This window comes from Streptomyces litmocidini (assembly GCF_014649755.1).
Classification (GTDB): Bacteria; Actinomycetota; Actinomycetes; order Streptomycetales; family Streptomycetaceae; genus Streptomyces; species Streptomyces litmocidini.
On sequence record NZ_BMTQ01000002.1, the window covers coordinates 415,253 to 470,592 of the forward strand.

The 55,340-nt window shown below is 72.7% G+C and carries 55 protein-coding genes, 1 tRNA gene and 1 riboswitch (1 of these 57 cut by a window edge); of the genes, 33 read left to right on the forward strand and 23 right to left on the reverse strand.

What is annotated here, in order from left to right; genetic code table 11:
* Positions 1-1,228 carry the 5' portion of a ferredoxin-like domain-containing protein gene (locus tag IE180_RS05250; RefSeq protein WP_190155806.1) on the reverse strand. 89 nt of this gene lie to the left of the window's left edge, so the window shows 1,228 of its 1,317 coding nt (coding positions 1-1,228); the start codon lies at positions 1,226-1,228; its stop codon lies beyond the left edge, outside the window.
* A 78-nt stretch (positions 1,229-1,306) separates the two neighbouring features.
* A riboswitch (cobalamin riboswitch) is annotated at positions 1,307-1,441 on the forward strand.
* Between the two features lie 41 nt (positions 1,442-1,482).
* On the opposite strand from IE180_RS05250, the gene cobN reads away from it, so the two are divergent.
* Positions 1,483-5,088, forward strand: coding sequence for a cobaltochelatase subunit CobN (cobN, locus tag IE180_RS05255; RefSeq protein ID WP_190155552.1), 3,606 nt, complete (start codon positions 1,483-1,485; stop codon positions 5,086-5,088).
* 397 nt (positions 5,089-5,485) lie between these two features.
* Here cobN and abc-f read toward each other — a convergent pair whose 3' ends face one another.
* Positions 5,486-7,117: a ribosomal protection-like ABC-F family protein gene (gene abc-f, locus IE180_RS05260; RefSeq protein WP_190155553.1), complete on the reverse strand. Its 1,632-nt coding sequence runs from the start codon at positions 7,115-7,117 to the stop codon at positions 5,486-5,488.
* Between the two features lie 400 nt (positions 7,118-7,517).
* On the opposite strand from abc-f, the gene IE180_RS05265 reads away from it, so the two are divergent.
* From IE180_RS05265 to IE180_RS05275, 3 genes are all read left to right on the forward strand, one after another.
* Positions 7,518-8,393 carry an alpha/beta fold hydrolase gene (locus IE180_RS05265; RefSeq protein ID WP_229860299.1) on the forward strand — a complete coding sequence of 292 codons (876 nt, stop codon included), beginning with the start codon at positions 7,518-7,520 and terminating at the stop codon, positions 8,391-8,393.
* A gap of 182 nt (positions 8,394-8,575) precedes the next feature.
* Positions 8,576-9,535: a DUF1648 domain-containing protein gene (locus IE180_RS05270; RefSeq protein ID WP_190155555.1), complete on the forward strand. Its 960-nt coding sequence runs from the start codon at positions 8,576-8,578 to the stop codon at positions 9,533-9,535.
* Between the two features lie 2 nt (positions 9,536-9,537).
* Positions 9,538-9,894 (forward strand): GntR family transcriptional regulator, encoded by a 357-nt coding sequence (locus IE180_RS05275; protein WP_190155556.1) that lies wholly within the window; start codon positions 9,538-9,540, stop codon positions 9,892-9,894.
* Between the two features lie 19 nt (positions 9,895-9,913).
* On the opposite strand, the gene IE180_RS37465 is transcribed toward IE180_RS05275, so the two are convergent.
* Both IE180_RS37465 and IE180_RS05285 read right to left on the reverse strand, forming a co-directional pair.
* On the reverse strand, positions 9,914-10,144 hold the full coding sequence (locus IE180_RS37465) for a hypothetical protein (protein ID WP_373302673.1): 231 nt from the start codon (positions 10,142-10,144) through the stop codon (positions 9,914-9,916).
* Positions 10,145-10,351: 207 nt separating this feature from the next.
* Positions 10,352-11,260, reverse strand: coding sequence for a GlxA family transcriptional regulator (locus IE180_RS05285; protein ID WP_190155807.1), 909 nt, complete (start codon positions 11,258-11,260; stop codon positions 10,352-10,354).
* A gap of 148 nt (positions 11,261-11,408) precedes the next feature.
* On the opposite strand from IE180_RS05285, the gene IE180_RS05290 reads away from it, so the two are divergent.
* Together IE180_RS05290 and IE180_RS05295 are read left to right on the forward strand one after the other, a co-directional pair.
* Complete coding sequence (locus IE180_RS05290) at positions 11,409-12,023, forward strand: MBL fold metallo-hydrolase (protein WP_190155557.1); 615 nt, start codon at positions 11,409-11,411, stop codon at positions 12,021-12,023.
* Positions 12,024-12,221: 198 nt separating this feature from the next.
* Positions 12,222-12,593, forward strand: a complete 372-nt coding sequence (locus IE180_RS05295; protein ID WP_190155558.1) for a hypothetical protein — start codon at positions 12,222-12,224, stop codon at positions 12,591-12,593.
* A gap of 9 nt (positions 12,594-12,602) precedes the next feature.
* Here the strand turns inward: IE180_RS05295 and IE180_RS05300 are convergent, their stop codons facing one another.
* Positions 12,603-13,454 (reverse strand): class I SAM-dependent methyltransferase, encoded by an 852-nt coding sequence (locus IE180_RS05300; RefSeq protein WP_190155559.1) that lies wholly within the window; start codon positions 13,452-13,454, stop codon positions 12,603-12,605.
* 443 nt (positions 13,455-13,897) lie between these two features.
* Between IE180_RS05300 and IE180_RS05305 the strand changes: the two genes are divergently transcribed.
* From IE180_RS05305 to IE180_RS37330, 4 genes are all read left to right on the forward strand, one after another.
* Complete coding sequence (locus tag IE180_RS05305; RefSeq protein WP_190155560.1) at positions 13,898-14,308, forward strand: VOC family protein; 411 nt, start codon at positions 13,898-13,900, stop codon at positions 14,306-14,308.
* 26 nt (positions 14,309-14,334) lie between these two features.
* Complete coding sequence (locus IE180_RS05310) at positions 14,335-14,622, forward strand: helix-turn-helix transcriptional regulator (RefSeq protein ID WP_308434368.1); 288 nt, start codon at positions 14,335-14,337, stop codon at positions 14,620-14,622.
* 44 nt (positions 14,623-14,666) lie between these two features.
* Entirely contained in the window at positions 14,667-15,113 is a 447-nt protein-coding gene (locus IE180_RS05315) for an iron chaperone (protein WP_190155561.1), read from the forward strand.
* A gap of 259 nt (positions 15,114-15,372) precedes the next feature.
* Positions 15,373-15,642: a hypothetical protein gene (locus IE180_RS37330; RefSeq protein ID WP_190155562.1), complete on the forward strand. Its 270-nt coding sequence runs from the start codon at positions 15,373-15,375 to the stop codon at positions 15,640-15,642.
* A 311-nt stretch (positions 15,643-15,953) separates the two neighbouring features.
* Here the strand turns inward: IE180_RS37330 and IE180_RS05325 are convergent, their stop codons facing one another.
* The gene (locus tag IE180_RS05325; protein WP_190155563.1) at positions 15,954-16,463 is read right to left on the reverse strand and encodes a hypothetical protein; all 510 of its coding nucleotides are present in this window, start codon (positions 16,461-16,463) and stop codon (positions 15,954-15,956) included.
* Positions 16,460-17,407 carry an arginase family protein gene (locus tag IE180_RS05330; protein WP_190155564.1) on the reverse strand — a complete coding sequence of 316 codons (948 nt, stop codon included), beginning with the start codon at positions 17,405-17,407 and terminating at the stop codon, positions 16,460-16,462. The genes IE180_RS05325 and IE180_RS05330 overlap by 4 nt, the downstream gene beginning before the upstream one ends.
* 112 nt (positions 17,408-17,519) lie before the next feature.
* Between IE180_RS05330 and IE180_RS05335 the strand changes: the two genes are divergently transcribed.
* Both IE180_RS05335 and IE180_RS05340 read left to right on the forward strand, forming a co-directional pair.
* Positions 17,520-18,164 (forward strand): CGNR zinc finger domain-containing protein, encoded by a 645-nt coding sequence (locus IE180_RS05335; protein ID WP_190155565.1) that lies wholly within the window; start codon positions 17,520-17,522, stop codon positions 18,162-18,164.
* Positions 18,165-18,220: 56 nt separating this feature from the next.
* A complete protein-coding gene (locus IE180_RS05340) occupies positions 18,221-18,994 on the forward strand; it encodes a GNAT family N-acetyltransferase (RefSeq protein ID WP_190155566.1) in 774 nt (257 codons plus the stop codon).
* A gap of 215 nt (positions 18,995-19,209) precedes the next feature.
* Here the strand turns inward: IE180_RS05340 and IE180_RS05345 are convergent, their stop codons facing one another.
* The 7 genes from IE180_RS05345 to IE180_RS05375 form a co-directional block, all read right to left on the reverse strand.
* Positions 19,210-19,551: a MerR family transcriptional regulator gene (locus IE180_RS05345; protein ID WP_190155567.1), complete on the reverse strand. Its 342-nt coding sequence runs from the start codon at positions 19,549-19,551 to the stop codon at positions 19,210-19,212.
* A 675-nt stretch (positions 19,552-20,226) separates the two neighbouring features.
* A complete protein-coding gene (locus tag IE180_RS05350) occupies positions 20,227-20,565 on the reverse strand; it encodes an SCO5918 family protein (RefSeq protein WP_190155568.1) in 339 nt (112 codons plus the stop codon).
* Positions 20,566-20,616: 51 nt separating this feature from the next.
* Positions 20,617-21,021: a CBS domain-containing protein gene (locus IE180_RS05355; protein WP_229860300.1), complete on the reverse strand. Its 405-nt coding sequence runs from the start codon at positions 21,019-21,021 to the stop codon at positions 20,617-20,619.
* Positions 21,022-21,067: 46 nt separating this feature from the next.
* Positions 21,068-22,576, reverse strand: a complete 1,509-nt coding sequence (locus tag IE180_RS05360; RefSeq protein ID WP_190155569.1) for a DEAD/DEAH box helicase — start codon at positions 22,574-22,576, stop codon at positions 21,068-21,070.
* Between the two features lie 252 nt (positions 22,577-22,828).
* Entirely contained in the window at positions 22,829-23,032 is a 204-nt protein-coding gene (locus tag IE180_RS05365) for a cold-shock protein (protein WP_030694010.1), read from the reverse strand.
* A gap of 471 nt (positions 23,033-23,503) precedes the next feature.
* The gene (locus IE180_RS05370) at positions 23,504-24,076 is read right to left on the reverse strand and encodes a DUF5994 family protein (protein ID WP_190155570.1); all 573 of its coding nucleotides are present in this window, start codon (positions 24,074-24,076) and stop codon (positions 23,504-23,506) included.
* Between the two features lie 233 nt (positions 24,077-24,309).
* Positions 24,310-24,576 carry a hypothetical protein gene (locus IE180_RS05375; RefSeq protein ID WP_190155571.1) on the reverse strand — a complete coding sequence of 89 codons (267 nt, stop codon included), beginning with the start codon at positions 24,574-24,576 and terminating at the stop codon, positions 24,310-24,312.
* A gap of 242 nt (positions 24,577-24,818) precedes the next feature.
* Here IE180_RS05375 and IE180_RS05380 point away from each other — a divergent pair, with 242 nt between their 5' ends.
* On the forward strand, positions 24,819-25,310 hold the full coding sequence (locus tag IE180_RS05380; RefSeq protein ID WP_190155572.1) for a DUF5994 family protein: 492 nt from the start codon (positions 24,819-24,821) through the stop codon (positions 25,308-25,310).
* 498 nt (positions 25,311-25,808) lie between these two features.
* Here the strand turns inward: IE180_RS05380 and IE180_RS05385 are convergent, their stop codons facing one another.
* Positions 25,809-26,357 carry a GNAT family N-acetyltransferase gene (locus tag IE180_RS05385; RefSeq protein WP_190155573.1) on the reverse strand — a complete coding sequence of 183 codons (549 nt, stop codon included), beginning with the start codon at positions 26,355-26,357 and terminating at the stop codon, positions 25,809-25,811.
* Positions 26,358-26,936: 579 nt separating this feature from the next.
* On the opposite strand from IE180_RS05385, the gene IE180_RS05390 reads away from it, so the two are divergent.
* The gene (locus IE180_RS05390) at positions 26,937-29,135 is read left to right on the forward strand and encodes an FG-GAP repeat domain-containing protein (RefSeq protein WP_229860301.1); all 2,199 of its coding nucleotides are present in this window, start codon (positions 26,937-26,939) and stop codon (positions 29,133-29,135) included.
* Positions 29,136-29,286: 151 nt separating this feature from the next.
* Here the strand turns inward: IE180_RS05390 and IE180_RS05395 are convergent.
* A tRNA-Gly gene (locus tag IE180_RS05395) sits at positions 29,287-29,357 on the reverse strand.
* Positions 29,358-29,774: 417 nt separating this feature from the next.
* Between IE180_RS05395 and dcd the strand changes: the two genes are divergently transcribed.
* Both dcd and IE180_RS05405 read left to right on the forward strand, forming a co-directional pair.
* Complete coding sequence (gene dcd, locus IE180_RS05400) at positions 29,775-30,350, forward strand: dCTP deaminase (RefSeq protein WP_030690788.1); 576 nt, start codon at positions 29,775-29,777, stop codon at positions 30,348-30,350.
* A 13-nt stretch (positions 30,351-30,363) separates the two neighbouring features.
* The gene (locus tag IE180_RS05405) at positions 30,364-30,861 is read left to right on the forward strand and encodes a phosphoribosyltransferase (protein ID WP_190155575.1); all 498 of its coding nucleotides are present in this window, start codon (positions 30,364-30,366) and stop codon (positions 30,859-30,861) included.
* Positions 30,862-30,961: 100 nt separating this feature from the next.
* On the opposite strand, the gene IE180_RS37090 is transcribed toward IE180_RS05405, so the two are convergent.
* The 4 genes from IE180_RS37090 to IE180_RS05420 all read right to left on the reverse strand — a co-directional run bounded on the left by IE180_RS37090 (position 30,962) and on the right by IE180_RS05420 (position 35,476).
* The gene (locus IE180_RS37090; RefSeq protein WP_268255429.1) at positions 30,962-31,093 is read right to left on the reverse strand and encodes a hypothetical protein; all 132 of its coding nucleotides are present in this window, start codon (positions 31,091-31,093) and stop codon (positions 30,962-30,964) included.
* Between the two features lie 345 nt (positions 31,094-31,438).
* Positions 31,439-32,290: a Yip1 family protein gene (locus IE180_RS05410; protein WP_229860302.1), complete on the reverse strand. Its 852-nt coding sequence runs from the start codon at positions 32,288-32,290 to the stop codon at positions 31,439-31,441.
* 163 nt (positions 32,291-32,453) lie between these two features.
* A complete protein-coding gene (locus IE180_RS05415) occupies positions 32,454-34,712 on the reverse strand; it encodes a (Fe-S)-binding protein (RefSeq protein WP_190155577.1) in 2,259 nt (752 codons plus the stop codon).
* A 107-nt stretch (positions 34,713-34,819) separates the two neighbouring features.
* The gene (locus tag IE180_RS05420; RefSeq protein ID WP_190155578.1) at positions 34,820-35,476 is read right to left on the reverse strand and encodes a sugar transferase; all 657 of its coding nucleotides are present in this window, start codon (positions 35,474-35,476) and stop codon (positions 34,820-34,822) included.
* Between the two features lie 203 nt (positions 35,477-35,679).
* Here IE180_RS05420 and dnaK point away from each other — a divergent pair, with 203 nt between their 5' ends.
* The 4 genes from dnaK to IE180_RS05440 are packed head-to-tail and all read left to right on the forward strand — an operon-like array spanning position 35,680 to position 39,819.
* Positions 35,680-37,521, forward strand: a complete 1,842-nt coding sequence (gene dnaK, locus IE180_RS05425) for a molecular chaperone DnaK (RefSeq protein WP_190155579.1) — start codon at positions 35,680-35,682, stop codon at positions 37,519-37,521.
* Positions 37,521-38,147 carry a nucleotide exchange factor GrpE gene (grpE, locus tag IE180_RS05430; protein ID WP_190155580.1) on the forward strand — a complete coding sequence of 209 codons (627 nt, stop codon included), beginning with the start codon at positions 37,521-37,523 and terminating at the stop codon, positions 38,145-38,147. Before dnaK ends, grpE begins: the two co-directional genes overlap by 1 nt.
* Positions 38,148-38,180: 33 nt before the next feature.
* The gene (gene dnaJ / locus IE180_RS05435) at positions 38,181-39,350 is read left to right on the forward strand and encodes a molecular chaperone DnaJ (RefSeq protein WP_190155581.1); all 1,170 of its coding nucleotides are present in this window, start codon (positions 38,181-38,183) and stop codon (positions 39,348-39,350) included.
* Between the two features lie 4 nt (positions 39,351-39,354).
* On the forward strand, positions 39,355-39,819 hold the full coding sequence (locus IE180_RS05440; RefSeq protein ID WP_190155582.1) for a heat shock protein transcriptional repressor HspR: 465 nt from the start codon (positions 39,355-39,357) through the stop codon (positions 39,817-39,819).
* A gap of 173 nt (positions 39,820-39,992) precedes the next feature.
* On the opposite strand, the gene IE180_RS05445 is transcribed toward IE180_RS05440, so the two are convergent.
* Complete coding sequence (locus tag IE180_RS05445; RefSeq protein WP_190155583.1) at positions 39,993-40,973, reverse strand: helix-turn-helix domain-containing protein; 981 nt, start codon at positions 40,971-40,973, stop codon at positions 39,993-39,995.
* Positions 40,974-41,109: 136 nt separating this feature from the next.
* Here IE180_RS05445 and IE180_RS05450 point away from each other — a divergent pair, with 136 nt between their 5' ends.
* A complete protein-coding gene (locus IE180_RS05450) occupies positions 41,110-41,319 on the forward strand; it encodes a hypothetical protein (RefSeq protein WP_190155584.1) in 210 nt (69 codons plus the stop codon).
* Positions 41,320-41,326: 7 nt separating this feature from the next.
* A complete protein-coding gene (locus IE180_RS05455; protein ID WP_041129982.1) occupies positions 41,327-41,644 on the forward strand; it encodes a Rieske (2Fe-2S) protein in 318 nt (105 codons plus the stop codon).
* Positions 41,645-41,770: 126 nt separating this feature from the next.
* Here IE180_RS05455 and IE180_RS05460 read toward each other — a convergent pair whose 3' ends face one another.
* Positions 41,771-42,175, reverse strand: a complete 405-nt coding sequence (locus IE180_RS05460) for a pyridoxamine 5'-phosphate oxidase family protein (protein WP_190155585.1) — start codon at positions 42,173-42,175, stop codon at positions 41,771-41,773.
* A gap of 122 nt (positions 42,176-42,297) precedes the next feature.
* Here IE180_RS05460 and clpB point away from each other — a divergent pair, with 122 nt between their 5' ends.
* Positions 42,298-44,889, forward strand: a complete 2,592-nt coding sequence (clpB, locus tag IE180_RS05465) for an ATP-dependent chaperone ClpB (RefSeq protein ID WP_190155586.1) — start codon at positions 42,298-42,300, stop codon at positions 44,887-44,889.
* 561 nt (positions 44,890-45,450) lie between these two features.
* On the forward strand, positions 45,451-45,999 hold the full coding sequence (locus tag IE180_RS05470) for a type III secretion system chaperone family protein (protein ID WP_190155587.1): 549 nt from the start codon (positions 45,451-45,453) through the stop codon (positions 45,997-45,999).
* Positions 46,000-46,105: 106 nt separating this feature from the next.
* On the opposite strand, the gene IE180_RS05475 is transcribed toward IE180_RS05470, so the two are convergent.
* Positions 46,106-47,284, reverse strand: a complete 1,179-nt coding sequence (locus tag IE180_RS05475; protein ID WP_190155588.1) for a pyridoxal phosphate-dependent aminotransferase — start codon at positions 47,282-47,284, stop codon at positions 46,106-46,108.
* Between the two features lie 187 nt (positions 47,285-47,471).
* On the opposite strand from IE180_RS05475, the gene IE180_RS05480 reads away from it, so the two are divergent.
* The 9 genes from IE180_RS05480 to IE180_RS05520 all read left to right on the forward strand — a co-directional run bounded on the left by IE180_RS05480 (position 47,472) and on the right by IE180_RS05520 (position 55,293).
* Positions 47,472-47,657: a hypothetical protein gene (locus tag IE180_RS05480; RefSeq protein WP_190155589.1), complete on the forward strand. Its 186-nt coding sequence runs from the start codon at positions 47,472-47,474 to the stop codon at positions 47,655-47,657.
* Positions 47,658-47,709: 52 nt separating this feature from the next.
* Positions 47,710-47,943 carry a hypothetical protein gene (locus tag IE180_RS05485; protein WP_190155590.1) on the forward strand — a complete coding sequence of 78 codons (234 nt, stop codon included), beginning with the start codon at positions 47,710-47,712 and terminating at the stop codon, positions 47,941-47,943.
* A gap of 217 nt (positions 47,944-48,160) precedes the next feature.
* Positions 48,161-48,679: a DUF2617 family protein gene (locus tag IE180_RS05490; protein WP_190155591.1), complete on the forward strand. Its 519-nt coding sequence runs from the start codon at positions 48,161-48,163 to the stop codon at positions 48,677-48,679.
* Positions 48,680-48,753: 74 nt separating this feature from the next.
* Positions 48,754-50,436, forward strand: coding sequence for a polyamine aminopropyltransferase (locus tag IE180_RS05495; protein WP_229860304.1), 1,683 nt, complete (start codon positions 48,754-48,756; stop codon positions 50,434-50,436).
* Between the two features lie 66 nt (positions 50,437-50,502).
* The gene (locus IE180_RS05500; protein ID WP_190155592.1) at positions 50,503-51,411 is read left to right on the forward strand and encodes an SRPBCC family protein; all 909 of its coding nucleotides are present in this window, start codon (positions 50,503-50,505) and stop codon (positions 51,409-51,411) included.
* A gap of 61 nt (positions 51,412-51,472) precedes the next feature.
* Positions 51,473-52,258 carry an aldose epimerase family protein gene (locus tag IE180_RS05505; RefSeq protein ID WP_190155810.1) on the forward strand — a complete coding sequence of 262 codons (786 nt, stop codon included), beginning with the start codon at positions 51,473-51,475 and terminating at the stop codon, positions 52,256-52,258.
* A 10-nt stretch (positions 52,259-52,268) separates the two neighbouring features.
* Entirely contained in the window at positions 52,269-52,817 is a 549-nt protein-coding gene (gene pyrE / locus IE180_RS05510) for an orotate phosphoribosyltransferase (protein ID WP_190155593.1), read from the forward strand.
* A gap of 221 nt (positions 52,818-53,038) precedes the next feature.
* Positions 53,039-54,061 (forward strand): class II fructose-bisphosphate aldolase, encoded by a 1,023-nt coding sequence (fbaA, locus tag IE180_RS05515; protein ID WP_190155594.1) that lies wholly within the window; start codon positions 53,039-53,041, stop codon positions 54,059-54,061.
* A gap of 71 nt (positions 54,062-54,132) precedes the next feature.
* Positions 54,133-55,293: a MalY/PatB family protein gene (locus IE180_RS05520; protein WP_190155595.1), complete on the forward strand. Its 1,161-nt coding sequence runs from the start codon at positions 54,133-54,135 to the stop codon at positions 55,291-55,293.
* Positions 55,294-55,340 lie beyond the last annotated feature (47 nt).

Genomic DNA, 55,340 nt, shown 5'->3' on the forward strand with positions numbered 1-55,340 from the left:
TGGCGAGGACGTCGACCCAGGTGCCGTGCGGGTGCCCGCAGCGGCGCTCGCACCCGGAGTAGTGGACGGGCAGGCCCCCGCGGTGGACGAGGGCGGCGTCCGTCCGCACGTCGGCGAGGGACTTGGCGCAGCCGGGCCGGCCGGTGCAGGCGCTGACCCCGACCGAGGGCAGGTCGGACCGGGTGACCAGGCCGTACGCCTCCAGGCCGGGCAGCCGGCCGGCCCGGGCCCCGACGGCGACTACGCCGCGCCAGGGCGTGAGCCGCAGCTCTTCGGCCCCGTCGGCCAGGGCCCGCAGCTGCGCGGCGGTCAGCCGGCCGAGGGGGGCGAGGACGTGCAGGGCGCGGTCGCCGAGCGGCCCGGGCGCGGGAGGGAGGGAGGCGGGAAGCGGCGGTTCGGGTACGGGCTCCGCCGTGATCCCGGCCCGCGCGAGGGCCCCGGCCCAGTCGGGGACGTGCTCGTCGGGCAGTTCGCGCGGCCGCCAGGCCCCGTTCCCGGCGGCCTCGGCGGCGTCGAGGAAGGCGAGGGCGGCGGCGAGGGCGGCCCGTACGGCGACGGCGGTGGTGGTGTCGTCGCCGTCCGTGGTGCCGCAGCCGTCGGCGGTGTCGCAGCCGTCGGCGGCGAGGCGGAAGTCCCCCGAGGCCGCCGGTCGGGGAGGTGCCCCCGGGGAGCCGATCCGCAGCAGGACGGAGCCGTCCCGCCCTGCGATCAAGCTCACATCGCCCCCGAGTCCGGCGACGTCCCCGCGTCCGTCGTCGAGGACGAACAGGAAACGTCCCGAAAGGGACGCGGCCCGGGGCTCGGCGCACAGGGCGGCGTCCAGCGCGCGCGCCCACAACTGCACGTCCGCGTGGCCGAGTCCGTCGAGTCCCGCCCCGGGCGAGGCCACGATGTTGCGGACGCGCTCGTGGGTGGGGGAGGGCAACAGGCCGGCCCCGGCCAGGAGGTCCGCCAGCTCCGCCCCGCAGCCTTCGCCGAGGCCGCGCAGCTCCGCGTTGCCGCGCGAGGTGACGCTGATCCGTCCGTCGCCGAGGGCCTCGGCGGCGTGGGCCAGCACCTCGGCCTGACGTGCCGTCAACCGTCCTGCGGGCAGGCGCAGTCGGGCGAGGCGGCCGTCGTCGGCGGGGTGCAGGCGCAGCGCCCCGGGGCAGGCGTCGCCACGGTCCCGTATGCGAGGTTCGCCCGGTTCGGGCGTCGGGGGTGGGGTGGGCGGCATGGCGGCGAGCATACCCACGGGGAACCGGCTGACCACCGGGTGTGATCCGGCCGACTCCCCGGTTCCCCCCCGGCCCGGAGACGGCACGATCTAGGATGCAGATCGGCATGGGGTCCCAGGACCCCGGGGAGGAAGCCCGGTGAGAATCCGGCGCGGTCCCGCCACTGTGAGCCCGTACCGGCGACGGCACGGGTGAGTCAGGAACTCCCGCCGTCCACACGACCACCCGGGGCGCGGACAACCCCGAGGAAGGGCCTGAGCTCGCCATGCTCCTGCTGCTGTCGCACTCCGACACCGACCTGCTCAGCGCCCGCGCGGCCGGAGGGCCGGTGGAGTACCGCTTCGCCAACCCCTCCCGCCTCCCGCTCGCCGACCTCCCCGACCTCCTCGACGGCGCCGGCCTGGTCGTCGTCCGCCTCCTGGGCGGCGTCCGCTCCTGGCAGGAGGGCCTGGACACGGTCCTCGCCGCCGGGAAGCCGGTCGTCGTCCTCAGCGGCGAGCAGGCCCCCGACGCCCAGCTGATGGAGGCCTCCACCGTCCCGATCGGCGTCGCCACCGAGGCCCACGCCTATCTGGCGCACGGCGGCCCCGGGAACCTGGAACAGCTGGCCCGCTTCCTCTCCGACACCGTCCTGCTCACCGGCCACGGCTTCGACGCCCCGGCCGCCGCCCCCACCTGGGGCCCCCTGGAGCGGACCCCGAAGACCGACGCGACCGGCCCGACCGTCGCCGTGCTCTACTACCGCGCCCACCACATGAGCGGGAACACCGCCTTCGTCGACGCCCTCTGCGGGGCGATCGAGGACGCCGGCGCCCGGGCCCTCCCGCTGTACGTGGCGTCCCTGCGCGCCCCGGAGCCGGAGCTGCTCGACCGTCTCCGCACGGCCGACGCGATCGTCACCACCGTCCTCGCCGCCGGCGGCACCAGGCCCGCCGAGGCGCAGGCGGGCGGCGACGAGGAGGCCTGGGACGCGGGAGCGCTCGCCGCGCTCGACGTGCCGATCCTCCAGGCCCTGTGCCTGACCGGCTCGCGGTCCGCGTGGGAGGAGAACGACGAGGGCCTCTCCCCGCTGGACGCCGCCAGCCAGGTCGCCGTGCCCGAGTTCGACGGCCGGCTCATCACCGTCCCCTTCTCCTTCAAGGAGATCGACGAGGACGGTCTGCCCGCGTACGTCGCCGACGCCGAGCGCGCCGCCCGCGTCGCCGGCATCGCCGTCCGGCACGCCCGGCTCCGCCACATCCCGAACGCCGAGAAGAAGCTGGCGCTCGTCCTCTCCGCGTACCCGACGAAGCACTCCCGCATCGGCAACGCCGTCGGCCTCGACACCCCGGCGTCGGCGGTCGCGCTCCTGCGCCGTCTCCGTGAGGAGGGCTACGACTTCGGCCCGGTGGAGGACCTCCCCGGCCTCGTCTCCGGCGACGGCGACGAGCTGATCTACGCCCTCATCGAGGCCGGCGGCCACGACCAGGACTGGCTGACCGAGGAGCAGCTCGCGAAGAACCCGGTCCGCATCCCGGCCGCCGACTACAAGCGCTGGTACGCCACCCTGCCCGCCGAGCTCCGCGAGCGGGTGGAGGAGCACTGGGGTCCCGCGCCCGGCGAGATGTTCCTCGACCGCTCCCGCAACCCGGAGGGCGACATCGTCCTCGCCGCCCTGCGGCGCGGGAACCTCCTGATCCTCATCCAGCCGCCGCGCGGCTTCGGCGAGAACCCGATCGCGATCTACCACGACCCCGACCTCCCGCCGTCCCACCACTACCTGGCCGCCTACCGCTGGATCGCCGCCCGCGCCGAGGACGGCGGCTTCGGCGCCGACGCCATGGTCCACCTCGGCAAGCACGGCAACCTGGAGTGGCTGCCCGGCAAGAACGCCGGCCTGTCCGCCGCCTGCGGCCCCGACGCGGCCCTCGGCGACATCCCGCTGATCTACCCGTTCCTCGTCAACGACCCGGGCGAGGGCACCCAGGCCAAGCGGCGCGTCCACGCCACCCTCGTCGACCACCTGGTGCCGCCGATGGCCCGCGCCGACTCGTACGGCGACATCGCGCGCCTGGAGCAGCTGCTCGACGAGTACGCGCAGATCAGCTCGATGGACCCGGCGAAGCTCCCGGCCATCCGCGCCCAGATCTGGACCCTGATCCAGGCCGCCAGGCTCGACCACGACCTCGGTCTGGAGGAGCGCCCGGAGGACGACGGCTTCGACGACTTCCTGCTGCACGTCGACGGCTGGCTGTGCGAGGTCAAGGACGCCCAGATCCGCGACGGCCTGCACGTCCTCGGCGGCGCGCCGACCGGCGAGGCCCGGGTCAACCTGGTCCTCTCCATCCTCCGCGCCCGCCAGATCTGGGGCGGCACGCAGGCACTGCCCGGCCTGCGCGAGGCCCTCGGCCTCGACGAGTCGGCCGCGACCCGCACCTCCGCCGACGAGGCGGAGGCGAAGGCCCGCGAGCTGGTCGAGGCGATGGAGGCCGCCGACTGGTCGGTGGACGCGATCGACACGGTCGCCGCCGCGTACGGCCCCGAGGTCCGCGAGGTGCTGTCCTTCGCCGCCCTCCAGGTCGTGCCGCGCCTCGCCGCCACCACCGACGAGCTGGACCACGCCGTCCACGCCCTGAACGGCGGCTTCGTCCCGGCCGGACCGTCCGGCTCCCCGCTCCGGGGCCTGGTCAACGTCCTGCCGACCGGCCGCAACTTCTACTCGGTCGACCCGAAGGCCGTGCCGTCCCGGCTCGCCTGGGAGACCGGCCAGGCGCTCTCGGACTCGCTGCTGACGCGCTACCGCGAGGACAACGGCTCGTGGCCGACCTCCGTCGGCCTCTCCCTCTGGGGAACGAGCGCGATGCGCACCGCCGGCGACGACGTCGCCGAGGCGCTCGCCCTCCTCGGCGTCCGTCCGCTGTGGGACGAGGCCTCCCGCCGGGTCAACGGCCTGGAGCCCATCCCGCTCGCCGAGCTCGGCCGCCCGCGCGTCGACGTGACGCTGCGCATCTCGGGCTTCTTCCGGGACGCGTTCCCCCACGTCATCGGCCTCCTCGACGACGCCGTACGGCTGGTGGCGGGCCTGGAGGACGAGTCCGCCTCGGACAACCACGTCCGCGCCCACGCGCAGGCCGACCTCGCCGAGCACGGCGACGAACGGCGCGCCACCACCCGCATCTTCGGCTCCCGCCCCGGCACGTACGGCGCGGGCATCCTCCAGCTGATCGACTCGCGCGACTGGCGCACGGACGCGGACCTCGCCGAGGTGTACACGGTGTGGGGCGGGTACGCCTACGGCCGTGGCCTCGAAGGCCGCCCGGCCCGGGAGGAGATGGAGACCGCCTACAAGCGGATCGCGGTCGCCGCGAAGAACACGGACACGCGCGAGCACGACATCGCCGACTCCGACGACTACTTCCAGTACCACGGCGGCATGGTCGCGACCGTCCGCGCGCTGACGGGCACCGCCCCCGAGGCGTACATCGGCGACTCGACGCGGCCCGAGACCGTCCGCACCCGGACCCTGGTCGAGGAGACCTCCCGGGTCTTCCGCGCCCGCGTGGTCAACCCCCGCTGGATCGAGGCGATGCGCCGCCACGGTTACAAGGGCGCGTTCGAACTGGCGGCGACCGTCGACTACCTCTTCGGGTACGACGCCACGACGGGCGTCGTCGCCGACTGGATGTACGACAAGCTCACCCAGGAGTACGTCCTCGACCCGGAGAACCAGGCCTTCCTCAAGGAGGCCAACCCGTGGGCCCTCCACGGCATCGCGGAACGCCTCCTGGAGGCGGAGTCGCGCGGCATGTGGGAGAAGCCGGACCCGGAGACGCTGGCGGAGCTGCGGCGGGTCTTCCTGGAGGCGGAGGGCGACTTGGAGTCCGACGAGTAGCCCACCCGGCGGCGCGGCACTCCCGCGCGGGGCCCGCGCCCGACGGGGCGGCTCCGCCGTGTGGGCGCGCGCCCGACGGGCGGAGCCGCCCCCGCCCCCCGCCGTGTGGGCAATCGTCCCGCTGGGCGGGACGGGTGGGCACACGGGACGGCGCCCTGAGCGGCGCCTCCGCGTTCCGCGCCCGGACCCGCACCACGCGCGGGCCGTGCACGGGGCGCGGGTCCAAGCGAGGGAGCCTCGGGCGCCGGCAAGAGGCGCCGTTCCGTTGTGCCCACCCTCCCCCGAGCTCTCGGCTTCGCTCGAGCAGGGGGACCCCCTCGCCCCAGCGGAACGACTGCCCACACGGCGGGGCGCGGGGGGCGGGGGCGCCGCCCGGCGGGCGCCGCCCACAACGGGGCTAGCACCGCCCGGCGGGCGCCGCCCACAAGGCGGGTGCGGGCAGTTCGAGGCGTCGGCCCCGGAAGGCGGAGCGCAGGCGGCGGTCGTGGCTGACGACCACCAGCGTCCCCCGGTACGAGGCCAGCGCCGCCTCCAGTTCCTCCACCAGGCCCGGCGCCAGGTGGTTGGTCGGCTCGTCCAGGAGCAGCAGGTCGGCCGGCGCGGTCACGAGCCGCGCCAGTTCGAGCCTGCGGCGCTGGCCGGCCGACAGGCGGTCCACCGGGACCATCAGGTCCCGGGCGGCGAAGAGCCCGAGGGAGAGCAACTCCTCCGTGCGCTCCTCGCCGAAGGCCTCGCTCACCGTACGGGGGTCGGTGGGCGGGGCCACGTCCTGCCGGAGCAGCCCCACCCGGGCGGGCGCCCGTACCGTGCCGGCGTCCGGGGAGAGTTCGCCGGCGAGCACCTTCAGGAGGGTGCTCTTCCCGGCGCCGTTGGGGCCGGTCACGAGGAGCCGTTCGCCCGGTTCGAGGTGCAGGGCGTCCAACCGGAGCCGTCCGTCGACCCGTACGCCGGTCAGGTCGACCGCCGCGCCCTCGCCCGCCAGGTCCGCGCGGAAGCGGAGCGGCTCGGGCGGCGGCGGCACGGGGTGTTCGGTGAGCCGGGCGAGCCGTTCGCGGGCGGCCCGGATCCTGCTCATCGCGCCGTGCGCCCGTGACCGGGCGCGGAAGGCTCCCGCCCCGCTGAACGCCGCCGGGGCTTTGCGGGGGATCGCCGAGAACCGGTCGATGTGCGTGTCGGCCAGGGCCCGGTACCGGGCGAGCTCCTCCTTCCACTCCTCGTGCTCCCGTTGCCGGCGGGCCCGTTCGGCGGCGCGCCCGGCGAGGTGGCCGCGGTAGCCGTCGCCGTACCGCCGCACGGTGTGGCGGTCCTCGTCGACCTCCAGGACGGCGGTGGTGACGCGGTCGAGGAAGGCGCGGTCGTGCGAGACGGCGACGACCGTGCCCCGGTGGGTGCGCAGCCGCTCCTCCAGCCAGGCCACGGCCTCGTCGTCGAGGTCGTTCGTCGGCTCGTCGAGCAGCAGCAGTTCGGGGTCGGCGGCGAGGACGCCGGCGAGGGCGAGCCGGGACCGCTGCCCGCCGGAGAGCGTGTCGAGCGGCCGGTCCCGGTCGAGCGGGCCGGGTTCGCCGAGCCGTCGCAGGACGGTCTCGACGCGCCGGTCGGCCCCGGCGCCGCCCCGCGCCTCGTGGGCGGCGAGCAGTTCCGCGTACGAGGCGAGGGCGGTGTCCGGACGGGTACCGGTGTCCGCGGCGGAGAGTTCCGCCTCCGCCGTGCGGATCGCCCGCTCCAGCTCCCGTATCTCCGCGAGCGCGTGGTCGACGGCGTCGCCGACGGTCGCGTCCGCGGGGAGGTCGAGGGTCTGGGCGAGGTGGCCGAGCCCGCCGGGGGCCTCGACGGTCACCGTGCCGTTGTCCGGGGGCTCCAGGCCGGCGAGGAGCCGGAGGAGGGTGGACTTGCCCGAGCCGTTGTCACCGACGACGCCGAGGCGTTCTCCGGGGCGGACGGTGAACGAGACGCGGTCGAGGACGGTCCGGTGGTGGACGTGCCGGTCGTCGTACCGCCGGGTGACGTCGATGAGTCGGACACGGAACAAGGGCGACCTCCTGCCGTCGGGAACACGGACGCGAGACGTTACGTCTCGTCCGGATGACCGTACGGCACGTCGGGAGGTATGGCAAGACGATACGTCTCGTCTGGTGGCGTGGGGCCGGGCGGAGGTCGTGCGCGGGACCGGGGTCGCCGCCGGGTGCGGCGTGGGGCCCGCCGCCGGCACCGGCCCGAAGTCCTTCACGCGCAGGTGGGGACGACCGCGCCGACGGAGTGGGGCACCGGGCCCTCCTCGCGGCCCGCCGGACCGCGTCGTCGTGGACCCGGTCGTCCGCCAAGGGGGCGAGCGGTCGCCGGGGACGTCGGAAGAGGAGCCGTCCCCGGCGATGAATTCCGGGGGTGCGGGCGGTCTGCCCCATGACCGTTCCACCCCGGAGGAGAGAACCGTGACCGAGACCGGCACCCACACCCTGGAGACCGTCGGCGCGACCCTGCGCTACGACGTGCGCCCCGGCACCGGGCCCGACGGGCGCCCCCTGCTGCTGATCGGCTCCCCCATGGACGCGAGCGGCTTCACCACGCTCGCGTCCCACTTCGCCGACCGGACCGTCGTGACGTACGACCCGCGCGGGGTGGGGCGCAGCGAGCGCACCGACGGCGCGGCGGAGACGCTCCCCGAGGAGCACGCCGACGACCTGGCCCGGCTGGTCGAGGCGCTCGGCGCCGGCCCCGTGGACGTCTTCGCCAGCAGCGGCGGCGCCGTCAACGCCCTCGCCCTGGTGGCCCGCCGCGGCGACCTCGTGCACACCCTCGTCGCGCACGAGCCGCCGACCGCCCGGGTCGTCCCGGACCGGGAGGCGGTCCTCGGGGTCTGTGCCGACGTCCACGCGACGTACCTGCGGGAGGGCTGGGGGCCCGCGATGGCCAAGTTCCTCGCGCTGACGAGCCGGAAGGGCGAGTTCCCGGCGGACTGGGCCGAGGAGCCCGCCCCCGACCCGGCCGCGTTCGGTCTGCCGACCGAGGACGACGGCTCGCGCGGCGACCCGCTGCTCGGGCAGAACATGCGCGGCTGCACCTCCTACCGCCCCGACTTCACCGCCCTGCGCGCCGCCCCGACCCGGATCGTCGTCGCGGCGGGGAAGGAGTCCGAGGGCACGTTCGCCGCGCGCGCCGCCCTCGCCGTCGCCGAGGGCCTCGGTACTCCGCTCGCCGTCTTCCCGAGCCACCACGGCGGTTTCCTGGGCGGCGAGTTCGGGCAGCACGGCGCCCCGGTGGAGTTCGCCGAGGCCCTGCGCGCCGCCCTGGAGGACGAGCGGGCCTGACGCGACGGCGGGGAGGGGTGGAGGGAGCGGAGGCGCGGAAGGGCGGCGCGGAGGGACGGCGCGGAGGGGCGGAAGGGAGCGGAACGGCGGCGGGGAGGCGGCGGGGAGGCGGCGCTGAAATTGCATTGTTCTAGCGAAGTGCGAACAATTTGTTCTATGGTGAGGCGAACAAGGGAGGTCCCATGAACCGCGCCGCACCCCGTCTCCGCGCCCTCGCCGCGCTCCCCTTCGCGCTCGCCCTCACCGTCCACCTGGTGCTCCTCGCGCTCCGGTACGACCGGCTGCCCGACACCTTCGCCACCCACTTCGGCCCCGACGGCGGCCACGCCGACGGCTTCACCGGCCGCACCGCCTTCACCGCCGTCAGCGCCGGCCTGCTCCTCACCCTCGGCGCCGGCTGGACCCTCCTGGTCCGCCGCGGCCCCCTCTGGGGCGCCTGGGCGACCGCCGGCTTCACCGGCACCCTGCTCGTCCTCCTCGTACGGGACAACCTGGACGCCACCGACCCGGAGCGGGTCGGGTTCCCCCTCGCCAACCTCCTGTTCGCGGGGGCCGTCGCCGCCCTGCTCGCCCTCGCGGGCCGGGGACTGACCCGGCTCGTCCCCCGCGACGAACCGGCCGCGGAGCCCGGGACGCCCGACGCCCCCCGGCTCCCGCTCGGCGCGGGCGAGGTCGCCGGCTGGACCCGCGCCACCGCCTCCCGGCCGCTCACCGTCCTCGCGGTGCTCGCCCTCGCCGCCACCCCGGCCGTCCTGCTCCTCGCCCCCTGGCCGGCCGCCCTCCTCGGCCTCCTCGGCCTCGTCGTCGGCCTCCCGGGTCTCGCCCTCGCCCGGATCAGGGTCACCGTCGACCGGCGCGGCGTCACCGTGCGCTCCGCGCTGGCCTCCCGGCCCCGCGTCCGGATTTCGCTCGACGAGGTCGCGGGCGCGAGCGCCCGGGACCTCGACACGGCGGCCGTCCTCGCCGAGTTCGGCGGCTGGGGCTACCGGGTCCGGGCCCACCGCACGGGCGTGATCGTCCGGAGCGGCGAGGTCCTCGTCGTGCGGCGCTCCGGAGGCCGCGAGTTCGCCGTCACCGTGCCCGACGCGCGGACCGCCGCAGCCCTCCTCAACACGCTCGCCGAACGGCATGGGAAGGTCTGACCGTGCTCTTCCGTGTCGACCCGGCCTCCGCCGTGCCCCTCGGCGACCAGATCGCCGCCTGCGTCCGGGGCGCCCTCGCCGATGGCTCCGCCGCCCCCGGCGAACGGCTCCCGGCCGCCCGGGAACTCGCCGACTCCCTCGGCGTCAACGTCCACACCGTCCTCCGCGGCTACCAGCGGCTCCGCGAGGAGGGCCTGATCGAACTCCGCCGGGGAAGGGGCGCCCTGATCGTCCCCGGCGCCACCGCCCCCGACCGCGCCCGCCTCGTCTCCCGCCTCCGCGAGGCGGCGGCCGAGGCCCGCGAACTGGGCCTCACGGAAGAGGAGTTCGTGGACCTGGCCCGGGCGAGCCTCGGCTAGGGCCCGTCCCGCCGGGGGCTCAGGACGGTTCGCGGACCGGCGCCCCCGCCAGGAAGGCCTCGACGTCCTCGACCGCCTGGCCGAAGGAGCGCCCGCAGTTGCCCTCCGTCACATGGTCCAGAGGGGGGAGGGACAGGGCGGTCGGCAGCAGGAACACGATCGCCGGGACGAGGTGGAGGAACACGCGGGCCAGGCCGTAGACGGCCATCGTGGGCGCGGCCCGCAGGCTCGCCACCGACGAGGTGGTCATCAGGGCCGGTGTCACCCGGGTGAGGGTCGTGGGCGCGGCGGGCCGTGGGGCCGCCACCCGCGGACGGGGGACTTCGGCCGGGCTTTCGATGCTGCTCAAAGGGCCCCCGCAGGTCGAACGATCACCTCACGCTCGAACGGCCGGATGCCCCCGGCAAGCGGGGGTCGGCCGTACGGGGACGGGCCGCCCCCGTGCGGAGACGCCCCGTCAGGGCGTGCGGCTGAAGGAGCGGCGGTACGCGCGCGGGGGCACGCCCCGGCGGCGGACGAACTGGGCGCGGAGTACCGCCGCGCTGCCGAAGCCGACCGCGCGGGCGACCTCCTCGACCGGGAGCTCCGTCGTCTCCAGGAGCTCCTCGGCGCGGCTGAGGCGCAGCCCCAGCAGCCAGGCGTGGGGGGTGGTGCCGGTGGAGGCGGCGAACCGGCGGGCGAAGGAGCGGCGGCTCATCAGGGCCCGGCGGGCCAGCTCGGCGACGGGCAGCGGCCGGTGGAGGTTCTCCCGGGCCCAGGCGAGGACGTCGGCGAGCCGCTCGTCCCGGCTGTCCTCGGGCACGGGCGTCGCCAGGTACTGGGCCTGGCCGCCGTCGCGGTGGGACGGCAGCACCAGGTCCCGGGCGATGGCGTTGGCCGTGGTGGCGCCGTACTCCCGCCGCAGCAGGTGCAGGCACAGGTCGAAGCCCGCGGCGGCGCCCGCGCCGGTGACGACCGTGCCCTGGTCGACGTAGAGGGCGTCGGGTTCGACGGTGACCTCCGGGTGCCGTTCGGCCAGGAGTCCGGCGAACCGCCAGTGGGTGGTGGCCCGTCGACCGTCGAGCAGTCCGGCCGCGGCCAGCGCGAAGGCCCCGACGCAGTGGGCCGCGACCAGGGCCCCGCGCGCGTGCGCCGCGGTCAGCGCGTCGAGCACGGCGGGCGCGGGGGGCGTACGGAAGTCGGCCCACGGCAGGGCGATCACCAGGTCGGCGGCGGCCAGCCGGTCCAGGCCGTGGTCGACCACCAGCGGCAGTCCGACGTCGGTGCGGACCCGGCCGGGACGGTCGGTGCAGAGCGCGAAGTCGAAGGCGGGCAGGCCCTGTCCGCGCGCGTCGAACACCTCGGAGACGATTCCGGCGCCCAGCATGCCGACGCCGTGCGGGGCGTAGGCGGCGACGGTGGGGAAGGGCGGCACGCGGGGAGTGTGTCACGTGGGACACGGATGGCACGATTCCCGCGATCAGTGGCAGCACGGCCACTCGTGAAGGACCGCGCCCCGCAGAAGACTCGGGGGCATGACGACGACCCGGCGCACCGCCGCCGAACCCCCCCTGGCCCGCACCGCCGCCTACACGATCCTGACCACCGGCTACACCCTCTCCACCGGGCCCGGGGTCGCCGCCACCGTCTCGTACGTCCGCGACGGCGACCGGCACGTGATCGTCGACCCCGGCATGGTGGCCGGCCGCGACCGCATCCTGGGGCCGCTCGCCGCGCTCGGGCTCGGCCCCGACGACGTCACCGACGTCGTGCTGAGCCACCACCACCCCGACAACACCATGAACGTCGGCCTCTTCGGCCGGGCCCGCGTCCACGACCACAAGGCGATCTACGAGGCCGACCAGTGGACCGACCGCGACGCCGAGGGCCATGAACTCGCCCCGTCGCTGCGGCTGATCCGCACCCCCGGCCACAGCCCCGAGGACATCACCCTCCTCGCGGGCACCGGCGAGGGCGTCGTCGCCTTCGTGGGCGACCTCTGGTGGCGGCCGAACGGTCCCGTCACGGACCCCGTGGCCCCGGACCAGGCGCTGCTGCGCTCCTCGCGCCTCCGCGTCCTGGCCGCCGCCGACGTCATCGTCCCCGGCCACGGCCCCGCCTTCCCCGCGGACGACACCGCGCCGCGCTGACGCCGCCCCGCTTCCGGCACCGCGCCGCACCCACGGCGCCCCGCACCCACGGCGCCCCGCACCCACGGCGCGCCGCACCGCCGGACTCCGCGCCGACGGACCCCGCACCGCCGGACTCCGCGCCGACGGACCCCGCACCGCCGGACTCCGCGCCGACGGACTCCACCCCACGGGCCCGCCCCTCTAGAATCGGCTTCCATGTCGATCCCTGACGAACTGCTCGTCGACGTCGCCGCCACCGTGGAAGCCGGGCGGAGCAACCAGATGTCCCTGACCGTGGTCGCGGGAGGAGTGGTCATCACCGGGCGGCTGGCGCCCGAGGCCCTGTGGAGACAGCGCGTGTCGGAGGTCCTGACGGACTCGACCCGGCTGTCCGAGTTCTCCGGCGTCTTCGCCCCCGGCACGGAGGAGAAGCCGAAGGCCACGGAACCCCCCACCCACCTCCACTTCCACCTCGCCCGCATCCTCCAGGGGACCGTGGGCATGCCCGCGACCGGCGGGATGTACCGCGTCGCCATCGCGGACGTCAGCGCCTGGACCGTGGGGGACTTCAGCTACTCCGACAGCTGACGGCCCCGGCTACTGCTTGACCCCCGACACCACGAGGAACGGCGGGTGCCCGGCCTCCGCCGGATCGTGGCCGAGGAGCGCCGACCGGTGGGTGAGGACGGGCTCGTGGACGTCCAGGTCGGTGAACCCGGCCTTGCCGAGCACGTCGAGGTACGTCTGGCACGGCCAGTGGTGGTCGACCGGCTCCAGCGGGGCCCCGCCGTCCGGCCGCTCCAGGCGCGACCGGCGTCGCTCGCCCTTGGCGTAGACGCGTCCGGGCTCGCCGCGGCGGAAGGTGGAGAACCGGATGCCCGTGGTGCGGGGGTTGGCGTCCAGTACGGCGAACCGGCCGCCGGGCCGCAGCACCCGGTGCGTCTCGGCGGCGATGTCGTGCAGGTCGGCGATGTCCCCGGTGGTGACGAAGACGAAGCAGGCCATGGCGGCGTCGACGGATCCGTCGGCGAGGAAGCCGAGTCCGCCGTCGTCGGTGAGCCGGTAGTCGATCCGCGGATGCGGGCGCCGCTCGCGGGCGATCTCCAGCATGGGGGGCGAGACGTCGACGGCCACCACGCGCGCGTCGGAGGCCTCGACGACGCGGGTGGCCACCTTGCCCGGCCCGCAGCCGTAGTCCAGGACCGTACGGACGGCGCAGGAGCCGATGCCGAGGGCGTGGAAGACGGCCGGGTAGCCGATGAGGCGCTCGGGGAGGTCGTCGTAGGCGTCGAAGGCTTCGGCGTCGAGCCGGTCGGCGGCGCTGCTGTCGGGCCGGTCGGCGGAGGTGACGTCGAGCCGGTCGGCGGAGGTGACGTCGGGCCCGTCCGCGGTGCTGACGTCGAGCCGGTCCGTGCCGTCGATCGGGTGCGTGGTCGTGCGAGGGGTCATGGGGGGCCTTCCGGTGATGATCCACTTCGTCCGGAACGTACTGGTCGGGGGAGCCGCGGGACAGGGCCTGGGCACCGTGCTCACCCGGGTGGGTCAACGGTCCCGGCGGCCGCCGGGCGCCCCGCCCGGCCCCGTGGGTCGATGAGAGGACTGTCGACGAGTCCGCTGATCGAGGGGGAAACTGCGGCGCTCCACGAGATGAAGGCCCCGAAGAGCGCCGACGCGTGCGCCTCCGCCACCCGCAGACCGCCGAGACCGGGTCGCGGTGCGTGAAGGTCCTCGCCGATCCGTGGAGCGTCCCCGGGAGCGCGGCCGGCGGGGGCACGGCGCTCGGCTGTTCCACCACCGGGGTCCACCACCGGGGCGGGCCCGTCCGGGACGGGCCGGGAACGGATCAGGATTCGAGAAGCGCCGCGCCGGGGCCCGCCACTAGCGTGAAGGCCATGGACATCAGCATTCACACCGCCTCCCTGCCGCACGACGACCCGGACGCCTCCCTGGCGTTCTACCGGGACGCCCTCGGCTTCGAGGTCCGCAGCGACGTCGGGCAGGGCAGGATGCGGTGGATCACGGTCGGGCCCGCGGGGCAGCCGGGCACGTCCATCCTCCTGGCGCCGCCCGCCGTCGACCCCGGCATCACCGAGGACGAGCGCCGCACCATCGCCGAGATGATGGCCAAGGGCACGTACGGCTGGATCCTCCTGGCCGCCCGGGACCTCGACGCCGTCTTCGAGAAGGTGCGGGCCGCCGACGCCGAGGTCGTCCAGGAGCCGACGGAGCAGCCGTACGGCATCCGTGACTGCGCGTTCCGCGACCCCGCGGGCAACCTGATCCGCATCCAGGAAGTCCGCTAGCGCCGACCGGGCCGAGAGGAGTCCCCGTGTGCCACCCCGCGTGGGCACGTGCGCGCGTCGCCGCGCAGCGCCTGGACGAGTTCGCCCGTCTGCGGCGCGTCCGTGACCGGATCGACCGCGAGCACGCGCGTCCCCTGGACGTCCTGGAGCTGGCCCGTGGCGCGGACATGGCGGCCGGCCTGCTGAGCCGCCGGTTCCGGAGCGCGTACGGGGACTCTCCGTACGGCTACCTGCTGAGCCGCCGGGCCGAGCGCGCGAGGACGCTGCGGCTGCACGGCGTACGGACGGAGAAGCAACCGGCACGACAGCCGTGACCGCGCCCGTCCGCCCCGCCCGTCCGAGAGAGGAACGAAACACCATGACCGCGAACGACACGTCCTACGACGGCTTCACCGAGGACGAGCGGGACGCCATGAAGGAACGGGCCAAGGAGTTGAAGGCGTCCACGCGCCGGGGCCCGCGCGGTGCGAAGGCGGACACCGAGCCCGAGGTGCTCGCGAAGATCGCCGAGATGGAGGACGCGGACCGCGTCCTCGCCGAGCGCGTGCACGCCCTCGTCAAGGAGAACGCCCCGGCGCTCACCGCGAAGCTCTGGTACGGGATGCCCGCGTACGCCCGGGACGGCAAGGTCGTCTGCTTCTTCCAGAGCGCCCAGAAGTTCAAGTCCCGCTACGCCACGCTCGGTTTCAGCGACCGGGCCGCCCTCGACGAGGGCGCCCTGTGGCCCACCTCGTACGCCCTCACGGCCATGACCCCGGCCACGGAGGAGTGCGTCGCGGCGCTCATCGCGCGGGCGGCGGGCTGAGGGACCGCCCTGTTCGCCGGCGCAAGCCCCTGGCACCGGTGCCAGGGGCTTGCGCCCGGGCCCGCGCCCTCGGGGACGCCTTCCGGGCACCGGGACGGGGGATCCGCGGGAGGTCGTGAGCGCCGCGGGCTCCCGGGCGAACCCGTCGGGATCGGTGAAGGGGCCGCCGCTGCCGCCGAGCACGATCCGGTGCGAACCGCTTCCGTCGGCGGGGACTCCGACGTCCTTGGCGAGTCCCCTGCGGGGACACAGGGCGAGCGTGACGCCGCTCCCGGAACTCCCGGGACCCTTTGACGTCCCGGAGTCCCCGGCCGTCCCGGAACCGGCGAACTCCACGTACGTGCGGCCGAAGCCCTTCGCCACGGTGAGCCCCTGCCCGACGTGGAACTCCCTGGTGGCGGCCATGTCCGTCGTGCCCAGGAGGAGCACGACCCGGTCGACCCGACCGGTGGCGGGGCCGGTGTCCCTCTTCTCCGAGGACGCGAACTTCCAGATCGTCCCGTCCGGGGCCCGCACGACGCCGCCGTAGCCCCAGAAGGACTTCGTGGCCGGCTTCAGGACGGTGGCCCCGGCGTCGGCGGCGGTCTCGACGAGGGCACGGACGTCGGCGGGCCGCGCCACCGTGAGGGAGACGGAGAAGCCGCGGAACCCGTCCGAGGGCTCGTCCGACGCGGCCCGCAGGCGCACGTGGGCGCCGAGGCCGGAGGCGGCGTAGAAGGCTTCGGCGGCCGTCAGGTCGGCGACTTCGAGGGTGAGGAGCGCGAGTGAGGTCATGTCGACGACGCCGGTTCCGGAGGGCCGGCCGGTGCTTCTCGGATCCTGACCGGTGCCCCGGGCCCGTCACCGCAGACGGTGGGCGTCGACCTCCTGGTCGAGCCGCCAGGTGGCGCCGCCGTCGGCCGAACGCTCGTTGCGCCAGCGGAAGGTGTCGGCGGTGACGTCGGAGAAGGTCCAGCGGACGAGGTCGCGGCCGGTGGCGCGCTCCATGACGACCTCGTCGCCGATCCGGCGGGCGTACATGTGCACCAGGTCGCCCCGGGCGGTCCCGTGGAAGGTGAACCGCCACAGGCACAGGCGCGGGTCCCAGACGCGTACGCACAGGCCGCACTCCTGGTCCGGGGCCCGCCCCTCGGCCGGAAGGTCCTCGTCCCCGGGCCACTGCCAGACGTCCAGGACCGCCCGGCCCTCCAGGGCGTAGCCGAACTCCCACGCGCCGGTGACGCGGCGGACCGGCGGGCCGTCGGCGGAGTGGTACGTGATCAGGGTCTTCCACCGTCCGGCCAGGCGTCCGAACTGTTCCATCTCGGCGGCGTACGGGCCGTAGGGGCCGTCGGCGAGCAGCGTCTTCATGCGGTCTTCTCCCCGGCCTTCTCCATGGGCGTCCCCCCGGCCCTCTCCCCGGCCGTGAGCGGGGCCAGAGCGGAGCCGAGGCAGTCGACGAGGGGAGCGGCGTGGAGGCCCTCCGGGTCGAGCTCGGGGTCGTAGACGGTGACGTCGAGGCCCACCACGCGGCCGGTGCGGACGAGGCCCGCGACGAGTTCGGCGAGCTGGGCGAAGTCCAGACCGGGACGGCCGGGGGAGTCCACGGCGGGCAGGACGCGCTCGTCGAGCACGTCGAGGTCGAGGTGGAGCCAGACGCGGTCGAGGCCGCGCAGCTCCAGGCGGCGGCGGACCCGCTCGCCCAGCTCGGCGATCCCCGTCCGCAGGATCTCCTGGGCGGTGAACCGGACGACCGGCGGCGTCACCTCGTCCTCCCGGTCGCCGATCTGGATCACGTCCTCGTCGGGGACCAAGGGACGTCCCACCCCGGGCCAGTGGGTGAGGAGCAGTTCGCCCCGGCCGGTGGCCAGGGCGAGGTCCATTCCGGCGGCCGAGCCGAGGGACGTGCTCATGTCGTGGTTGCCGGGGTGCCGGAAGTCGCTGTGTCCGTCGAGGTGGACCAGGCCGCAGCGCCCCCGGCGCCGGGCGCCCAGGAGGCATCCGAGCAGGACGCTGCAGTCGCCGCCGACCACGAGCGGGAACCGGGAGGCGGCCAGCGCGTCCCGTACCGCGTCGCCGAGCAGCAGCGTGTGCTCGCGGAGGGTCACGCCGTTGCGGACGCGGGTCGCGGGCTGCGGGTCGAACGCGTACGGCGGACGGTCGAGTTCCACCACCCGGGCCGGCCGCAGCCGTTCGGCCAGGCCCGCCGCGAGGAGCGCGTCCGGGGCCCGCCAGGCGCCGGGCTCGTGCCCCGGCGCGGGGGGTCGCAGCCCGAGGTTCCAGGGGGCGGTGACGATCTCGACGGCGGCGGCCATGAGCGCTCCTCGCGTCCGAACCGGATTCCCATCGAATCCAAACCGGATAACATCAGTACACCGGTTGGATTGACAGGGCAAGCGCGGACAGGCGCACGAAAGGCGGCCACACATGACGGGAACCGTCCGTCCGCACCCCTTCCACCCCCGTGACCTGGTCGGCGGGCACCCCGTCGTCGACCTCCTGAACACGGTCACGGCCCGGAACGCGGAGCCGGTCGACTGGCTCGACGCGTACCCCCGCCTGCTGGAATGGGCCGACCTCACCGGCCACTTCGCCCCCGCCGACCTCGCGGCCCTGCGGCGGCTCGCCGAGACCGGGCCCGCCCGGGCCGAACGCGCCCTGGCCCGCGTCCGCGAGCTGCGCGAGGCCCTCCACGACCTGGTCACGGCCCTCGTCCACGGCGCCCCGGCCCCCACCGAGGCGGTCGCCCGGGTGGAGGAGCACTGGAAGCACGCGGCCACCCACGCCCGCCTCGCCGTCCACGGCGCCACGCCCCGCCTCCGCACCACCGTCGGGGCGTCGGGCCTCGACCTCATCCGCCACGAACTCGCCCTCCAGGCCCTCGACCTGCTCCGCGCGCTCCCGACCGACCGCACCCGCGTCTGCCCCGGCCCGCGGTGCGGCTGGCTGTTCCTCGACACCTCCCGGGCCGGCCGCCGCCGCTGGTGCTCCATGGCCACCTGCGGCAACGCCGCCAAGGGCCGGACGCACTACGAGCGCAGGCGAGCCGGGGAAGGCCACGGCGAGCCCTGACGGACCTCTGGAAATCGGCCTGTGCGAGGGGGTGGTCGGGCAGTACCGTAGGCGCAATGACGACAAGATCCACTTCGGTCGGCCGGCCCGGGTCCGTGGCCCTGGCCGAGGCGCCGACGCTTCAGGCCCGCAACTCCGCCGCCCTCTGGACCGCGACCGGCCGGTGCCGGGGGCACGAGGTCGTCCGGCGCCGCGGGTTCGTCGCGGTCGACGGCGACGAGCGCGCCGGCCTGCGGATCCTGATCCAGGAACCCGGCCTCGACCCGGCCGAGGTGGACGAGCTGAGCGAGCTGGCGCGCCGCGCCGCCGGACCGGTCCACGCCGAGGATCCGTTCAGCTCGACCGACCTGAGCCACCTGGGCATGCGCAGCTGGCAGATGCCGGTCATGCTGCGCCGGCCCGGGCCCGTCGGGGAGCCGGCGCTCGACGTGATCCGGGTGCGGCGGACCGAGGACCTCCGGGCGGCCGAGCAGATCGTGATCGAGGGATTCGAGCTGGACGGGTTCACGCCCTACCGCCCCGGCGAGCTGTTCCCGGCGTCGCTGATCGAGCAGCCGGGCGTGGACGTGTTCCTCGCCTCGCACGACGGCGTACCGGCGGGAGCCTCCGTCAGCGTCGTGGACGACGGGATCGGCAGCCATTACTGGGTCGGCACGTCACCGGCGTTCCGGTCGCGCGGCGTGGGCCGGGCCGTCATGCTCGGCTCCCTCGCCCACCTGGCGGACCTGCCGGTCACCCTCACCGCCTCGAAGCTGGGCAGGCCGCTGTACGAGTCGCTGGGGTACACCGTCGCGGCGCCCTCGACCTGGTGGGGGCCGCCGCTCCCGTGACCCCGCCGCGGGTCCCTCGTGCGGGGTGCCCCGGCGCGCCACGCGGTGTCACGGGCGCGGAACCGCTTCCGCCCGGCCGGGCGCCGCGCCTCTCCGGGTCGGGCCGATCACACCGACGCCCGGGGAGGAGGCGAGGAGCCCGCCCGTTCGCGGTCCGGTGCTGATCGCGGGGCGGCCCCGTGCGACGCCGTGCCCCTCGACCGGCTGGAGCCGCTTCAGCCGGCAGCGGGGTGATCGGACTGCTGGGCCGCCGCGCGGCGGTACTCGGCGTTGATGCGCTGGGCCTCTTCGAGCTGGTCTTCCAGGACGATGATGCGACAGGCGGCCTCGATGGGGGTTCCCTGGTCGACGAGTTCCCGGGCGCGGGCGGCGATGCGCAGCTGGTAGCGGGAGTAGCGGCGGTGGCCGCCCTCGGAGCGCAGCGGGGTGATCAGGCGCGCTTCTCCGATGGCACGGAGGAAGCTCTGGGTGGTGCCGATCATTTCGGCGGCCCGGCCCATGGTGTAGGCGGGGTAGTCGTCGTCGTCGAGACGGTCGTACGAGTCGTCTGCTGTCATTGGCACCTCTCTGCGGAACGCGTTGAGGGGCCCTGGTGCCGTACGGCACCAGGGCCCCGAAGGAACTACTACACCATCTGCCGGCCCCGATATCGCGCCGGCCTCCTGTGTCCGCCGCCCCGACCCGGCTGCTGTCGGGGGTGCGGGGATCGCGGTTGCCTGACCGGAGACCACCTCACTGTCGATGTCCTGCGGTACCCGGGCTCGGGAACTCCGCCCGGGCGATCCTGATGGCGCGGGCTCCTCCGTTCTTCCTCGGCGATCGACCGCTCGCCGCGGGGGCGGTGCGTACTGCCGGCACCGCTCCGCCGCGTCCTGCGGGTGGTGTGGACCGGGCGGTGGCCTGTGGCAGCGCCACCGCCCGGTACTGCGAACTGCGACTACGTGTCCTGCGGCCGGCAGTCCGTCTCTGCCAGGCCTCTATGTCTCTCTTGGTTACAAAAGAAAAAATACCCATAGCAAGGGCCAATGTCTACCTTGGCCGCGACAGGTTTTCAGGGTTCGCTGGTGAGGCCGTCGATCCCGCCGGACAGCACTTCGCCCCTCCGGACAGCACTTCGCCCCTCCGGACAGCACTTCGCCCCGCCGGATGACCGGCGGGGCGAAGGGGGGCCCGAAGGGGCGAGCCGACGACGTCGGCCGTGCGCCGACCGGGCTCCCCCGGCCGTTCGGACGTCAGCTCACGTTCGTCCGTACGCGGGGGGCGGACTCCGCCGGGGTGCCGAGCAGCGCGGAGGCGTGCTGGAGGGGGTCGGAGGTGTGGAGCGGCGCGGGCGTCGTGGGAAGGCCGCGGCAGGTGAAACCGAGCTTGGTCATGGCCCGGAGGACCTCACCCGCGGTGAAGTCGCGGCGGTCCTGGCGGGTGATGACCTGGCCGACCTGCTTGACGGGGTAGGCGCGGCGGCCGATGAGCACGGACTCGCCGGTGATCTCCTCGGGCTTGACGCCCTTCATGGAGTCCAGGACACCGCTCTTGGTGAGGTCGAAGGGAAAGCGGGCGATGACACAGCGCACGATGCCTCACAGGTGAGAGGAAGGAGTCGGTTTCCGCGAGGACGCGGGGATTCAGACGAGGGCGAGGGCCGGACCGGGGGCGTCCGGGATGTCGTCCCGTTCGTCCGTGACGCACGGGACCGGAAGCCGGACGTGGTGTCCGGCGTGCCCGGCGGGCGGCGCGCCGCCACCGGGCAGATCGCGCAGCCGGAGGCGGTCCGTGTAGGCGGGGCTGTCGCGGACGGCGGTGAGCTGGGCCGGGGTGACCAGTCCGGCGTACAGGCCGTCGTCGTCGCAGACGAGCAGGCGTCCGGCGCGGGCACCGGCCATGACGGCCAGGGCCACCTCGACGGTCATGTCGTCCCCGACCTGGAGCCCGTCCCCCATCTGGAGCCCCTCCCCGTCCGTGGAGCCGGTCGCCGTCCTGGGCGGGGGGACGGCGGGGGTCGAACGGGGCTGCGTCTGTACCGGTGTCACCACGTGCCTCCTGAGGAGATGGTTCGGCTTCCGGATCACGCCGCGCTCAGGCCGCCGTGTCGGTGGAACGCCGCGTGCCGGAGCGCCGCGCCGCCGGGGCGGGACGGCGTCGGCCGCGGGAGGCCGCGCCGCGCTCGCGCCGTTCGACGGGCGGCGCGGTGATCTTCACGGGGATGCCGGACGGGGTCCGCGCGCCGGTGATCCGGGCGAGCGCCTCCTCGCCCGAGCGGACCTGGGTGGTCTCGGGCACGATGCCGGCGGTCGCCATGAGGCGGGACATGTCGCGGCGCTGGTTGGCGGTGACCAGGGTGACGACGCTGCCGGACTCGCCGGCCCGGGCGGTACGGCCGCCGCGGTGGAGGTAGTCCTTGTGGTCGGTCGGCGGGTCCACGTTGACGACGAGGTCGAGGTGGTCGACGTGGATGCCGCGCGCGGCGACGTTCGTCGCCACCAGGACGGTGACGTGCCCGGACTTGAACTGGGAGAGCGTGCGGGTGCGTTGGGGCTGCGACTTCCCGCCGTGCAGGGCGGCGGCCCGGACGCCGCAGCCGAGGAGGTCCTCGGTGAGGCGGTCCACCGCGTGCTTGGTGTCCAGGAACATGATCACCCGGCCCTCGCGTGCCGCGATCTCGGTCGTCAGCCGGTGCTTGTCGGCACCGTGCACGTGGAGGACGTGGTGCTCCATCGTGGTGACCGCGCCCTGGGAGGGGTCCACGGAGTGGACGACGGGATCGGTGAGGTAGCGGCGGACCAGGAGGTCGACGTTGCGGTCCAGCGTCGCGGAGAACAGCATCCGCTGGCCCTCGGGGCGGACCTGGTCCAGGAGCGCCGTGACCTGCGGCATGAAGCCCATGTCGGCCATCTGGTCGGCCTCGTCCAGGACGGTGATCGAGACTTGGTCCAGCCGGCAGTCGCCGCGGTCGATGAGGTCCTTGAGGCGGCCGGGGGTGGCCACGACGACTTCGACGCCCCCGCGCAGCGCGTTCGCCTGCCGGCGGATCGGCATGCCGCCGACGACGGTGGCCAGGCGCAGCTTCACGGCGCGGGCGTAGGGGGCGAGGGCGTCGTCGACCTGCTGCGCGAGTTCCCGGGTGGGGACCAGGACGAGCGCCAGCGGCCGGCGGGGCTCGGCGAGCTGTCCGGCGGTGCGGGCGAGCAGGGACAGGCCGAAGGCGAGGGTCTTGCCGGAGCCGGTCCGGCCGCGTCCGAGGACGTCACGGCCGGCCAGGGAGTTCGGCAGCGTCGCACCCTGGATGGGGAAGGGGACGGACACGCCCTGCGTGGTGAGTACGGCCAGGAGGCGCCGGTCCAGGGCCAGTTCGGCGAAGGTCTCGACGGCGGGCAGGGCCGGGGTGACCGTCTTCGGCGGGGCGAACTCGCCCTGGGCCGGGGCGGGCCGCCGACCGCCTCCGCCGAAGCGTCCCGGAGCCCCCGATCGCTTCGGGGCGGACGAACCGAAACGGCCGCTCAGGCCCGAACCGGTGGTGGAGCCGTACGCGCGGCCGCCGTTGCGGCGGGTGCGGGAGGAACGGCCGTTCGTGCGTGTGGGGTTCATTCAGAACCTTCCTTGATACGGCGCGTATCGAGGAATTCCGGCAGCGGATGAACGGCTTCGGAAAACACAGGCACGGGCCGAATGAAATGCGAACAGCAGGCGGCTTGGCCCGGGCGAGGAACTGCCGGCACAAGCGGGCTGGTGAAAGAAATGCGAGAGGCGCGGGTGCGCGGGGGGAACCCCGCGAAACGCATGCAGCTGGGGCCCGCACCCCGAGGGATGCGGGCCCCAGCTACGTGTGACGCGTCAGAGTCAGGCCGAAACGATGTTCTCGGCCGTCGGGCCCTTCTGGCCCTGCGCGATGTCGAAGGAGACCTTCTGGCCCTCCTGGAGCTCGCGGAAGCCCTGGGCGGCGATGTTCGAGAAGTGGGCGAACACGTCGGGGCCGCCACCGTCCTGCTCGATGAAGCCGAAGCCCTTTTCCGCGTTGAACCACTTCACGGTGCCACTGGCCATGTCATATCTCCTTTGGGCATTACGCCGGAATCCGTACCGTACGGACTCCGTGTCGCCGCGATGATGCCCTGCCCGGAAAATGACCGGAAATACAAAGCGCTTCCGTGCGGCACGTGGCCGGCGGGAGGCGCCTGGAGTCTTTGGGTACCAAAACTGCAACTGATTTCGACAGTAGCACGTCGCCGCCGCCCGTGTGCGTCGAATATTTTCCCCTGCGTGTTGCCGACAAAAACTCTCCGAGCGGGGGCGGTTAAATCCTCATGCCGCGAGCACAGGTATTCATTCGCTCCGGAGGAAACGTTCCGGAAGCGGGCGGTCGGCCGGCTGGGTGCCCGCGGGCCGACGGGGCCCGCGTCCGCGGGCCGGGCGGGCCCGGACGACGGCAACCCCGGGTGCCCGACCTGGGACTGCGCACAAGGGGGACGCCGGGCTCCCCTCCGGACGGCGGGTCCACCTCCACGGACGGCGGGTTCACCTCCACATGCTTCGGGGCAGGGCGATCATGCGCGCTCCGACGACGGGGCGGGGGCGGGGGTGGGGGCGGGGGTGGGGGCGTTCGTGGGCCCCGCCTTCCGTCTCCCAGGTGTCCTCACCGGCGCGGGCCTCCCGAAGGCGGCGACCGGTCGCGTTCTCGTCGGACATGAGGGCGTCCACGGGGTGGAGGTTGCCGGGGACGGACGCGGCGGCCATCAGGCGCGTGGCGGAGTCGGGTTCGGACTCGGGGGGAATCACCAGCAGGTCGCAGCGGTCGCGGTCGTACGACAGCAGGATCATCGTGTCGGGGTCCAGGTCGGTGAACCAGCCGACGTGCACGGCATGTCCGCCGACGGGGATCTCGTACGGGGAGAGGGGCCAGGGCCCGGGGTTCGCGGTGATGCGCGTGATGCGGCCGCAGCGGCCCCGCAGCGCGTCCACCAGGGGCGGCAGCTCGGCGGCGAGATCGCGTGAGTACGGCCACCAGGCGCCGTCCAGCAGGCCGGCGAGGGAGGTGGGGGGCGTCAGTGCCAGGCGTGCCCGGCGGGTGGGAGCGGTCGTGCTGGTCATGAGGCCGAGACCCGTCCCCGGGACGCCTGCGGGCGGCCCGGCGTAACGATCGCCGGGAACGACATCCGCGTGAAGGCGGGGTACGAGGTGCCCCCGGTACCTCCAACGTACTCCGCGCCGGGCGCGGACGCCGGGCCGACGGCCTGGTCCGGGCCCGGCCGCACCGCGGGGCTGCTTCCGGGACGTCCCCGGCGGCGGGATCCGCCACGCGTGCCCGCCGGGCGGAGGGCCGGTCAGGGTTCCTCGGCGTGGGGCCCGGTGCCGCTCGGGGGCCTACTGCTGGACAGCCAGGACCGGGCCGGTTCGGCGGGGTGGGCGGTGTCGACGGTGAGGTGGAGGCGGGTGCCTCCGCCCGGGGCGGGGTAGCTGCGCTGCTCCCCGCCGGCGAAGCAGTGGCGGAGGACGTCGGCCACCCTGCGGGCGGTGTCCGGTGTGGCGGCCACGACGCGGATCTCCGCGTATCCCGGGGGAGGCAGGGCTTCTGGTTCGTTGCGGTCCAAGGCGGCACCGTCCTTTCCGCACCGGGGGACGCGCCCGCGGGTGGCCCGAGCGGGGTGGGCGCGCCCCGGTACGTCCACCGTACGTCCGACGGGGCCGGTGCCGGACGGTTCCGCACCGGGGAGCGGCGCGTACGCGGACCCTGCCGGAGTACGGTGGAGGAACGGGGCCGCCGTCCCGCCGACCCGGCGCCCGCCGCCACCGGGGGACGGCGGCGGAAGCACCGTGGACGGGCGGACCGATCATGACCGACGCAGGCGTTTCCCCCCACGGCCCCACACCTCCGCACCTCCTGCCGGACGAGATCCACCGGTCCGTCGGCCCCGGCACGGCGCTGCTCCGGCTGGAGACGACGGGGTCCCGGCAGAGCCTCCTCGACGGCGCGTGGTGGCCGCGCTCGCGTGACGTCGAGAAGGAGCTCCCGCCGCTGGTCACCGCCCTGACCGAGCACCTCGGCCCCGTCACCCGGGTCGGCCTGGACGCCTCCGCGTGGAACGGCATCCCGAGCCGCCTGGTCGTCGACGACCGGGTCGTGCACCTCGACTCCTTCCCCGTCGGCGACGACACCGTCCTGATCACCCGCGGCGACAACGACCACTTCTCCCTCATGGTCGTCCCGCCGAACACGACGCCCGAAGCCGCCCGCGTCGCCATGGCCCGAGCCGTCCGTGCCGACAACGTCACCCGGGCCACCGGGATCCTCCTCGCCGAACTCCCCCACCCCGCAGGCCCGTAGGCCGGCACCCCCGGACGACGGCGAAGCCCCAGGCCGCTGACCCGGGGCTTCGTGGAAGAGCGGACGACGGGAACCGAACCCGCGCCACAGGCCGGGGAACCACCGTCACCCCGGACCGTGAGGGCCGTGCACGCGCACCACGCGGCGCTCGCGTGGAGGAGCACCGGCGGGACCGCCGTGCCCCACCGCGGACCGCCGTCGTCATCGGCGGTCCCGGCGGCGCCGGGCCGATCGGGCATCACCGGAGAGCTCCCTCGGCTTAAGAGGCGCCCCCGAGCACGGCCTGCGCCATCGCGAGGGCGACCGGTCCGGCGTCGGTGAGCCGGGTCGCACCGCCGCGGCCGGCCGCCGTGGCGCCAGGACCGGACGGTCCTTCAGCAGACCGTCGGTGGTCACGTGGAGGGCTGTTGCGAGGGTGCCCGAGCCGTTCGTCACCCCATGGTCCTGGGCGCCCTCCCCCGCACGCTCACAGGCGGCCCGTGGAGATCGTCCACGCCGTCACGCGGAGTCCGCCCACTCCTCGCGGAGCATCCCGAAGAGCACGCTGTCGTAGCGCTCCCCGTCCAGCAGCACGGCCGACCGGCGACGGCCCTCCTCACGGAAGCCCAGCCCGGTGAAGGCGCGCACGGCACGCTCGTTGCCGCTCCAGGTGTCGAGTTCCAGCCGGCTGAGGCAGTACGAGCCGAACAGGTGGTCCACGAGCAGCCGTAGCGCGTCACTGCCGTGGCCGCGGCCCCAGAACTCCCGCTCGCCGATGGTCACTCCCAGCGTGGCCACGCCCGCGTAGGGGTCCAGGTCCCGGTAATCGGCCATGCCGATCACGGTTCCGTCCGCCAGGTCCTCGACCGTGAACACGGCCGACTCCCTCGGGTTCAGGCGCAGCATGGTCTCGAAGCCGAGACCGACCGCCTCCGCCGTGACCGGGCCGAAAGACGGGTCACCGGCCGTGGCCCAGCGCACCACCTCCGGGTCGTTGCGCCACCGAAGATGATGCTCCGCGTCCTCGGAGCGCAGCGCACGCAGCTTGACCAGCTTTCCTTCGAACATCGCGTCACTGTAATCGACCGCAGAACCCCTGGAACCGACGATGTCCCCTGCGAACACCCGCCGCGCCGGTCCCCCGCTCACCCTCGGAGTCCCGTGGGGATGCCTGCGATGCGTAACGCCGTCCCGAGGACCGAGGACGCGCGAACCGGCGCGGCACTCGTGGGGCACCCTCCCCCGGCACGTCCGGGAGACAGAAAGCCCCAGGCCGCCGACCTGGGGCCTCGTTCGTTCAAGAGCGGATGACGGGAATCGAACCCGCGCCATAAGCGTGGGAAGCACCGTCGCCGAGCTCGATAATCCTGCTCCTGACCTGCGGAAACACGCTCTGGCGGCACTCGTCCCACAAGCTCTTGGACACCCTTGTCGACCGCTGGTGTCCGTCCTGAAGGGCACGGTTGGGACACGAGGTTCCACCAGCCCCCTGCCGACCGTCGGCGTCCGCCCTGGCTTCGCCGTACGGGGTCGCGTCCAACTGGTTCTGCCGGGGCCCGGATGCGGACCCCGGAGGCGTACAACCATTCGGCTGCTTGGGGGTCTCAACCGGTGAGGCGCATGGTGCGCCTGATGTCTCCGGGAGGAATGCCCGTGCCTCTGGTCCATTCGACGCGACGGCGGCTTGCCGGCGCCGTCACCGCCGTTCTCGCCGTCACGCTTGGGGCGACGACGCTGGCCGCTCCCGCGTACGCCGCTCCGGCCTTGGGCGGGGTGCTTGCGGCGGACGCGGCGACGACCGCGAGCCCGATTGCGTACCCCGGGGGCAGCAGGCTCGTCGGGGCCGGTGTGACCGGCTTCCTGACGACCTCCAACACCGGCATCACGACCTTCCGGCGCTACTCGGACGGCACCGGGCAGGCGTATGACGGCGCCGTGTACCTGCGGTCGACGTCGACGACCGACTTCCTGGTTTTCCGGGGGTCGTACAAGATCACGCAGCGGAACCTGACGACGAACGGTTCCCTGGAGGTCCCCGTCGGTTCCCTGACGGGTGACGCGAAGTGGGCGGGCGCGGCGGGGGACGCCGTCTTCACGACCGTCGTCACCGAGGCGGGCACGGTGCTCCGCAAGCACGTCGCCGAGACCCCCACCTCGACGGTCACCGGCCTGCCCGCCGACGCGGCCTCCGTCATGGTCACGCCCGCCACCCCCGCCCACGCCAAGGTCACCTTCACGCAGAACGGGTCGGGCAGGTGGGGCCTCCTCGACCTCGCCACCGGCGTCCTCACCCCCGGCGCCCCCGGGATCGGCGCACAGGCGGTCTCCGCGACCCACACCGCCTGGACCTCCGGCTCGGCAACGGACCAGGGCCCCCGGGTCTTCGTCGCGGACCGGGCGACCGGCGACGTGCAGGAGGCCCCGGTGCCCCCGGTGCCGTCGCTCGGCAACCTCCAGGTCGGCCTGGTCGGCGACCGTGTCCTGTACGGGCAGAAGGGCGGGATGAACTTCGTCCAGCCGAGCGTCCACCACGCCATCACCGCCTACAACGTCTCCACCAGGACGACGGTGAAGGTGCTCGACCATGCCTACGAGTTCGCGTCCGCCCCTGACGGCAGCCTGTACGCACGCGGCGGCCTCCTCGGCCAGGGCGAGGGCATGTACCGGATCGTGGCCACGGGCGGCGACACCCTGAAGGCCGAGCTGGTCGCGGCGACCGGCGAGCCCACCGAGGTCGTCGTCAAGGATTCCACCGTGCCCCCGGCGGTCCTCGACCTCGACCAGGTCGACGGGTTCACCTTCAGGTGGACGCTGTCCCGCGAGGTGCGGAACCCGAAGCTCACCGTCCGCCATGTGCGGACCGGGAAGACCCACGACCTGACCGTGGTGCCCAGCAGCAGCACGCCGGCGTTCGCCTGGGTCGACAACAACTGGGACGAGGACGTCCCCAACGGCGACTACACCTGGGAGCTGACCGGAGAGCCGGTCAACGGCATCGGCCCGGCCGTCACCGCCGGCGGCACGTTCAAGGTCGTCCGCAAGGCGCAGCCGCACGACTTCAACGACAACGGCAGTCCCGACCTGCTCAGCCGGGACTCCGCCGGACGCCTGTGGCGCACGGACCTCTTCTACCGTCCGATCGACGAGCGGCGCGGCATCAACGAGGCCGGGGCCAGGACCTCCCTCGGTTCGGGCTGGGGCGTCTACGACCGGATCGAGGCCGCCGGGAACCTGGGCGGTACGCCGGTCGGGGACCTCCTGGCCCGCGACAGGTCCGGCGTGCTCTGGCTGTACCAGGGCAAGGGCACCGGCAGCTTCGCCACCCGGGTCCAGATCGGTGGTGGCTGGCAGGTCTACGACAAGATCACGTCCGGCAGTGACCTGACCAATGACGGCCGCGTGGACGCGCTCGCCACCGACAGGTCCGGTGTGCTCTGGCTCTACACCGGCACCGGCGACGCCACGAAGCCGTTCCTCCCCCGTAAGAAGATCGGTGCGGGTTGGGGGATCTACAACGACATCACGGCCGTCGGCGACATCGCGGGCGGCCCCGCCGGCGATCTCGTCGCCCGTGACGAGGACGGCGTCCTCTGGCTCCACCTGGGCAAGGGCGACGGCACGTTCGCGCCCCGCACGAAGATCGGCGGGGGCTGGAACGCGTTCCGCCCGCTGATCGCCGCCGGTGACGCGGACGGCGACGGGCGCCCCGACCTCATGGGCCTCGGCGCGTCCTACCAGACGCCGAAGCTGTACAAGAGCACCGGCGACTGGAAGGTCCCGTTCCGGACCGGTGAGGTCATGTACCTGGAGCAGGTCGACGCGAACACGGCGGACCTTGTGTTCTGACCCCGTCGCACGCGTGGGGAGGAGGCCGCCGCAACACCCGGCCTCCTCTCCACGTACGGGTGCGGCCCTCCTCTTTCGTTCGCATCGCCACGAACTTCACGCCTCGGACAACAACGAAGCCCCAGGTCTCTGACCTGGGGCTTCACAGAAGAGCGGATGACGGGAATCGAACCCGCGCTATAAGCTTGGGAAGCTCATGTTCTACCATTAAACTACATCCGCGCAGCGGCCGGATGATCCCTGCCGCATCGTTGCACACTGTACCCCATGTGCCACTTGAGGCGAAGTTCCCGGCTCCGGCACGGTTCCGGTGGTGCGGAGTGCCGCGTGGAGGGCACCCTCTTCATCCCCTAATGTGGCTGATCGTCCGCCACATGTGTAGGGGAAGGGACTTGATGGCTTCGATGGAGCGCACCGTCGTCCGTTGTGCCGAAGGGCATGTGTTCAGTACCGCCTCGTTCCCGCTTCAGCAGCTCGGTGCGGGACGGATCGGCCCTGGGCGGCTCATCCGGTGTCCGCGGTGTGCGCGGTTGCGGCATGCGGTGCCGGTGGAGGCCGGCCGGCGCTGAGCCGTGAGGTGCCGGGGCGCGGGCGCCTGCCGATTGGGGCAGGTCCGCGCCCTCTGCGTATCGTGGGGGCGTGCTTCTCTCAGACAAGGACATCCGGGCCGAGATCGATGCCGGACGGGTGCGCATCGACCCGTACGACGAATCCATGGTGCAGCCCTCGAGCATCGACGTGAGGCTTGACCGCTTCTTCCGGGTGTTCGAGAACCACCGCTATCCGCACATCGACCCCGCCGTCGAGCAGCTCGACCTGACGCGCGAGGTCGAGCCGGAGGGCGACGAGGCGTTCATCCTGCACCCGGGCGAGTTCGTGCTCGCCTCGACCTACGAGGTCATCACCCTGCCGGACGACATCGCGTCGCGCCTGGAGGGGAAGAGCTCCCTGGGGCGGCTGGGGCTCGTCACGCACTCGACCGCCGGGTTCATCGACCCCGGTTTCTCGGGGCACGTGACCCTGGAGCTGTCGAACCTCGCCACCCTGCCGATCAAGCTCTGGCCCGGGATGAAGATCGGCCAGCTCTGCATGTTCCGGCTGAGCTCGCCCGCCGAGTTCCCGTACGGGAGCGAGCGGTACGGCTCGCGGTACCAGGGCCAGCGGGGGCCCACGGCCTCCCGTTCCTACATGAACTTCCATCGGACCCAGGTGTGAGGCGGTCGCAGGCATGAGTGAAGTACGCGAGAACCTGACGTACGAGGGCTTCGGCACCGCCGTCCGCGAGCTGGCGCAGACCATCGCCGACGACGGCTACGAGCCCGACGTCGTGCTCTCCATCGCCCGCGGCGGCGTCTTCGTCGCCGGCGGTCTGGCCTACGCCCTCGACTGCAAGAACATCCACCTCGTGAACGTGGAGTTCTACACCGGGGTGGGGACCACCCTGGAGATGCCGGTCATGCTGGCGCCCGTCCCGGACGCGATCGACTTCAGCGACAAGAAGGTGCTCATCACCGACGACGTCGCCGACACCGGCAAGACGCTCAAGCTCGTCCACGACTTCTGCGTCGACCACGTCGCCGAGGTCCGCTCCGCCGTCATCTACGAGAAGTCCCACTCCCTCGTGAAGTGCGAGTACGTGTGGAAGAAGACCGACGAGTGGATCAACTTCCCCTGGTCGGTCGAGCCGCCCGTCGTGAAGCGCGAGGGTCAGGTCCTCGACGCCTGACGGGTTTTCGTGGAAGCGTGAAAGCGCGAAAACGTGAAAAGGGAGGGGGCGGCTCGCCGGAATCATGCGAGCCGCCCCCTCTCGTGTCCGGGCGGAGACGTCAGTCCCAGACGTAGAGACCCCAGCCCGCGGACTCGCGCAGGCAGTAGTAGGACGAGTAGCCGTGGCGGACGTAGTACGCGCCGCCGCCCTGGCACGCCGTCTCGGAGCTGTACCAGTCGATGAAGTGCATCGACGTGGTCGACGTGGGCGCCGTGGTGGCGGCGGAAGCGGTGCTCGACAGAGCTCCCGGTATCCCGAAAGCGGCGAGCGCGGCCGCGAAAACCGCAATGCGAGAAATCTTGCCGGACATACAACCCCTCGAATGAGACGAGCTCGAATGCGTTGAGAATGAGTCCATGCGGTGGAGCGGGGTCGATCTTGGTCGCGTGATTGCGTCCATGTCAACGCCATGGGCGAGGGCGGCACCCGGAATGGCTTCTTACCGTCATTCATGGCCGGTGACCGGTACTTGCCGAGCAAGAGGAGGAGCCCCCGTCGCAGGCGACGGGGGCTCCTCCAGGTCCGTGGGCGACCGCTACAGCGTGCCCAGCTTGATCAGGCTCAGCAGCGCCACCAGCTGGATCGCCGACGCGCCCAGCGCCTTCGGCCACGGCAGGTCGTGGGAGCGGCTCACCATCACGGTGAGGAGCGCGCCCAGCGCCAGCCAGGTGGCCCAGCCGAGGACCTGCACCAGGCCGTTCTCGCCGCCCAGGAAGAGCGCGAAGACCAGGCGCGGCGCGTCGGTGATCGACATGATCAGCATCGAGAGGCCGACGGTAGGCTGCCAGGCGCCGTCGCCGCCCAGCTGGCGCGCGAGGGTGTGGGTGACCGCGCCCAGGATCAGTCCGCCGAGCACGAAGCCGAGGGCCGTCATCAGGACGTACGGGATCGTGCTGGAGATCGTCGCGTTGAGCGCCTCTTCGCGGGCCTGGTCGAATCCGAAGATCGCGAGGAGGCCGTAGAGGAACGTGACGATCAGCGCCGGGCCCCAGACGGCGTGGTCCCGCATCCGCAGGAACGTGGCCGCCGGGCGGAGCGCGATGCCGGTCAGGAGCTGCTGCCAGGGGAGCCGGGGGCCCGTCGGCACGGGGGCCGCGCCCGCGTCGTACGTCGCGGCGTGGCCGTACGGGTCGTCGACGCTGAACATCTGGGTGTGGCCCGGGTTGTTCGCCGCCGCGTGCTGCTGGTGGTGGTTCTGCGGGTCGCCGAAGTACTCAGGCTCCTCGTAGGCCCGCCCCTGCTGCCCGTACGGCTGCCCCTGGGGCGGTTGCTGCCACTGCTGCTGCGGGTAGGGCGGCGGGGCCGCGTCGTACCCGTACGGCGCCTGCTGCGGTCGTTGTTGCGGGGGGCGGTTGTCCCGGCCGCGTCCGTTCCTGAATCCAGCCACGTCTCGAACGTACCCGCTTTCTTCGTGTGGTCGTGCCCCGGGCCCGTCCTTGCCACGGAGCTGTGACATCCCCCGGGGGGCGTGCGCGGCCGGGAGCCACGGCGAAGGGGCCGCCCCGCGCTTCCAGCAGCGCGGGGCGGCCCCTTCCGTCGGGCGACCGGCCTCAGACGGCCGGCTCCGGCTCCTCGACCGCCGGCTCCTCCTCCGGCTCGGCCGGGGTCTTCACCGAGTCGAGGAGCAGCTGGGCGACGTCCACGACCGTGACGGACTCCTTGGCCTTGCCCTCGTTCTTCTTGCCGTTCACGGAGTCCGTGAGCATGACGAGGCAGAAGGGGCAGGCGGTGGAGACGATGTCCGGGTTGAGGGACAGGGCCTCGTCGACGCGCTCGTTGTTGATGCGCTTGCCGATCCGCTCCTCCATCCACATCCGGGCACCACCGGCGCCGCAGCAGAAGCCGCGCTCCTTGTGGCGGTGCATCTCCTGCTGGCGCAGGCCGGGGACGGCGGACATGATCTCGCGCGGCGGCGTGTAGACCTTGTTGTGCCGGCCCAGGTAGCAGGGGTCGTGGTAGGTGATGAGGCCCTCGACCGGGGTCACCGGGATCAGCTTGCCCTCGTCGATGAGGTGCTGGAGCAGCTGGGTGTGGTGGATGACCTCGTACTCGCCGCCGAGCTGCGGGTACTCGTTGGCGATGGTGTTGAAGCAGTGCGGGCAGGTCGAGACGATCTTCTTGGCCGACTTCGGCTTCTTCGTCGACTCGTCCTCGTCGTCCTCGCCGAACGCCATGTTCAGCATCGCGACGTTCTCGGCGCCGAGCTGCTGGAACAGCGGCTCGTTGCCCAGACGGCGCGGGGAGTCACCGGTGCACTTCTCCTCGCCGCCCATGATCGCGAACTTGACGCCCGCGATGTGGAGGAGTTCGGCGAAGGCCTTCGTCGTCTTCTTGGCGCGGTCTTCCAGCGCACCGGCGCAGCCGACCCAGTAGAGGTAGTCGACCTCGGTGAGGTCCTCGACGTCCTTGCCGACGATCGGGACCTCGAAGTCGACCTCCTTGGTCCACTCGACGCGCTGCTTCTTCGCCAGGCCCCAGGGGTTGCCCTTCTTCTCCAGGTTCTTGAGCATCGTGCCCGCCTCGGACGGGAACGCGGACTCGATCATGACCTGGTAGCGGCGCATGTCGACGATGTGGTCGATGTGCTCGATGTCGACCGGGCACTGCTCGACGCAGGCGCCGCAGGTGGTGCAGGACCACAGGACGTCGGGGTCGATGACGCCGTTCTCCTCGGCGGTGCCGATGAGCGGGCGCTCGGCCTCGGCCAGGGCGGCGGCGGGGACGTCCTTGAGCTGCTCCTCGGTGGCCTTCTCGTCGCCCTCCATGGTCTTGCCGCCGCCCGCGAGCAGGTAGGGCGCCTTGGCGTGCGCGTGGTCGCGCAGCGACATGATGAGGAGCTTGGGGGAGAGGGGCTTGCCGGTGTTCCAGGCGGGACACTGCGACTGGCAGCGGCCGCACTCGGTGCAGGTGGAGAAGTCGAGGATGCCCTTCCAGGAGAACTGCTCGACCTGGGAGACGCCGAAGACGGCGTCCTCGGCCGGGTCCTCCCAGTCGATCTCCTTGCCGGCCGTGGTCATCGGCTGGAGCGCGCCCAGGGCGGTGGAGCCGTCGGCGTTGCGCTTGAACCAGATGTTCGGGAAGCCGAGGAAGCGGTGCCAGGCGACGCCCATGTTGGTGTTGAGCGAGACCGTGATCATCCAGGTGAAGGACGTGACGATCTTGAGGCACGCGAAGAAGTAGGTGAGGTACTGGATCGTGCTCAGGTCCAGGCCGTCGAGCAGCGCGATCAGCGGGTACGAGGCGAAGAAGCCCGGCTCCCAGCTCGTCACGTGGTGCTGGACGCCTTCGAGGCCGCGGAGCGTCATGATGCAGACGCCGACGATCAGGATGACGGCCTCGACGAAGTACGCCTGGCCGGTCTTGGAACCGGCGAAGCGGGACTTGCGGCCCGCCTTGGTCGGCTTGCTCAGCTGGCGGATGACGATGAGGGTCACGATGCCCAGGACCGTCATCAGGCCGAGGAACTCGGTGAAGATCTCGTACGGCAGCCAGTCACCGATGAACGGGATCAGCCAGTCGGCCTGGAAGAGCTGGCCGAAGGCGTTCACGATGGTGAGGAGCAGCGAGAAGAAGCCCACCGCCACGAACCAGTGCGCGAAGCCGACGATGCCCCAGCGGTTCATGCGCGTGTGGCCGAGGAATTCCTTGACCAGCGTGATGGTGCGCTGCTTGGGGTCACCGGTGCGCGTGCCGGCGGGGACCGGCTGACCGAGCCGCACGAAGCGGTAGATCTGCACGGTGGCGCGGCCGAACAGCGCGACGGCCACCACCGTGATGGCGATCGACACGATGATCGCGGCGAGTTGCATGACGGGCTCCTCGGGCGGGCCTACTAAGCGGTAACTTATTGAGTTCCTGCTGAGATTACCCGGTCACGGCGCCACGCTGTAGCGGCGCTCGCGGTGATGTGTGTCGCTCAGGCAAACCTTGCCGCACGACGCCTGCGTACTGCTGGAAGCGTACGCGCAAGGACCAGCAGGTCCATCCCCAGCCAGTGGTGGTCCACATAGTGGAGGTCGAGCAGTTCGCGTTCCTCCCACGGCAGGTCCGAGCGGCCGCTGATCTGCCACGGCCCGGTGAGCCCCGGACGCACGGAGAGTCGGCGGCCGCCCTCGCCCGCGCACTCCCGGTGGGTCGGGGACAGGGGGCACGGTCCGACGAGCGACATCCGGCCCGTGACGACGTGCAGCAGCAGCGGCAGCGCGGCCAGCGGGCTCTTCGTGCGGAAGGTCAGCATCGTGAAGGGCCGCCCCCTCAGGCCGGCCACCGTCCGGCGGCGCAGCAGCCCGCCCGTACCGCCTCCGCCGCCGAGGACCACGGACAGGGCGGTGCCGACGATCAGCGGGGAGAGGACGAGGAGCAGGAGCGTCCCGCCCGCCACGTCGAAGGCGCGCTTCGCCGCCGTCGCGCGCCCCGCCGGCGTCGGACGCTCCGCCGTCGTCACCACGTGCTCGGTCGGCGTCGGACGCTCCGCCGTCGTCACCACGCGCCCCGTCGGCGTCGGACACCCCGTCGCCACCACGCGCTCCGTCGCCACCACGTGCTTCGCCGTCGTCGCGGGCCTCGCCGTCATGCGGTCACACCCTCCGGCGGTAATCCTGGTATATGTCCGGACTCTCTCATGGAAATCGGGGCGAAAGGCGGGAGCGACGCGCCGATTGAGCGTCACAGCCGACGAAGAGTTGAGTCTGCTCGACTCAGGTCTGTTGACGTGGTTCGGTTCCTCGTGCATCCTTGAGTCAGTTCCACTCAAGTCAGTCAGCTGGAGGAATCGAAATGGCACGTGCGGTCGGCATCGACCTGGGCACGACTAACTCCGTCGTCAGCGTTCTGGAAGGCGGCGAGCCCACCGTCATCACCAACGCCGAGGGCGCCAGGACCACGCCGTCCGTCGTCGCCTTCGCGAAGAACGGCGAGGTGCTCGTCGGCGAGGTGGCCAAGCGTCAGGCCGTCACCAACGTCGACAGGACCATCCGGTCGGTCAAGCGCCACATGGGCACCGACTGGAAGATCGACATCGACGGCAAGTCCTTCAACCCGCAGCAGATGAGCGCCTTCATCCTGCAGAAGCTCAAGCGCGACGCCGAGGCGTACCTGGGCGAGAAGGTCGTCGACGCGGTCATCACCGTCCCGGCGTACTTCAACGACTCCGAGCGCCAGGCCACCAAGGAGGCCGGTGAGATCGCGGGCCTCAACGTCCTGCGCATCGTCAACGAGCCGACCGCCGCCGCCCTGGCCTACGGCCTCGACAAGGACGACCAGACGATCCTCGTCTTCGACCTCGGTGGCGGCACCTTCGACGTGTCCCTCCTGGAGATCGGCGACGGCGTCGTCGAGGTGAAGGCCACCAACGGTGACAACCACCTCGGTGGTGACGACTGGGACCAGCGCGTCGTCGACTACCTGGTGACGCAGTTCCAGAACGGCCACGGCGTGGACCTGGCCAAGGACAAGATGGCCCTCCAGCGTCTGCGCGAGGCCGCCGAGAAGGCGAAGATCGAGCTCTCGTCCTCGACCGAGACCACGATCAACCTGCCCTACATCACGGCCTCCGCCGAGGGCCCGCTGCACCTGGACGAGAAGCTCACGCGCGCCCAGTTCCAGCAGCTCACCTCCGACCTGCTCGAGCGCTGCAAGGTGCCGTTCCACAACGTCATCAAGGACGCGGGCATCCAGCTCTCCGAGATCGACCACGTCGTCCTCGTCGGTGGCTCGACCCGCATGCCGGCCGTCGCCGAGCTCGTCAAGGAGCTGACCGGCGGCCAGGAGGCCAACAAGGGCGTCAACCCGGACGAGGTCGTCGCCATCGGCGCCGCGCTCCAGGCCGGTGTCCTCAAGGGCGAGGTCAAGGACGTCCTGCTCCTCGACGTGACCCCGCTGTCCCTGGGCATCGAGACCAAGGGCGGCATCATGACCAAGCTCATCGAGCGCAACACCACGATCCCGACCAAGCGGTCCGAGATCTTCACGACGGCCGAGGACAACCAGCCGTCCGTGCAGATCCAGGTCTACCAGGGCGAGCGCGAGATCGCGGCGTACAACAAGAAGCTCGGCATGTTCGAGCTGACCGGCCTGCCGCCGGCCCCGCGCGGCGTCCCGCAGATCGAGGTCGCCTTCGACATCGACGCCAACGGCATCATGCACGTGACCGCGAAGGACCTGGGCACGGGCAAGGAGCAGAAGATGACCGTCACCGGCGGCTCCTCGCTGCCGAAGGACGAGGTCGACCGGATGCGCCAGGAGGCCGAGCAGTACGCGGAGGAGGACCACCGCCGCCGCGAGGCCGCCGAGTCCCGCAACCAGGGCGAGCAGCTCGTCTACCAGACGGAGAAGTTCCTCAAGGACAACGAGGACAAGGTCCCCGGTGACGTCAAGGCCGAGGTCGAGGCCGCGCTCGGCGAGCTGAAGGAGAAGCTCAAGGGCGAGGACACCGCCGAGATCCGCACCGCCACCGAGAAGGTCGCGGCCGTCTCGCAGAAGCTCGGCCAGGCGCTCTACGCCGACGCCCAGGCCGCTCAGGCCGCCGGCGGCGACGCCGGTCAGGCCCAGGCCCAGGACGACGACGTCGTCGACGCCGAGATCGTCGACGAGGACAAGCCGAAGGGTGGCGCTGCCTGATGCCGGAGGAGACCCCGGGCTTCGAGGAGAAGCCCGACGTCCCCTCCGACGGCACGCCCGAGGAGACCGAGGCCGCCGACTCCGCCGACCGGGCGGAGGGGGCGGCCCCGGCCGGGGACGTCACTGACGTGGCTCTGCTGGCGCAGCTGGACCAGGCCCGTACGGCGCTCACCGAGCGCACCGGCGACCTCCAGCGGCTCCAGGCCGAGTACCAGAACTACCGCCGCCGCGTGGAGCGCGACCGGGTCACGGTCAAGGAGATCGCCGTCGCGAGCCTCCTGTCCGAACTCCTGCCCGTGCTCGACGACGTCGGCCGGGCCCGTGACCACGGCGAACTCGTGGGCGGGTTCAAGTCGGTGGCCGAATCGCTGGAGACCGTCGTCGCCAAGATGGGTCTGCAGCAGTTCGGCAAGGAGGGCGAGCCCTTCGACCCGACGATCCACGAGGCCCTGATGCACTCGTACGCGCCGGACGTCACCGAGACGACCTGCGTGGCGATCCTGCAGCCCGGGTATCGGATCGGCGAGCGGACCATCCGGCCCGCCCGTGTGGCCGTCGCCGAGCCCCAGCCGGGCGCGCAGGCGAAGGCGGAGGAGTCGGATGACTCCGAGAAGGACAGCGAGTAACAGCCGTACCCGCGCGCGGGAGGAGGGACGTCGATGAGCACGAAGGACTTCGTCGAGAAGGACTACTACAAGGTTCTCGGCGTCCCCAAGGACGCCACCGAGGCCGAGATCAAGAAGGCGTACCGGAAGCTCGCCCGCGAGAACCATCCGGACGCCAACAAGGGTGACGCGAGCGCCGAGGCGCGCTTCAAGGAGATCTCCGAGGCGAACGACGTCCTCGGCGACCCCAAGAAGCGCAAGGAGTACGACGACGCCCGCGCCCTCTTCGGGAACGGCGGTTTCAGAGCCGGCGGCCCGGGCGCCGGAGGTTCGTTCAACTTCGACCTGGGCGACCTCTTCGGAGGCGCCCAGGGCGGGGCGGGCGGCTTCGGCGGCGGAGGGCTCGGCGACGTCTTCGGTGGACTGTTCAACCGCGGCGGGGGCGCCGGCCGCACCCAGCCGAGGCGCGGTCAGGACATCGAGTCCGAGGTGACGCTCAGCTTCACCGAGGCCATCGAGGGCGCGACCGTGCCGCTGCGGATGTCCAGCCAGCAGCCGTGCACGGCGTGCTCGGGCACCGGCGACAAGAACGGCACGCCCCGGGTGTGCCCGACCTGCGTCGGCACCGGGCAGGTCTCCCGCGGCAGCGGCGGCGGCTTCTCGCTCACCGACCCGTGCGTGGACTGCAAGGGCCGCGGCCTCATCGCCGAGAACCCCTGCGAGGTCTGCAAGGGCAGCGGGCGGGCCAAGTCCTCCCGCACCATGCAGGTCCGCATCCCGGCGGGTGTCAGCGACAACCAGAAGATCCGTCTCCGCGGCAAGGGAGCGCCGGGCGAGCGCGGCGGGCAGAACGGCGACCTGTACGTCGTCGTGCACGTCGACGACCACCCGGTCTTCGGCCGCAGGGACGACAACCTCACCGTCACGGTGCCGGTCTCCTTCTCGGAGGCGGCGCTCGGCGGGGAGATCAAGGTGCCGACCCTCGGCGGCCCCGCGGTCACCCTCAAGCTGCCCGCGGGCACTCCGAACGGCCGGACCATGCGCGCCCGGGGCAAGGGCGCCGTACGCAAGGACGGCACGCGCGGCGACCTCCTGGTGACGGTCGAGGTGGCGGTGCCGAAGGAGCTGGACGACAAGGCACGAGAGGCCCTGGAGACCTTCCGCGAGGCGACCGCCTCCGAGGACCCGCGGGCCGAGCTGTTCCAGGCCGCGAAGGGAGCGTGACCCGGTGGAAGGGCGCCGACGGCAACCAGGGCTGAACAACAGGGCGTTCGAACTGACCGACGAGTCGCCGGTGTACGTCATCTCGGTGGCGGCCCAGCTCTCCGGGCTGCACCCGCAGACCCTGCGCCAGTACGACCGCCTCGGCCTGGTCTCCCCCGACCGCACGGCCGGGCGGGGCCGCCGTTACTCGGCCCGTGACATCGAGCTGCTCCGTCAGGTGCAGCAGCTGTCGCAGGACGAGGGCATCAACCTGGCCGGAATCAAGCGGATCATCGAACTGGAGAACCAGGTCGCGGCGCTCCAGGCCCGGGTGTCCGAGCTGTCGGCGGCGGTCGAGGGCGCGGCGGCGACGCTGCGCCAGCGCGAGGCCCAGGTGCACGCCTCGTACCGCCGGGACCTGGTGCCGTACACCGACGTCCAGCAGACGAGCGCCCTCGTGGTGTGGCGTCCCAAGCAGCGCGGCGAGTAGCTCCTCGCCCCACGAGGGCCGGGAGCACCGCTACGACGGCCGGGAGCACCGCTACGGCGGCCGGGGGCACCGCCTGACGGCGGGAGCACCGCCATGACGGCCGGGACGCCTCTGCGACGGCGAGGGCCCCCTCCACCCCGGGTGGAGGGGGCCCTCGCCGCGTCCGGGGTCGTTCAGCTGTCCCGTTCGAGGATGCCGGACTGGGCGATCAGATAGCCGAGCTGCGCGCGGCTGCCGCTGCCGAGGGCGGCGGCGAGCTTGGCGATGTGCGCCCGGCAGGTCCGCACGTTCATCCCGAGCCGGCGGGCGATGGCCTCGTCGACGTGCCCCTCGACGAGGAGCCGGGCGATGGAGCGCTGGACGCCGCCGATGCCGTCGGTCTTGATGTCGTACGGGATCTCCTCCCGTATCGGCACCGCCAGCTGCCAGAACTGGTCGAAGACGCCGCCGAGGTAGGCGACCAGGCCGGGGTGGCGCAGCTCCAGGGCGACCTGGCGGTCGCTGCGGGCCGGGATGAAGGCGACCTCGCGGTCCACGATGATCAGCCGGTCGATGATCTCTTCGAGGGTGCGGACCTGGACCTCGGGGCCGACGTGCTCCAGATAGGTCAGCGTGAGTTCGGTGTGGCGCGCGGTGTGCTGGTAGAGCGTGCGCATGCTGATGCCGCGCCCCAGGAGCGGGGAGACGCGGTCGAGGGCCTCGCTGAGGGCCTGGGCGGGCCGTCCGCCGCCCGGCTGGACGGTGAGGAGCTCGTGGCGGCAGTTGGCCACGACGCGGTCCAGGGTCGAGTTGATGCGGTCGATGCCCTCGAGGACGGTGATGGCGTGGGTGGCGGGGGAGTCGTGGGCGCTGATGGCCATGAACGGCTCGAAGGCGTCCGACAGGGCGACGGTGCGCCGTCGGCGGTCGAGTATCTCCCGTTCGATCGGCTGGAGCAGCTGGGCGAGCGCCGCGGAGGGGGGAACCGGACGCAGCCACTGGGCGTCGTCGGGGTCGGGGTGGAGCAGGGACAGGTCGAGGAGGCAGGGTGCCTCGACCGCCTCTGACCGGGGTATTCGCCCGGTGCGCAGAGCGGCCGCGTACAGCTCGGACCCCGCCTCGCACAGTTCGGCGTGCGAATGAGGGTGACCTGTTTCGTCCGCTTGTTTCCGCATATGTACACCCCCAGGCTCCTGCATCTCAGGAACATGATGCCTGGGTTTGGTGGTGCAGGCGCAGAGAGTAAGCCATCGTCTTACTCGCGGGGGTTGGAAAAGAGACGTTGCCTTCAAGTGAGGTTGCTCGGTGATGATGAAGAAGCTCATACGCGCGGCGGCCGGACTCGCCTTCATCGCGGCCGCCACAGTGGGCGCGGGAGTGGCCCTTGACCCGGGCTGGCACTCGGAGCCGGCGCAGGTGCAGGCCGCTCAGCTCGACCCTGGTTGGCACCTGGCTGACGCCACGCTCGTCTATGACCCGGGCTGGAGCGTGGCCCCCCAGCAGGACCCCGGCTGGAACTAGTCGGGACATGAATGTTCCCGATGACCCCAGGTTCCGCCGGGAGATGGCCTCGGCCTATCGCTCCGGCTGGCACTTCGTCGATCTCGCCACGGCAATCCCCCACCGTGGCGACTCGCTGAAGGTCACCCTCTTCGGAGAGCCGATCGTCGTCGCCCGAGAGCAGGACGAAGACGTCCGCGCGTACCGCTGCCTGCGCCGTCCCCGCGGCGCTCCGCAGCCCATCCGCTGTGCCATCCGGTACGGCATGATCTTCGTCAACCTCGATCAGCGGGACCACCAGCTGATCGAACCGGAGGCCATCACCGCCACCCCCCGCAGTGCCTGAGCGATTCCCCCGTCGTTGTAGATCGCTCCGGCACTTCCCCCACACAGCGGCGCCATCGCGGACCTGAAACGCGATGGCGCCGCTGTGCTTTTCCCGCCCGCGCTCCTCCCCGCCCGCGCGAGGCGGTCAGGCGCGGCCCATCGCCCGGGTGAGGGCGATCTCGATGACGACCCGGTCCGGGTTCGGGGTCGGCGTGCGGCCGTAGCGCTCGGCGTAGCGGGCGACGGCGTCCGCGACCGCCTCGGCCTCCGTGCGGATGTGGGCGATGCCCTCCAGGGTGGCCCAGCGCCCCTTGTCGACCTGGCAGACCGCGACCCGCGCGCCGTCCGCGCCCGCCGCCAGGACGTTGGCGACCTTCCGGCTGTTCTTGTTGGTGATCACGCGCGCGTACCCGCCCTCGGGGTCGTACGTGACGCCGACCGCGACGACGTGCGGCGTGCCGTCCGGGCGCGGGGTGGTCAGGGTGCACATGTGGTACTCGCGCCAGAAGCTCAGGTACGAGTCGGAGGGGTTCCTGGGGTCTGTGGCCATGCCCGGAAACTACCCGCGGGAGGGCCCCCTCCGACACCTTGAGCGGAGTCGACTCAACTTTGTGTACCCTGGAGAGGTCATAGAAGGAGAGGACCCACGAGAACCCAGAAGGAGCACCGGACGTGGACGCCGAACTGACCAACAGGAGCCGGGACGCGATCAACGCGGCGAGCAGCCGCGCCGTGTCGGACGGACACGCCGACCTGACCCCCGCCCATCTGCTGCTCGCGCTGCTGACCGGTCAGGACAACGAGAACATCACCGACCTGCTCGCCGCCGCCGGGGCCGACCAGGCGGCCGTGCGCTCCGGCACCGAGCGGCTGCTCGCCGGCCTGCCGAGCGTCACGGGGTCCACGGTCGCGCCCCCGCAGCCCAACCGCGACTTCCTCGCCGTCCTCGCGGACGCCGACAAGCGCGCCGAGGAGCTCGGCGACGACTTCCTCTCGACCGAGCACCTGCTCATCGGGATCGCCGCCAAGGGCGGCCAGGCCGGTGAGATCCTCGACCGGCAGGGCGCGAGCGCGAAGAAGCTGCTCGACGCCTTCGAGACGAGCAGGGGAGGACGCCGGGTGACCACTCCCGACCCGGAGGGGCAGTACAAGGCGCTGGAGAAGTTCGGCACCGACTTCACCGCCGCCGCGCGCGAGGGCAAGCTGGACCCGGTCATCGGCCGCGACCACGAGATCCGGCGCGTCGTCCAGGTGCTGTCCCGCCGCACCAAGAACAACCCCGTCCTCATCGGCGAGCCCGGCGTCGGCAAGACCGCCGTCGTCGAGGGCCTCGCCCAGCGGATCGTGAAGGGCGACGTCCCCGAGTCCCTGAAGGACAAGCGGCTCGTCTCGCTCGACCTCGGCGCGATGGTCGCCGGCGCGAAGTACCGCGGCGAGTTCGAGGAGCGCCTGAAGACCGTCCTCTCCGAGATCAAGGACAGCGACGGCCAGATCATCACCTTCATCGACGAGCTGCACACGGTCGTCGGCGCGGGCGCCGGCGGCGACTCCGCCATGGACGCCGGCAACATGCTCAAGCCGATGCTGGCCCGCGGCGAGCTCCGGATGGTCGGCGCGACCACCCTCGACGAGTACCGCGAGCGGATCGAGAAGGACCCCGCCCTGGAGCGCCGCTTCCAGCAGGTCCTGGTCGCCGAGCCGACCGTCGAGGACACCATCGCGATCCTCCGCGGGCTCAAGGGCCGGTACGAGGCCCACCACAAGGTGCAGATCAACGACTCCGCCCTGGTGGCCGCCGCGACCCTCTCCGACCGGTACATCACCTCCCGCTTCCTCCCCGACAAGGCCATCGACCTCGTCGACGAGGCCGCCTCCCGGCTCCGCATGGAGATCGACTCCTCGCCCGTCGAGATCGACGAGCTCCAGCGCTCCGTGGACCGGCTCCGCATGGAGGAGCTGGCCCTGAAGAACGAGACGGACGCGGCCAGCAAGCAGCGCCTGGAGAAGCTGCGGCGCGACCTCGCCGACCGCGAGGAGGAGCTGCGCGGCCTCACCGCCCGCTGGGAGAAGGAGAAGCAGTCCCTCAACCGGGTCGGCGAGCTGAAGGAGCGCCTCGACGAGACCCGCGGCCGCGCCGAGCGCGCCCAGCGCGACGGCGACTTCGACACCGCCTCCAAGCTGCTGTACGGGGAGATCCCGGGCCTGGAGCGGGAGCTGGAGGCCGCCACCGAGGCGGAGGCCCAGCAGGAGGCCTCCAAGGACACCATGGTCAAGGACGAGGTCGGCCCCGACGACATCGCGGACGTGGTCGGCGCCTGGACCGGCATCCCCGCCGGCCGCCTCCTGGAGGGCGAGACGCAGAAGCTGCTCCGCATGGAGGCTGAGCTCGGCAAGCGGCTGATCGGCCAGTCCGAGGCCGTGCAGGCCGTCTCCGACGCGGTGCGCCGCACCCGCGCCGGGATCGCCGACCCCGACCGGCCCACCGGCTCCTTCCTCTTCCTCGGCCCGACCGGCGTCGGCAAGACCGAGCTGGCGAAGGCGCTCGCCGACTTCCTCTTCGACGACGAGCGGGCCATGGTCCGCATCGACATGTCGGAGTACGGCGAGAAGCACTCCGTCGCCCGTCTGGTCGGCGCGCCTCCCGGTTACGTCGGCTACGAGGAGGGCGGCCAGCTCACGGAGGCGGTCCGCCGCCGCCCGTACAGCGTGGTCCTGCTCGACGAGGTGGAGAAGGCGCACCCGGAGGTCTTCGACGTCCTGCTCCAGGTCCTGGACGACGGGCGCCTGACCGACGGGCAGGGCCGGACGGTGGACTTCCGCAACACCATCCTGATCCTGACCTCGAACCTCGGCAGCCAGTACCTGGTCGAGCCGCTGACCTCGGAGGAGGTGAAGAAGGAGCAGGTCCTGGAGGTCGTGCGGGCGAGCTTCAAGCCCGAGTTCCTCAACCGGCTGGACGACCTGGTCGTCTTCTCCGCGCTCGACCGGACCGAGCTGGGGCGGATCGCGCAGCTCCAGATCGACCGGCTCGCCAAGCGCCTCGCCGACCGGCGCCTCGCCCTGGACGTCACCCCGGAGGCCCTGGAGTGGCTCGCCGAGGAGGGCAACGACCCCGCGTACGGCGCACGGCCGCTGCGCCGCCTGATCCAGACGGCGATCGGCGACCGGCTCGCCAAGGAGATCCTGGCGGGCGAGGTCGTGGACGGCGACACGGTCCGGGTGGACCGCTTCGAGGACGGCCTGATCGTCGGGGCGGCCCGGTAGCCGTCCCCGGCGGGGCCGCGCGTCGAAGGGGCCGAGGCGGACGAGGGCGGTGCCGCCGTCCTCGTCCACCACCTCCACGTCGACGTGGAGCGCCTGGCCGAAGTCCGCGTCCGGGCGCAGGTCCCCCTCGCGGGAGAGGGGCGGCCTGCCGCCCGGACAGGTGGTTTCCAGCCAGTCGGTGACCCCGGCGCGCGGCATGCGGAAGTCCACCGTGATGTACGGGTCCTGCCGGTGCGTCCCGGTGCACCGGGCGCCCCCGGCGTCCGCCGGAAGCCTGCCGCGGGCGAACCCCATCGCCTCGCCGCGGTCCACCGGCTGCGTCCTGCTGCCCCCGGTGGGGGAGCGGGCGTCCCAGGCCAGGAACACGACGGGGGGTCCGCGGAGCACCACGGGCCCCACGACGAGCCGGATCCGCCACCGGGATTCCTTCTCCGTGTCCCCCATGAGGACGAGATCGTGTCAGCCGGCAGCGGATCTTGCCTCTTCCGGACCGGCGGGGCTTGCCACGCACCGCCCGCCATGGGGGAGGATGGCGAGCATCCGTACGAAGGGAAATACACGGTGAGCATCGACCCGTCCTCGATTCCGAATTTCGGGGGCCAGCCCCAGCCTCAGGCAGCAGGACCGGCGGGCCCCGTCGTCCCCGACCAGGACCTCGTCAAGCAGCTCCTCGAGCAGATGGAACTCAAGTACGTCGTCGACGACGAGGGTGACCTCGCGGCGCCGTGGGAGGAGTTCCGCACGTACTTCATGTTCCGCGGCGAGGCCGAGCAGCAGGTCTTCTCGGTGCGGACGTTCTACGACCGCCCGCACTCGGCCGACGACCGCGCGAAGATCCTCGACGCGATCGACGACTGGAACCGCCGCACCCTGTGGCCCAAGGTCTACACCCACCTGCACGAGGAGGAGGACGGCTCCGCCACCCTCCGCCTCATCGGTGAGGCCCAGATGCTGATCGGCACCGGCGTCGCCCTGGAGCACTTCGTGTCCTCCACGGTCAGCTGGGTCCGCGCGTCGATCGAGTTCGACAAGTGGATCGTCGAGCAGTTCGGCCTGGAGTCCCCGGAGGCCAAGGCCGAGGGCGCCGAGGGCGGCGACGAGGAGGCCTGAGCCTCCCCGTCCCGCGCCGGACGCCCGCGAGAGCCCGGACCCCTGCGAGGGGATCCGGGCTCTCGCGCGTTCCGGTGCGGGCCGGCCCGGTTCCGGGCGTGCCGGCTCAGGCGAGGCGCTTGAGGCGGGAGACGGCCTCCTCCAGGACCTCGGTCTTCTTGCAGAAGGCGAAGCGGACGAAGGGGGCGCCCTCCTCGCGGTGGTCGTAGAAGACCGCGTTGGGGATGGCGACGACGCCCGCGCGCTCCGGGAGGGAGCGGCAGAAGGCGAAGCCGTCGGTGGCGCCGAGGGGGCGGATGTCGGTGGTGACGAAGTAGGTGCCGGACGGGCGGTAGACCTCGAAGCCCGCCCGGACGAGGCCCTCGCTCAGCAGGTCCCGCTTGGCGCGCAGGTCGGCGCGCAGGCCGTCGAAGTAGGCGGCGGGGAGGCGGAGGGCCTCGGCGATCGCGTACTGGAAGGGGCCCGAGGAGACGTACGTGAGGAACTGCTTGGCCGAGCGGACGGCGGAGGTGAGTCCGGGGCTCGCCGTGATCCAGCCGACCTTCCAGCCCGTGAACGAGAACGTCTTGCCGCTCGAACCGATGGTGACCGTGCGCTCCCGCATGCCGGGGAGGCTCGCGATCGGCAGGTGTTCGGCCCCGTCGAAGACCAGGTGCTCGTACACCTCGTCCGTGACGACCAGCAGGTCCCGTTCGACCGCCAGCTCGGCGACGGCGGTCAGTTCGGCCCGGGTGAGGACCGTGCCGGTGGGGTTGTGCGGGGTGTTGAGCAGGATCAGCCGGGTGCGGTCGGTGACGGCGGCCCGCAGCTCGTCGAGGTCGAGGACGTAGGCGCCCTCGTGGGGGCGGAGGGTGACGGGGACCCTGGTGCCGCCGGCCATCGCGATGCAGGCGGCGTACGAGTCGTAGTACGGCTCCAGGGCGATCACCTCGTCGCCCGGCTCGACCAGGGCGAGGAGGGCCGCCGCGATGGCCTCGGTGGCGCCGGCGGTGACGAGGACCTCGGTGTCGGGGTCGTACGCGAGGCCGTACCGATCCCGCTGGTGGTCGGCGATCGCCGAGCGCAGCTCGGGGACGCCGGGGCCGGGCGGGTACTGGTTGCCCCGGCCGTCCCGCAGCGCGCGGACCGCCGCCTCCCGGATCTCCTCCGGGCCGTCGGTGTCGGGGAAGCCCTGACCGAGGTTGATCGCCCCGGTCCTGGCGGCGAGCGCGGACATCTCGGCGAAGATCGTCGTCCCGAACTCGGCGAGGCGGCGATTGAGCAGCGGTCGTGTCATGACCGCCATCCTGGGGCCAAGCTCTGGACTTGCTCAAGTGCGCTTTGGGGCGCGCCCGGGACGGGGATCGCCCTGGCATGAACATCGCATTCTTCATCGCCGGGATCGCGGTCGTGATCGCGATCGTGGTGGGGGTCGTCGCGAACGCGCTGAGCGGGACGACGCGGGTGGGCCGCCGGGGCGGCAGTGACAGCTGGTGGGCCGGTTCGTCGTCCTCCTCGTCCTCCTCTTCCTCTTCCTCGTCCTCCTGCTCCTCGTCCTCGTCGTTCTCCTGCTCCGGCTCTTCGTGTTCGAGCTCCTCCTGCTCGTCGTCCTCGTGTTCCAGCTGCTCCGGCTCGTCCTCGTGCAGCTGAAGCTCTGGACTCGCTCAAACCGGCTTTGACGGGGTGTCGGAACGGGCATCCCCCTCGCACAGAAGAACGGGGGCAGTACAGATGGGATTCATCTTCTTCGTCGTCATCGCGATGGTCGTGCTCGGGGCGGTCGTCGCCGTCCGGGCGGCGGCCGGGGGAAAGAAGCGGCACGGCGGGCCCAGGGGCGGCCGGCGCGGGAGCGGCAGCAGCTGGGCCGACGGCGGCGGCGGTGGCGGCTGCGGCGGAAGCAGCTCCTGTGGCTCCGGCAGCTCGTGCGGGTCCGGTTGCGGTGGTGGGGGCTGCGGCGGCAGCTGATTGAACAAGTGAACTGCTGGGTCCCCGAAGGGGTTGGAAAACACAGCAAGTTGGGTAAAAACGCTGCGAGTCGTCCGGGGTCCGTGGTTCTCTCGCTCCTGACAGAGACAGCCCTCGGACCGTGTGTGGACCCGAGCCGGCGATTCCCCACTCCCGTAGAACCCTTCTCCGGGGCGCCCCCGGCCCACCCGTCAAACCGTGTTTGCGGAGCCGACCCATGCTCACCACCCTGAAGACCTCCTACACCGATACGCGCGCGGCAGACCTGGCCTGGGCCCTCGGGCGCGAGCCGCTGCCCGCGCTCGCCGTGCTCGACCTCGAACTCCTCGGCGCGAAGCTGCAGTTGAGGCTGCTCGGCGCTTCCCATCAGGTCCTCCTGGAGGAGGAGGGGCGCCATTGCTCGGAGACCGTGGCCTGCATGCCGGGCAGCAGCACCCCGCTCCCGCTCGGCGTGTCCAAGCGCGTCGGCGAATGGGAGTACGAATTCGCGGCGCGCGTCGAGACGCTCACGCACGGCTCCTTCGCGGGCCGTGCGCAGGAGCTGCTCGCGCTCGTCGCCGACCACCCCAACGGACTCGCGGGGACCTTCCCCGGTTCCCCGCACGCCTTCACGGCGATGCTGGCGCAGCGTCACGAGGGCCAGGTGCGGTGGCGCACCTGGCACGCCTACCCGCAGGAGGGGCAGCTGGTGGTGACCAGGACCCGCATCGGCGCACGTATGCCCGCCACGCTCTGATGCGCCCTCTCGGAGCCCCATGTGCACTCGTGTGGGTGACGAGGGGTGCGGCGGTCGTGACGTAGCGTTACTGCATGATCGAGCCGACCGTGACCATGCCACCCAAGAGGGTGCGCCGGCCGCCTGCGCGGCGGTCCGTGCGGCCGCCGCGCGAGGCGGTGCGGTTCCCGGTCCTCGCGGTCGTCTTCGTCTGCGCCGCCTGCGGCCTGGTCTACGAGCTCGAACTGGTCGCCCTCGCCTCCTACTTGATCGGCGACTCGGTCACCCAGGCATCCGTCGTGCTCTCCGTGATGGTCTTCGCGATGGGGGTGGGCTCGCTCCTCGCCAAGCGGCTGCGCTGCCGCGCCGCCGTCGGCTTCGGCCTGGTCGAGGCGGGGCTCGCGCTGATCGGCGGCTGCTCGGCGATGGTGCTGTACGCGGCCTTCGCCTGGCTGGGCGAATCGCGGTACGTGCTGGTGGCGTTCTCGCTCGCCATCGGGGTGCTCATCGGCGCCGAGATCCCGCTCCTGATGGCGCTCATACAGCGGGCGGGACGAGAGCGCGCCGGTCGTACCGGGCGGCAGGCCCCGCCCGGGGACCGGGACGACGCCGCCGGGACGGTCGCCGACCTCTTCGCCGCCGACTACGTCGGGGCGCTCGTCGGCGGCCTCGCCTTTCCCTTCCTGCTGCTGCCCTGGCTCGGCCAGCTCACCGGCGCGCTCGTCACCGGCGCGGTCAACGCGGTCGCGGGCGGCGGCCTCGTCCTCTGGGTGTTCCGCCACGACCTGACCCCCCGGTCCCGGGCCCTGCTCGTGACCGTGAACCTGTGCGTCCTGACCGTCCTCGCCACCGCGACCGTCCTCGTCGACGACTTCGAGCAGGCCGCGCGCCGCGCCGTGTACGGAGAGCGGGTGCGGGTCGCCGTCCACACCGACCTCCAGGAGATCGTGGTGACCGGAGGCCGCGAGGAGCCGCCCGACCTGTTCCTCGACGGGCGGCTGCGGGTGGTCGGCCGGGACGAGTACCGCTACCACGAGGCGCTCGTGCACCCCGCGATGAACGGTCCGCACGCGCGCGTGCTGATCGTCGGCGGCGGCGACGGGATGGCCGCCCGCGAGGCCCTGCGCTACGCCGGGGTCCGAACCGTCACCGTCGTCGAGCTCGACCCGGGGGTCGTCCGCCTCGCCCGTACGGACCCGGCACTCGCCACGCTCAACGAGCAGGCCTTCCGCGACCCCCGCGTCCAGGTGGTCTACGCGGACGCGTTCAACTGGCTGAGGGGAGCCGCCGATCGTCTGCAGGAACGGTACGACGTGGTGATCTCCGACCTGCCCGACCCGGGGATCACCCCCAGCACCAAGCTCTACTCGGAGGAGTTCTACGGCCTGGTGGCCCGGGTCCTCACCGCCGACGGACGGTTCGCCGTGCACGCCGGATCGGCCGCCGACCGGCCCCGCACCTACTGGACCGTCGACGCCACCCTGCGCGCCGCCGGCTTCGCGACCCGCCCGTTCAGCGCGGACGGCCGCACCCCCGGCTTCGCCGCCGGACCCGACCGCGCCGACCGCGCCGGCCGTACGGGGCGGGGGCCGCGCGACTGGGGCTTCCTCCTGGCCGTGCGGGGCGACCGGCCGCCCGTCCTCGGACTGGACCCGGGCGCGCCCCGGCTGCGCTCGCTCGGCGCCGGGACCCTGGAGGCCGCCGCGCGCCGCGCCGAACGGACCCGTGGCGCCGCGCCGCCGCCCTCGACCCTGGTCCACCCCCGGTACGGGGCCTGACCGGCAGGACACCCCATGGGGGCGAACAGGCGACGCCGGGCCCCCGCCTGAGTAGGCTCGGCTTCCATGGAGCATGAGGTGTTCGTTCCCGTCCCGGCCGAAGCCCTGCGCGCGGCGCTCACGGACCCGGCCCGCGTGGTGCGCTGCGTGCCCGGGCTCCAGCGGGACGCCGACGAGGAGGCCGGACCCCTCACGGGCCGGCTGAAGGTGCGGGTCGGCGGCAACACCATCACCTACCGGGGCGCCCTCAAGGTCGTCGAACGGGACGGGGCCATCACCTACGAGGGGGAGGGCGCCGAGGTGCGGGGCAAGGGCTCGGCCGAGCTGTCCCTCACCGTCGTCCTCACCCCGGTGGCCGAGGGGACCAGCCTGAGCTTCACCGGCGCCCTCACGGCGGTCGGCCGGCTCGCCGACGCGACGGACGAGGCGCGCGCCACGGCGGGCGCCAGGCTCCTCGGCAGGTTCGTGGAGGCGGTGGCCGCGCTGGCGGACGAGCCCTCCGGGGCCCCGGAGCGGCCGGGCGCGGCTCCCGGGGACGCCCCGGAGGAGGCCGTCGAGGAAGAGGCCCCCGGAGAGGCGGACGAGGCCGGGAGCGTCGAGGCCGGGAGCGTCGGGACCGGGGTCGACGACGACGGGGTCGACGACGGGGTGGAGGAGCCGCCCGGGCGGGGCTCCGCCTTCGACGGGGCACTGCCGCCCCTGCCCCTCGACCCGCTCCTCGACGAGGACTTCGGCGACACCCCGATCGAGTTCCCCTCCCCGCAGCCCGCCGCCGAGGCCGCCCACGCCCGCCGGACCATGATCGGGCGGTCCGCCGAGGAGGTCGACCACGCGCCGCCGCGCGGCCGGTACGCCCCCGTCCCCGCCCCCGAGGCGACGAGCGCGGGCGCCACCCTGCGCTGGATCGCGCCGGCCGCGGCCCTCGCGCTCGCCTCGGCCGTCGTCGTCGGCCGGGCCCTGCGCCGCCGCCGCTGAAACCGCTCCCTCGGGGCTGGGGCCTGATCCGAAAACCATGCCCTAGGGTCGGGACGTGAGCATGCAGACGCGACTGACGGCGGGCGACGCCGAGTTGACCATCGACCCCGAAAACGGCTGCCGGATCGGGAGCCTGCGCATCGGCGGCACCGAACTGCTGCGCCAGGGCGAGCGGTACGGAAGCTTCCCGATGGCGCCCTGGTGCGGGCGGACCGAGAACGGTCGCTTCCGCAACGGCGCCACCACGCACCGGCTGCCGATCAACGCCGCTCCGCACGCCATCCACGGCACCGTCCGCGACCTCGCCTGGAAGACCGCCCGGACCTCCGCGACCGAGGCCGTCTTCACCTGCGAGCTCGGCGACCCCTGGCCGTACCGGGGCCGGGTCACCCAGGTCTTCGAGCTGGCCGAGGACTCCCTCACCCTCCGCTTCGGCGTCGAGGCCCACGACGACTCCTTCCCGGCGCAGGCGGGCTGGCACCCCTGGTTCCTGCGCAACCTGGGCCGGGGCGGTCAGGACGTACGGATCGACTTCGCGCCCGCCTGGCAGGAGGAGCGCGGGGAGGACCACCTCCCCACCGGCCGCCGCGTCGACCCCCTCCCCGGCCCCTGGGACGACTGCTTCGGCATGCCCGACGGCGTCGACGTCACCCTCACCTGGCCGGAGGAGCTGGAGCTGAAGGTCGCGAGCCGCGCCGAGTGGGTCGTGATCTACGACGAGCCCGAGGAGGCGGTCTGCGTCGAGCCGCAGTCCGGCCCGCCGAACGGCCTCAACACCCGACCGCGCCTGGTCACCCCGATCGACCCCCTGGAGGTCGAGAGCACCTGGAGCTGGCGTCGGCTCTAAGCTCAGGGGCATGACTGACGTACGCGCTGAGCTGCTCCAGCAGATCAAGGACAAGGCCGTGGTGCACGGCAAGGTGACCCTCTCCTCGGGTCTGGAAGCCGATTACTACGTGGACCTGCGCCGGATCACGCTGGACGGCGCGGCTTCGCCGCTGGTCGGCCGGGTCATGCTCGAACTGACCGCGCACCTCGACTTCGACGCGGTCGGCGGCCTGACGCTGGGCGCCGACCCGGTCGCGACGTCGATGATGCACGCCGCCGCCGCGCGGGGCGAGCGCCTCGACGCCTTCGTCGTCCGCAAGGCCGCCAAGGCCCACGGGATGCAGCGCCAGGTCGAGGGCCCGGACATCAAGGGCCGTCGCGTCCTGATCGTCGAGGACACCTCCACCACCGGCGGCTCGCCGCTGACCGCCGTCGAGGCGGCGCGTGCGGCCGGTGCCGAGGTCGTGGCGGTCGCCACGATCGTGGACCGTGCCACCGGCGCGGGCGAGAAGATCAGTGGCACGGCGGGCGTTCCGTACCTCTACGCGTACGCGCTGGACGAGCTCGGCCTGGCGTAACCGCCGCGAAGTCGTGACTTAGGCCCGGGACTCCTGGAAAAGCGTCCTGACCTGGTCTTTTGTCGAGGGGTGGGGTGTTTCACGTGAAACACCCCGCCCCTCGACCCGTCACGCCCGTGGGAGCCCGCACAAGAGTCTGGAAAGATGGGCCGCGACGATGACGTCGCCCCTAGGTCAGGGACAGCAACGCACACACCCCGCACATCACAAGGAGCGGACGAATGCCCATCGCAACCCCCGAGGTCTACAACGAGATGCTCGACCGGGCGAAGGCAGGCAAGTTCGCCTACCCGGCCATCAACGTGACCTCGTCCCAGACCCTGCACGCTGCGCTGCGCGGCTTCGCGGAGGCCGAGAGCGACGGCATCATCCAGATCTCGACCGGCGGTGCCGAGTTCCTGGGCGGTCAGTACAACAAGGACATGGTCACCGGCGCCGTCGCCCTGGCCGAGTTCGCGCACATCGTCGCCGCGAAGTACGACATCACGGTCGCCCTCCACACCGACCACTGCCCCAAGGACAAGCTGGACGGCTACGTCCGCCCGCTGCTCGACATCTCCGCCGAGCGCGTCAAGGCCGGTCGGGACCCGCTGTTCCAGTCGCACATGTGGGACGGCTCCGCCGAGACCCTCGCCGACAACCTGGCCATCGGCCAGGAGCTGCTCGCGAAGGCCGCCGCCGCCAAGATCATCCTTGAGGTCGAGATCACCCCGACCGGCGGCGAGGAGGACGGCGTCAGCCACGAGATCAACGACGAGCTGTACACCACCGTCGACGACGCCATCCGCACCGCCGAGGCCCTCGGCCTGGGCGAGAAGGGCCGCTACCTGCTGGCCGCGTCCTTCGGCAACGTCCACGGCGTCTACAAGCCGGGCAACGTCGTGCTCCGCCCCGAGCTCCTCAAGGACCTCCAGGCGGGCGTCGCCGCGAAGTTCGGCAAGGCCGACCCGTTCGACTTCGTCTTCCACGGCGGCTCGGGCTCGACGGCCGAGGAGATCGCCACCGCCCTGGAGAACGGCGTCGTGAAGATGAACCTCGACACCGACACCCAGTACGCCTTCACCCGCCCGGTCGTGGACCACATGTTCAAGAACTACGACGGCGTCCTGAAGGTCGACGGCGAGGTCGGCAAGAAGTCCACCTACGACCCGCGCACCTGGGGCAAGCTGGCCGAGGCCGGCATGGCCGTCCGCGTGACCGAGGCGTGCGCCGCGCTGCGCTCGACCGGCACGAAGCTGAAGTAGGCCTGTGACCGACGGGCCCGGTACCTCCTGAGGTGCCGGGCCCGTCGTGCGTCCGTCGACGGGAGGGCTCGATGTACGACTTCGACCGGCAGATAGACCGGCACGGAACCTGGTCGGTCCAATGGGACGGGATCGCGGACCGCTTCGGCGTCCCCGATCTGCTGCCCTTCACCATCTCCGACATGGACTTCGCCTCCCCGCCGGAGGTCCTCGCGGCCCTGCGCGAGCGCGTCGACCACGGGGTCTTCGGCTACACCGACTGGCGCCTCGGCGAGTTCCGGGAGGCGATCCGCCACTGGTACGCGAGCCGGTACGGCGCCGAGATCGATCCCGGGGCGCTGGTGTACGCGCCCTCCGTCCTCTCCCAGCTCTCCCAGCTCCTCCAGATGTGGACGGAACCCGGCGACGGCGTGGTCGTCCACACCCCCACGTACGACGGCTTCCGCAAGGCCGTCACCGGGCTCGGGCGCGAACTGCGGGGCGTCCCGGTCGACGACCCGGCGGCCCTGGAACGGGAGCTCGCCCGGCCGGACAGCCGGATGCTGCTGCTCTGCTCCCCGCACAACCCGACCGGCCGGGTGTGGACGGAGGAGGAGCTCACCGTCTTCGCCGAGCTGGCCGAGCGGTACGGGGCGGCCGTCGTCAGCGACGAGATCCACGCCGACCTGACGGCCGAGGGCCACCGGCACGTCCCCTGGACCCGGATCGCCGAGCCGGGACGGGGCCACCGCTGGGCCCTGGTCACCTCCGCCACGAAGGCCTTCAACTTTCCGGCGCTCTCCGGCTCGTACGGCATGGTCGGCGACCCCGACGAACGCGAGGCGTTCGTCCGGCGCATGGAGACCGGCGAGGGGCTCGCCTCGCCCGCGGTGCTCTCCCTGACCGCCCACATCGCCGCGTACCGGCGGGGCGCGGCCTGGCTGGACGAGCTGCGCGGATACGTGGCGGGGACGATGGACCTGGTGCGGGAGCGCCTCGCGGAAGGGCTGCCGGAGGTCGACTGGGCGCCCCCGCAGGCCGGCTACCTGGCCTGGATCGACCTGCGGCCGCTCGGCGTCGAGGAGAGCCGGCTCCAGGAGGAGCTGGTGGCGGTGGAGAAGGTCGCGATCATGCCGGGCGGGGTGTACGGCACGCCCGGCTTCGTCCGGCTGAACGTCGGCTGCCCCCGGAGCAAGGCCGAACGGGGTGTGGACGCGCTGGTCAGGGCGGCGCGGCGGCTGCGCCGCGACTGATCGGGGGCTCCCCCGGAGGCGGCCACCCGTGCGGGGCGGCGGTCACC

Excerpts from the sequence above, each read along its gene's own strand:
- grpE (WP_190155580.1), top strand. The coding sequence starts at position 37,521 with ATGCCGGAGGAGACCCCGGGCTTCGAGGAGAAGCCCGACGTCCCCTCC.
- IE180_RS05380 (WP_190155572.1), top strand. The coding sequence starts at position 24,819 with ATGACCGACGCAGGCGTTTCCCCCCACGGCCCCACACCTCCGCACCTC.
- IE180_RS05520 (WP_190155595.1), top strand. The coding sequence starts at position 54,133 with ATGTACGACTTCGACCGGCAGATAGACCGGCACGGAACCTGGTCGGTC.
- IE180_RS05490 (WP_190155591.1), top strand. The coding sequence starts at position 48,161 with ATGCTCACCACCCTGAAGACCTCCTACACCGATACGCGCGCGGCAGAC.
- IE180_RS05475 (WP_190155588.1), bottom strand. The coding sequence starts at position 47,284 with ATGGCGGTCATGACACGACCGCTGCTCAATCGCCGCCTCGCCGAGTTC.
- IE180_RS05325 (WP_190155563.1), bottom strand. The coding sequence starts at position 16,463 with ATGAAGACGCTGCTCGCCGACGGCCCCTACGGCCCGTACGCCGCCGAG.
- IE180_RS05370 (WP_190155570.1), bottom strand. The coding sequence starts at position 24,076 with ATGACCAGCACGACCGCTCCCACCCGCCGGGCACGCCTGGCACTGACG.
- IE180_RS05405 (WP_190155575.1), top strand. The coding sequence starts at position 30,364 with ATGAGTGAAGTACGCGAGAACCTGACGTACGAGGGCTTCGGCACCGCC.
- IE180_RS05500 (WP_190155592.1), top strand. The coding sequence starts at position 50,503 with ATGGAGCATGAGGTGTTCGTTCCCGTCCCGGCCGAAGCCCTGCGCGCG.
- IE180_RS05360 (WP_190155569.1), bottom strand. The coding sequence starts at position 22,576 with ATGAACCCCACACGCACGAACGGCCGTTCCTCCCGCACCCGCCGCAAC.
- IE180_RS05390 (WP_229860301.1), top strand. The coding sequence starts at position 26,937 with ATGCCCGTGCCTCTGGTCCATTCGACGCGACGGCGGCTTGCCGGCGCC.
- pyrE (WP_190155593.1), top strand. The coding sequence starts at position 52,269 with ATGACTGACGTACGCGCTGAGCTGCTCCAGCAGATCAAGGACAAGGCC.
- IE180_RS05345 (WP_190155567.1), bottom strand. The coding sequence starts at position 19,551 with ATGACAGCAGACGACTCGTACGACCGTCTCGACGACGACGACTACCCC.
- IE180_RS05340 (WP_190155566.1), top strand. The coding sequence starts at position 18,221 with ATGACGACAAGATCCACTTCGGTCGGCCGGCCCGGGTCCGTGGCCCTG.
- IE180_RS05505 (WP_190155810.1), top strand. The coding sequence starts at position 51,473 with ATGCAGACGCGACTGACGGCGGGCGACGCCGAGTTGACCATCGACCCC.
- IE180_RS05330 (WP_190155564.1), bottom strand. The coding sequence starts at position 17,407 with ATGGCCGCCGCCGTCGAGATCGTCACCGCCCCCTGGAACCTCGGGCTG.
- cobN (WP_190155552.1), top strand. The coding sequence starts at position 1,483 with ATGCTCCTGCTGCTGTCGCACTCCGACACCGACCTGCTCAGCGCCCGC.
- IE180_RS05445 (WP_190155583.1), bottom strand. The coding sequence starts at position 40,973 with ATGCGGAAACAAGCGGACGAAACAGGTCACCCTCATTCGCACGCCGAA.
- IE180_RS05485 (WP_190155590.1), top strand. The coding sequence starts at position 47,710 with ATGGGATTCATCTTCTTCGTCGTCATCGCGATGGTCGTGCTCGGGGCG.
- IE180_RS05385 (WP_190155573.1), bottom strand. The coding sequence starts at position 26,357 with ATGTTCGAAGGAAAGCTGGTCAAGCTGCGTGCGCTGCGCTCCGAGGAC.
- IE180_RS05365 (WP_030694010.1), bottom strand. The coding sequence starts at position 23,032 with ATGGCCAGTGGCACCGTGAAGTGGTTCAACGCGGAAAAGGGCTTCGGC.
- fbaA (WP_190155594.1), top strand. The coding sequence starts at position 53,039 with ATGCCCATCGCAACCCCCGAGGTCTACAACGAGATGCTCGACCGGGCG.
- IE180_RS05495 (WP_229860304.1), top strand. The coding sequence starts at position 48,754 with ATGATCGAGCCGACCGTGACCATGCCACCCAAGAGGGTGCGCCGGCCG.
- IE180_RS05315 (WP_190155561.1), top strand. The coding sequence starts at position 14,667 with ATGACCGCGAACGACACGTCCTACGACGGCTTCACCGAGGACGAGCGG.
- IE180_RS05460 (WP_190155585.1), bottom strand. The coding sequence starts at position 42,175 with ATGGCCACAGACCCCAGGAACCCCTCCGACTCGTACCTGAGCTTCTGG.
- IE180_RS37465 (WP_373302673.1), bottom strand. The coding sequence starts at position 10,144 with ATGACCACCTCGTCGGTGGCGAGCCTGCGGGCCGCGCCCACGATGGCC.
- IE180_RS05270 (WP_190155555.1), top strand. The coding sequence starts at position 8,576 with ATGAACCGCGCCGCACCCCGTCTCCGCGCCCTCGCCGCGCTCCCCTTC.
- IE180_RS05290 (WP_190155557.1), top strand. The coding sequence starts at position 11,409 with ATGACGACGACCCGGCGCACCGCCGCCGAACCCCCCCTGGCCCGCACC.
- IE180_RS05300 (WP_190155559.1), bottom strand. The coding sequence starts at position 13,454 with ATGACCCCTCGCACGACCACGCACCCGATCGACGGCACGGACCGGCTC.
- IE180_RS05285 (WP_190155807.1), bottom strand. The coding sequence starts at position 11,260 with ATGCTGGGCGCCGGAATCGTCTCCGAGGTGTTCGACGCGCGCGGACAG.
- IE180_RS05415 (WP_190155577.1), bottom strand. The coding sequence starts at position 34,712 with ATGCAACTCGCCGCGATCATCGTGTCGATCGCCATCACGGTGGTGGCC.
- IE180_RS05455 (WP_041129982.1), top strand. The coding sequence starts at position 41,327 with ATGAATGTTCCCGATGACCCCAGGTTCCGCCGGGAGATGGCCTCGGCC.
- dnaJ (WP_190155581.1), top strand. The coding sequence starts at position 38,181 with ATGAGCACGAAGGACTTCGTCGAGAAGGACTACTACAAGGTTCTCGGC.
- IE180_RS05420 (WP_190155578.1), bottom strand. The coding sequence starts at position 35,476 with ATGACGGCGAGGCCCGCGACGACGGCGAAGCACGTGGTGGCGACGGAG.
- IE180_RS05305 (WP_190155560.1), top strand. The coding sequence starts at position 13,898 with ATGGACATCAGCATTCACACCGCCTCCCTGCCGCACGACGACCCGGAC.
- IE180_RS05295 (WP_190155558.1), top strand. The coding sequence starts at position 12,222 with ATGTCGATCCCTGACGAACTGCTCGTCGACGTCGCCGCCACCGTGGAA.
- IE180_RS05335 (WP_190155565.1), top strand. The coding sequence starts at position 17,520 with ATGACGGGAACCGTCCGTCCGCACCCCTTCCACCCCCGTGACCTGGTC.
- dnaK (WP_190155579.1), top strand. The coding sequence starts at position 35,680 with ATGGCACGTGCGGTCGGCATCGACCTGGGCACGACTAACTCCGTCGTC.
- IE180_RS37090 (WP_268255429.1), bottom strand. The coding sequence starts at position 31,093 with ATGCACTTCATCGACTGGTACAGCTCCGAGACGGCGTGCCAGGGCGGC.
- IE180_RS05450 (WP_190155584.1), top strand. The coding sequence starts at position 41,110 with ATGAAGAAGCTCATACGCGCGGCGGCCGGACTCGCCTTCATCGCGGCC.